The organism is Shumkonia mesophila, assembly GCF_026163695.1.
Taxonomy (GTDB): Bacteria; Pseudomonadota; Alphaproteobacteria; order Rhodospirillales; family Shumkoniaceae; genus Shumkonia; species Shumkonia mesophila.
Map to the genome: position 1 here is coordinate 56,056 of NZ_JAOTID010000011.1, position 55,270 is coordinate 111,325.

The 55,270-nt window shown below is 65.6% G+C and carries 59 protein-coding genes and 2 tRNA genes (2 of these 61 running past the window's edge); 23 read left to right on the plus strand and 38 right to left on the minus strand.

Features of this window, described 5'->3' with window-relative positions; translation table 11 throughout:
• Window positions 1-1,576, plus strand: partial view of a UPF0182 family membrane protein gene (locus ODR01_RS17130; protein ID WP_316978913.1) — the 3' portion only. It extends 1,145 nt beyond the left edge of the window; only the last 1,576 of its 2,721 coding nucleotides appear in the window; its start codon lies off the left edge, out of view; it ends in the stop codon at window positions 1,574-1,576.
• A gap of 12 nt (window positions 1,577-1,588) precedes the next feature.
• On the opposite strand, the gene hydA is transcribed toward ODR01_RS17130, so the two are convergent.
• Window positions 1,589-2,995 carry a dihydropyrimidinase gene (gene hydA / locus ODR01_RS17135; RefSeq protein WP_316978914.1) on the minus strand — a complete coding sequence of 469 codons (1,407 nt, stop codon included), beginning with the start codon at window positions 2,993-2,995 and terminating at the stop codon, window positions 1,589-1,591.
• Window positions 2,996-3,018: 23 nt separating this feature from the next.
• Complete coding sequence (locus ODR01_RS17140) at window positions 3,019-3,219, minus strand: hypothetical protein (protein WP_316978915.1); 201 nt, start codon at window positions 3,217-3,219, stop codon at window positions 3,019-3,021.
• A 249-nt stretch (window positions 3,220-3,468) separates the two neighbouring features.
• Between ODR01_RS17140 and ODR01_RS17145 the strand changes: the two genes are divergently transcribed.
• From ODR01_RS17145 to ODR01_RS17165, 5 genes are all read left to right on the plus strand, one after another.
• Window positions 3,469-4,446 carry a C4-dicarboxylate TRAP transporter substrate-binding protein gene (locus ODR01_RS17145; protein ID WP_316978916.1) on the plus strand — a complete coding sequence of 326 codons (978 nt, stop codon included), beginning with the start codon at window positions 3,469-3,471 and terminating at the stop codon, window positions 4,444-4,446.
• A 99-nt stretch (window positions 4,447-4,545) separates the two neighbouring features.
• The gene (locus ODR01_RS17150) at window positions 4,546-5,028 is read left to right on the plus strand and encodes a TRAP transporter small permease (protein WP_316978917.1); all 483 of its coding nucleotides are present in this window, start codon (window positions 4,546-4,548) and stop codon (window positions 5,026-5,028) included.
• Window positions 5,025-6,302 (plus strand): TRAP transporter large permease, encoded by a 1,278-nt coding sequence (locus ODR01_RS17155; protein ID WP_316978918.1) that lies wholly within the window; start codon window positions 5,025-5,027, stop codon window positions 6,300-6,302. Before ODR01_RS17150 ends, ODR01_RS17155 begins: the two co-directional genes overlap by 4 nt.
• Window positions 6,303-6,346: 44 nt before the next feature.
• Complete coding sequence (locus ODR01_RS17160) at window positions 6,347-7,042, plus strand: GntR family transcriptional regulator (protein WP_316978919.1); 696 nt, start codon at window positions 6,347-6,349, stop codon at window positions 7,040-7,042.
• A gap of 35 nt (window positions 7,043-7,077) precedes the next feature.
• Window positions 7,078-8,334, plus strand: a complete 1,257-nt coding sequence (locus ODR01_RS17165) for an enolase C-terminal domain-like protein (protein ID WP_316978920.1) — start codon at window positions 7,078-7,080, stop codon at window positions 8,332-8,334.
• 16 nt (window positions 8,335-8,350) lie between these two features.
• Here the strand turns inward: ODR01_RS17165 and ODR01_RS17170 are convergent, their stop codons facing one another.
• From ODR01_RS17170 to otsA, 4 genes are all read right to left on the minus strand, one after another.
• Window positions 8,351-9,565: a multidrug effflux MFS transporter gene (locus tag ODR01_RS17170; RefSeq protein WP_316978921.1), complete on the minus strand. Its 1,215-nt coding sequence runs from the start codon at window positions 9,563-9,565 to the stop codon at window positions 8,351-8,353.
• A 7-nt stretch (window positions 9,566-9,572) separates the two neighbouring features.
• Window positions 9,573-10,697 (minus strand): NADH:flavin oxidoreductase/NADH oxidase, encoded by a 1,125-nt coding sequence (locus tag ODR01_RS17175; protein WP_316978922.1) that lies wholly within the window; start codon window positions 10,695-10,697, stop codon window positions 9,573-9,575.
• 156 nt (window positions 10,698-10,853) lie between these two features.
• Window positions 10,854-11,804, minus strand: a complete 951-nt coding sequence (gene glk, locus ODR01_RS17180; protein WP_316978923.1) for a glucokinase — start codon at window positions 11,802-11,804, stop codon at window positions 10,854-10,856.
• On the minus strand, window positions 11,801-13,180 hold the full coding sequence (otsA, locus tag ODR01_RS17185; protein WP_316978924.1) for an alpha,alpha-trehalose-phosphate synthase (UDP-forming): 1,380 nt from the start codon (window positions 13,178-13,180) through the stop codon (window positions 11,801-11,803). Before otsA ends, glk begins: the two co-directional genes overlap by 4 nt.
• Before the next feature lie 413 nt (window positions 13,181-13,593).
• On the opposite strand from otsA, the gene ODR01_RS17190 reads away from it, so the two are divergent.
• Window positions 13,594-13,812, plus strand: a complete 219-nt coding sequence (locus tag ODR01_RS17190; protein ID WP_316978925.1) for a hypothetical protein — start codon at window positions 13,594-13,596, stop codon at window positions 13,810-13,812.
• Window positions 13,813-13,837: 25 nt separating this feature from the next.
• Here the strand turns inward: ODR01_RS17190 and ODR01_RS17195 are convergent, their stop codons facing one another.
• Both ODR01_RS17195 and ODR01_RS17200 read right to left on the minus strand, forming a co-directional pair.
• Window positions 13,838-14,803: a transglycosylase SLT domain-containing protein gene (locus ODR01_RS17195; RefSeq protein WP_316978926.1), complete on the minus strand. Its 966-nt coding sequence runs from the start codon at window positions 14,801-14,803 to the stop codon at window positions 13,838-13,840.
• 261 nt (window positions 14,804-15,064) lie between these two features.
• Complete coding sequence (locus tag ODR01_RS17200) at window positions 15,065-15,649, minus strand: GNAT family N-acetyltransferase (protein ID WP_316978927.1); 585 nt, start codon at window positions 15,647-15,649, stop codon at window positions 15,065-15,067.
• Between the two features lie 114 nt (window positions 15,650-15,763).
• On the opposite strand from ODR01_RS17200, the gene ODR01_RS17205 reads away from it, so the two are divergent.
• Window positions 15,764-15,838, plus strand: a tRNA-Val gene (locus tag ODR01_RS17205).
• 103 nt (window positions 15,839-15,941) lie between these two features.
• Here the strand turns inward: ODR01_RS17205 and ODR01_RS17210 are convergent.
• Window positions 15,942-16,805, minus strand: a complete 864-nt coding sequence (locus tag ODR01_RS17210) for a tyrosine-type recombinase/integrase (protein ID WP_316978928.1) — start codon at window positions 16,803-16,805, stop codon at window positions 15,942-15,944.
• Between the two features lie 1,095 nt (window positions 16,806-17,900).
• Between ODR01_RS17210 and ODR01_RS17215 the strand changes: the two genes are divergently transcribed.
• Window positions 17,901-18,257 (plus strand): hypothetical protein, encoded by a 357-nt coding sequence (locus ODR01_RS17215; protein ID WP_316978929.1) that lies wholly within the window; start codon window positions 17,901-17,903, stop codon window positions 18,255-18,257.
• Window positions 18,258-18,614: 357 nt separating this feature from the next.
• Here the strand turns inward: ODR01_RS17215 and ODR01_RS17220 are convergent, their stop codons facing one another.
• From ODR01_RS17220 to ODR01_RS17230, 3 genes are read right to left on the minus strand one after another with little or no spacing between them, the layout of a single operon-like run.
• Window positions 18,615-21,704, minus strand: coding sequence for an efflux RND transporter permease subunit (locus ODR01_RS17220; protein ID WP_316978930.1), 3,090 nt, complete (start codon window positions 21,702-21,704; stop codon window positions 18,615-18,617).
• A 15-nt stretch (window positions 21,705-21,719) separates the two neighbouring features.
• On the minus strand, window positions 21,720-22,877 hold the full coding sequence (locus ODR01_RS17225; protein WP_316978931.1) for an efflux RND transporter periplasmic adaptor subunit: 1,158 nt from the start codon (window positions 22,875-22,877) through the stop codon (window positions 21,720-21,722).
• Window positions 22,878-22,896: 19 nt separating this feature from the next.
• Window positions 22,897-23,718 carry a MipA/OmpV family protein gene (locus ODR01_RS17230; protein ID WP_316978932.1) on the minus strand — a complete coding sequence of 274 codons (822 nt, stop codon included), beginning with the start codon at window positions 23,716-23,718 and terminating at the stop codon, window positions 22,897-22,899.
• A gap of 174 nt (window positions 23,719-23,892) precedes the next feature.
• Here ODR01_RS17230 and ODR01_RS17235 point away from each other — a divergent pair, with 174 nt between their 5' ends.
• Together ODR01_RS17235 and ODR01_RS17240 are read left to right on the plus strand one after the other, a co-directional pair.
• The gene (locus tag ODR01_RS17235; RefSeq protein WP_316978933.1) at window positions 23,893-24,642 is read left to right on the plus strand and encodes a response regulator; all 750 of its coding nucleotides are present in this window, start codon (window positions 23,893-23,895) and stop codon (window positions 24,640-24,642) included.
• Window positions 24,639-26,060, plus strand: coding sequence for a sensor histidine kinase (locus tag ODR01_RS17240; RefSeq protein ID WP_316978934.1), 1,422 nt, complete (start codon window positions 24,639-24,641; stop codon window positions 26,058-26,060). The genes ODR01_RS17235 and ODR01_RS17240 overlap by 4 nt, the downstream gene beginning before the upstream one ends.
• Before the next feature lie 337 nt (window positions 26,061-26,397).
• Here the strand turns inward: ODR01_RS17240 and ODR01_RS17245 are convergent, their stop codons facing one another.
• A complete protein-coding gene (locus ODR01_RS17245) occupies window positions 26,398-27,168 on the minus strand; it encodes a U32 family peptidase (RefSeq protein WP_316979029.1) in 771 nt (256 codons plus the stop codon).
• A 76-nt stretch (window positions 27,169-27,244) separates the two neighbouring features.
• Here ODR01_RS17245 and ODR01_RS17250 point away from each other — a divergent pair, with 76 nt between their 5' ends.
• The 5 genes from ODR01_RS17250 to ODR01_RS17270 all read left to right on the plus strand — a co-directional run bounded on the left by ODR01_RS17250 (window position 27,245) and on the right by ODR01_RS17270 (window position 32,166).
• A complete protein-coding gene (locus ODR01_RS17250) occupies window positions 27,245-28,066 on the plus strand; it encodes a class I SAM-dependent methyltransferase (protein WP_316978935.1) in 822 nt (273 codons plus the stop codon).
• A gap of 257 nt (window positions 28,067-28,323) precedes the next feature.
• Window positions 28,324-29,445: an ABC transporter substrate-binding protein gene (locus tag ODR01_RS17255; RefSeq protein WP_316978936.1), complete on the plus strand. Its 1,122-nt coding sequence runs from the start codon at window positions 28,324-28,326 to the stop codon at window positions 29,443-29,445.
• Window positions 29,446-29,583: 138 nt separating this feature from the next.
• Window positions 29,584-30,573, plus strand: a complete 990-nt coding sequence (locus ODR01_RS17260; protein ID WP_316978937.1) for a FecCD family ABC transporter permease — start codon at window positions 29,584-29,586, stop codon at window positions 30,571-30,573.
• Window positions 30,570-31,328 carry an ABC transporter ATP-binding protein gene (locus ODR01_RS17265; protein WP_316978938.1) on the plus strand — a complete coding sequence of 253 codons (759 nt, stop codon included), beginning with the start codon at window positions 30,570-30,572 and terminating at the stop codon, window positions 31,326-31,328. The genes ODR01_RS17260 and ODR01_RS17265 overlap by 4 nt, the downstream gene beginning before the upstream one ends.
• 94 nt (window positions 31,329-31,422) lie before the next feature.
• Window positions 31,423-32,166: a class I SAM-dependent methyltransferase gene (locus ODR01_RS17270; protein ID WP_316978939.1), complete on the plus strand. Its 744-nt coding sequence runs from the start codon at window positions 31,423-31,425 to the stop codon at window positions 32,164-32,166.
• 24 nt (window positions 32,167-32,190) lie between these two features.
• Here the strand turns inward: ODR01_RS17270 and ODR01_RS17275 are convergent, their stop codons facing one another.
• The 5 genes from ODR01_RS17275 to ODR01_RS17295 form a co-directional block, all read right to left on the minus strand.
• Window positions 32,191-32,562 (minus strand): helix-turn-helix domain-containing protein, encoded by a 372-nt coding sequence (locus tag ODR01_RS17275; RefSeq protein ID WP_316978940.1) that lies wholly within the window; start codon window positions 32,560-32,562, stop codon window positions 32,191-32,193.
• A complete protein-coding gene (locus ODR01_RS17280) occupies window positions 32,562-32,927 on the minus strand; it encodes a type II toxin-antitoxin system RelE/ParE family toxin (RefSeq protein WP_316978941.1) in 366 nt (121 codons plus the stop codon). Before ODR01_RS17280 ends, ODR01_RS17275 begins: the two co-directional genes overlap by 1 nt.
• A 74-nt stretch (window positions 32,928-33,001) precedes the next feature.
• Complete coding sequence (locus tag ODR01_RS17285; protein WP_316978942.1) at window positions 33,002-33,388, minus strand: plasmid mobilization protein; 387 nt, start codon at window positions 33,386-33,388, stop codon at window positions 33,002-33,004.
• Window positions 33,389-33,469: 81 nt separating this feature from the next.
• A complete protein-coding gene (locus tag ODR01_RS17290) occupies window positions 33,470-33,844 on the minus strand; it encodes a plasmid mobilization protein (protein WP_394356843.1) in 375 nt (124 codons plus the stop codon).
• On the minus strand, window positions 33,793-34,896 hold the full coding sequence (locus tag ODR01_RS17295) for a helix-turn-helix domain-containing protein (RefSeq protein WP_316978944.1): 1,104 nt from the start codon (window positions 34,894-34,896) through the stop codon (window positions 33,793-33,795). The genes ODR01_RS17290 and ODR01_RS17295 overlap by 52 nt, the downstream gene beginning before the upstream one ends.
• 83 nt (window positions 34,897-34,979) lie before the next feature.
• Here ODR01_RS17295 and ODR01_RS17300 point away from each other — a divergent pair.
• The 6 genes from ODR01_RS17300 (at window position 34,980) to ODR01_RS17325 (ending at window position 38,808) form a co-directional block, all read left to right on the plus strand.
• Window positions 34,980-35,077 (plus strand) — tRNA-Leu (locus ODR01_RS17300).
• 388 nt (window positions 35,078-35,465) lie between these two features.
• Window positions 35,466-36,062 (plus strand): hypothetical protein, encoded by a 597-nt coding sequence (locus ODR01_RS17305; protein WP_316978945.1) that lies wholly within the window; start codon window positions 35,466-35,468, stop codon window positions 36,060-36,062.
• A gap of 82 nt (window positions 36,063-36,144) precedes the next feature.
• Entirely contained in the window at window positions 36,145-36,732 is a 588-nt protein-coding gene (locus ODR01_RS17310; protein WP_316978946.1) for a rhodanese-like domain-containing protein, read from the plus strand.
• 27 nt (window positions 36,733-36,759) lie between these two features.
• Window positions 36,760-37,146: a hypothetical protein gene (locus ODR01_RS17315; protein ID WP_316978947.1), complete on the plus strand. Its 387-nt coding sequence runs from the start codon at window positions 36,760-36,762 to the stop codon at window positions 37,144-37,146.
• 352 nt (window positions 37,147-37,498) lie between these two features.
• On the plus strand, window positions 37,499-38,080 hold the full coding sequence (locus tag ODR01_RS17320; protein ID WP_316978948.1) for a hypothetical protein: 582 nt from the start codon (window positions 37,499-37,501) through the stop codon (window positions 38,078-38,080).
• Window positions 38,081-38,181: 101 nt separating this feature from the next.
• The gene (locus ODR01_RS17325; RefSeq protein WP_316978949.1) at window positions 38,182-38,808 is read left to right on the plus strand and encodes a hypothetical protein; all 627 of its coding nucleotides are present in this window, start codon (window positions 38,182-38,184) and stop codon (window positions 38,806-38,808) included.
• An 8-nt stretch (window positions 38,809-38,816) separates the two neighbouring features.
• On the opposite strand, the gene ODR01_RS17330 is transcribed toward ODR01_RS17325, so the two are convergent.
• The 19 genes from ODR01_RS17330 to ODR01_RS17420 all read right to left on the minus strand — a co-directional run bounded on the left by ODR01_RS17330 (window position 38,817) and on the right by ODR01_RS17420 (window position 53,720).
• A complete protein-coding gene (locus tag ODR01_RS17330) occupies window positions 38,817-40,046 on the minus strand; it encodes a beta-ketoacyl-ACP synthase (protein ID WP_316978950.1) in 1,230 nt (409 codons plus the stop codon).
• The gene (locus ODR01_RS17335; protein ID WP_316978951.1) at window positions 40,046-40,771 is read right to left on the minus strand and encodes a 3-ketoacyl-ACP reductase FabG2; all 726 of its coding nucleotides are present in this window, start codon (window positions 40,769-40,771) and stop codon (window positions 40,046-40,048) included. Before ODR01_RS17335 ends, ODR01_RS17330 begins: the two co-directional genes overlap by 1 nt.
• Window positions 40,768-41,220 carry an ApeP family dehydratase gene (locus tag ODR01_RS17340; RefSeq protein WP_316978952.1) on the minus strand — a complete coding sequence of 151 codons (453 nt, stop codon included), beginning with the start codon at window positions 41,218-41,220 and terminating at the stop codon, window positions 40,768-40,770. The genes ODR01_RS17335 and ODR01_RS17340 overlap by 4 nt, the downstream gene beginning before the upstream one ends.
• Entirely contained in the window at window positions 41,214-42,410 is a 1,197-nt protein-coding gene (locus tag ODR01_RS17345) for a beta-ketoacyl-[acyl-carrier-protein] synthase family protein (RefSeq protein ID WP_316978953.1), read from the minus strand. Before ODR01_RS17345 ends, ODR01_RS17340 begins: the two co-directional genes overlap by 7 nt.
• The gene (locus tag ODR01_RS17350; protein ID WP_316978954.1) at window positions 42,407-42,886 is read right to left on the minus strand and encodes a DUF3261 domain-containing protein; all 480 of its coding nucleotides are present in this window, start codon (window positions 42,884-42,886) and stop codon (window positions 42,407-42,409) included. The genes ODR01_RS17345 and ODR01_RS17350 overlap by 4 nt, the downstream gene beginning before the upstream one ends.
• 148 nt (window positions 42,887-43,034) lie before the next feature.
• Complete coding sequence (locus ODR01_RS17355; protein ID WP_316978955.1) at window positions 43,035-45,341, minus strand: MMPL family transporter; 2,307 nt, start codon at window positions 45,339-45,341, stop codon at window positions 43,035-43,037.
• Complete coding sequence (locus ODR01_RS17360; RefSeq protein ID WP_316978956.1) at window positions 45,338-45,940, minus strand: outer membrane lipoprotein carrier protein LolA; 603 nt, start codon at window positions 45,938-45,940, stop codon at window positions 45,338-45,340. Before ODR01_RS17360 ends, ODR01_RS17355 begins: the two co-directional genes overlap by 4 nt.
• Entirely contained in the window at window positions 45,937-46,347 is a 411-nt protein-coding gene (locus ODR01_RS17365) for an acyl-CoA thioesterase (protein ID WP_316978957.1), read from the minus strand. Before ODR01_RS17365 ends, ODR01_RS17360 begins: the two co-directional genes overlap by 4 nt.
• Window positions 46,344-48,017, minus strand: coding sequence for a glycosyltransferase family 2 protein (locus tag ODR01_RS17370; RefSeq protein WP_316978958.1), 1,674 nt, complete (start codon window positions 48,015-48,017; stop codon window positions 46,344-46,346). The genes ODR01_RS17365 and ODR01_RS17370 overlap by 4 nt, the downstream gene beginning before the upstream one ends.
• Window positions 48,014-48,367 (minus strand): ApeI family dehydratase, encoded by a 354-nt coding sequence (locus ODR01_RS17375; protein WP_316978959.1) that lies wholly within the window; start codon window positions 48,365-48,367, stop codon window positions 48,014-48,016. The genes ODR01_RS17370 and ODR01_RS17375 overlap by 4 nt, the downstream gene beginning before the upstream one ends.
• Complete coding sequence (locus ODR01_RS17380) at window positions 48,360-49,715, minus strand: AMP-binding protein (protein ID WP_316978960.1); 1,356 nt, start codon at window positions 49,713-49,715, stop codon at window positions 48,360-48,362. The genes ODR01_RS17375 and ODR01_RS17380 overlap by 8 nt, the downstream gene beginning before the upstream one ends.
• The gene (locus tag ODR01_RS17385) at window positions 49,712-50,254 is read right to left on the minus strand and encodes a COG4648 family protein (protein WP_316978961.1); all 543 of its coding nucleotides are present in this window, start codon (window positions 50,252-50,254) and stop codon (window positions 49,712-49,714) included. Before ODR01_RS17385 ends, ODR01_RS17380 begins: the two co-directional genes overlap by 4 nt.
• 25 nt (window positions 50,255-50,279) lie before the next feature.
• Window positions 50,280-50,525, minus strand: coding sequence for an acyl carrier protein (locus tag ODR01_RS17390; RefSeq protein WP_316978962.1), 246 nt, complete (start codon window positions 50,523-50,525; stop codon window positions 50,280-50,282).
• Window positions 50,522-50,791: a phosphopantetheine-binding protein gene (locus tag ODR01_RS17395; RefSeq protein ID WP_316978963.1), complete on the minus strand. Its 270-nt coding sequence runs from the start codon at window positions 50,789-50,791 to the stop codon at window positions 50,522-50,524. Before ODR01_RS17395 ends, ODR01_RS17390 begins: the two co-directional genes overlap by 4 nt.
• The gene (locus ODR01_RS17400; RefSeq protein ID WP_316978964.1) at window positions 50,721-51,476 is read right to left on the minus strand and encodes a lysophospholipid acyltransferase family protein; all 756 of its coding nucleotides are present in this window, start codon (window positions 51,474-51,476) and stop codon (window positions 50,721-50,723) included. Before ODR01_RS17400 ends, ODR01_RS17395 begins: the two co-directional genes overlap by 71 nt.
• A 70-nt stretch (window positions 51,477-51,546) precedes the next feature.
• The gene (locus ODR01_RS17405) at window positions 51,547-52,194 is read right to left on the minus strand and encodes a beta-ketoacyl synthase chain length factor (protein ID WP_316978965.1); all 648 of its coding nucleotides are present in this window, start codon (window positions 52,192-52,194) and stop codon (window positions 51,547-51,549) included.
• A gap of 174 nt (window positions 52,195-52,368) precedes the next feature.
• Window positions 52,369-52,767: a hypothetical protein gene (locus ODR01_RS17410; protein WP_316978966.1), complete on the minus strand. Its 399-nt coding sequence runs from the start codon at window positions 52,765-52,767 to the stop codon at window positions 52,369-52,371.
• A gap of 131 nt (window positions 52,768-52,898) precedes the next feature.
• Window positions 52,899-53,384 carry an acyloxyacyl hydrolase gene (locus ODR01_RS17415; protein ID WP_316978967.1) on the minus strand — a complete coding sequence of 162 codons (486 nt, stop codon included), beginning with the start codon at window positions 53,382-53,384 and terminating at the stop codon, window positions 52,899-52,901.
• Between the two features lie 150 nt (window positions 53,385-53,534).
• A complete protein-coding gene (locus tag ODR01_RS17420) occupies window positions 53,535-53,720 on the minus strand; it encodes a hypothetical protein (protein WP_316978968.1) in 186 nt (61 codons plus the stop codon).
• Between the two features lie 57 nt (window positions 53,721-53,777).
• On the opposite strand from ODR01_RS17420, the gene ODR01_RS17425 reads away from it, so the two are divergent.
• Window positions 53,778-54,815, plus strand: coding sequence for an aldo/keto reductase (locus ODR01_RS17425; RefSeq protein ID WP_316978969.1), 1,038 nt, complete (start codon window positions 53,778-53,780; stop codon window positions 54,813-54,815).
• A gap of 12 nt (window positions 54,816-54,827) precedes the next feature.
• On the opposite strand, the gene ODR01_RS17430 is transcribed toward ODR01_RS17425, so the two are convergent.
• Window positions 54,828-55,270, minus strand: the 3' portion of a protein-coding gene (locus ODR01_RS17430; RefSeq protein WP_316978970.1) for a hypothetical protein. 40 nt of this gene lie beyond the right edge of the window; the window shows 443 of its 483 coding nt (coding positions 41-483); its start codon lies beyond the right edge, outside the window — the gene reads right to left on this strand; its stop codon occupies window positions 54,828-54,830.

Genomic DNA, 55,270 nt, shown 5'->3' on the forward strand with positions numbered 1-55,270 from the left:
ATTCTACAACATCGACGTCGATCGCTATGCGATCGACGGCCGGCTGCGCCAGGTGCTGCTGGCGGCGCGCGAGTTGGGCGACCGGCTGCCCGGCCAGTCCAACACCTGGGTCAACCGCATCCTCCAGTACACCCACGGCTATGGCCTGGCGATGAGCCTGGCGGCGCACGAGGATGCCGCTGGCGAGGGGCTGCCCAAGCTGGTGGTCAAGGACCTGCCGCCGGCGGCCTCGGGGGGGCTCAGGGTCGACCGCCCGGCCATCTATTTCGGCGAGGCGATGGGCGGCTATCGCGTGGTCAACACCGGGATCGAGGAATTCGACTATCCGCGTGGCGACGACAACGTCTATGCCCGCTACCAAGGAACGGGTGGCGTGCCGCTGTCGTCATGGTGGCGGCGCCTGCTGTTCGCCTGGAACCGTTTCGACGTCAACATCCTGATCTCGTCCTACGTGACGCCGGAAAGCCGCATCCTGCTGTGGCGGCGGGTGGCCGAACGGGTGGCCAAGATCGCCCCCTTCCTGGCGCTCGATGCCGATCCCTACCTGGTGCTCAGCGACGGCAGGCTCTACTGGATCCAGGACGCCTATACGATGTCCCGCACCTTTCCCTATTCGGATTCCCGGGATACCGGCGTCAACTACATCCGCAATTCGGTGAAGGTGGTGATCGACGCCTACGAGGGCAGCGTCGATTTTTACGTCGCCGACGAGGCCGATCCGATCCTTCGCGCCTATCGGGCGGCGTTCCCCGGCCTTTTCAAGCCGCTTTCGGCCATCACGCCCGACCTCAAGGCCCACCTGCGCTATCCGCAGGACCTGTTCTCGATGCAGGTGCGCAAGTACAGGCGCTACCACATGCAGAACCCGCAGGTCTTCTACAACAACGAGGACCTGTGGGCGCTGGCCAACGAGAAATACGGCGGCAAGCTGGGGCCGATGCTGCCCTATTACATCCTGATGCGCCTGCCCGGCGAAGCCCAGCTGCAGTTCCTGCTGATGATCCCGCTGACCCCGTACGACAAGGACAACATGATCGCCTGGATGGCGGCGCGCGCCGATTTTCCCGGCTATGGCGACCTCGTCGTCTACAAGTTTCCCAAGGAGCGGCTGATCTATGGCCCGTTGCAGATCGAGGCGCTGATCGACCAGGACACCGTGATCGCCCGGCAGCGCAGCCTGTGGGACCAGCGCGGCTCGCGGGTGATTCGCGGCAACATCATGGTGATCCCGGTCAATCACGCCGTCCTTTACGTCGAGCCGGTCTACCTGATCGCCGAAACCAGCGACGTGCCGCAGCTCAAGCGGGTCATCGTCGCCTATAACGGCCGTGTCGCCATGGAACCGAGCCTCGACGAGGCGCTGGCCGCCGTCTTCGGCGCCAAGCGTTCGGACAGGGCGGCCGAGAGGGCGGACACCGGCGAGCCGGAGGAGATGGACCCGGCGTCCCCCGGCGGCGACGCGTTGGAGCGCGCCCGCGACGCCGTGGGGCGGGCCGACGCCGCGATGAAGCGCGGCGACTGGCGCGCTTTCGGCGCCGCCATGGACGAGGTCAGGCGGGCGTTGGGCGGGGAATAGGCGTCGCTTCCGTCACATCCGTCCCGACGGCCCGCGGGCGATGAACTGGCCGCCGCCCTCGCGGCCGTGCCAGGTTTCGCCCTCGACGATCATCGCCCCGCGCAGGAACACCTTCTTGATGCGCCCGGTCGCCGCGAAGCCCTCGAACAGCGTGTAGTCCATGCGGCCGTGGCCGTCGGCGGCGCGGATCGTCCAGCGCTCCTCGGGGTCGAGCAGCACGAGGTCGGCGTCCGAGCCGACGGCGATGGTGCCCTTCTTCGGGTAGAGGCCGAACAGCTTGGCCGGCGCGGTGGCGGTGAGATCGACGAAGCGGCTGGGCGAGATGCGGCCGGCGGCGACGCCGCCGCTGTAGAGGACGTGCAGGCGCTCCTCGATCCCTGGGGCGCCGTTGGGCACCTTGTGAAAGGCCTCGCCGCCCGCCCGCTTGGAGTGTTTCGCCCCATAGGGTTCGGCGGCGAAGGTGTAGGGGCAGTGGTCGGTGGACACCGCCGACAGATCACCGGCCGCGATGCCCCGCCACAGCGCCTCGACGTGCTCGGCGGCGCGCAAGGGCGGGCTCATGATGACCTTGGCGCCCTCGAAACCGGGCCGGTCGTATTCGGCGTCGGTGAGGAAAAGATAGTGCGTGCAGGTCTCGGCATGGACGGCTAATCCCCGCCGCCGGGCCCCGGCGACCGCCTCCAGGGATTGGCGGGCCGACAGGTGGACGATGTAAAGCGGCGTGCCGGTCACCTCGGCCAGGGCGATCACCCGCTGGGTCGCCTCGCCCTCGGCCACCGGCGGGCGGGTCAGCATGTGGTGGCGGGGCGCCAGGTTGCCGGCGGCGACGGCCTCTGCGACCAGCATCTGGATGATGTGGCCGTTCTCGCAATGGACGCTGATCTGCCCGCCGTGGCGGCCGGCCGCGCGCATCGCCTGCAACAGCGTGCCGTCGTCGACCATCAGGGCGCCGGGATAGGCGGTGAACAGCTTGAAGCTGGTGACGCCTTCTTCGGTCATCAGCCGTTCCATCTCGGCGGCGGTGGAGGGGCCGAAATCGACGATGATCATGTGGGCGCCGACGTCGATGGGCGTGCACGCGGCCCGCTTGCGCCACGCCTCGAGGCTGGCTGGCAGGCTGCCGCCGCGGATCTGGTTGCAGAAGTCGACGACCGTCGTGGTGCCGCCGAAGGCGGCCGCCTTGCCGCCGGAAGCGAAGGTGTCGACCGTATGGGATGTGGCCGACTCGGAGTCGAGATGGGTGTGGACGTCGACGCCGCCGGGCAGGACCAGGAGACCGCTCGCGTCATGGGTTTCCAGACCGTTTTCGGCGGCCAGGTTATGGCCGATGGCGGCGATGCGGCCGTCCTCGATAAGGATGTCGGCCATATAATCGTCGGCGGCGGTGACGATCCGTCCGTTCTTGATCAGCGTCCTCATTCGTCTTCTCCAATGCAGCCGGGTCACTCGCCCTCGCGGCCCAGCAGGGCGCGCACGACGATGCCCCATAGAAAATAGCCCCCCAGTCCGAGGCCGGCGAAAATGGGCAGGCCCATCCAGCGTCCCCAGGGGGTGCCTTCGAGATCGAAGGCCGCCCACAGCCAGATCGGGCCCAGGATCAAGGCGGCGACCGCCAGCAGGCCCAAAAAGAAGCGCGTGCGCATGGTCCCCCGTTTCCCTTCCGACAACATAGGGGGTTTGCCGGCTGGCGGGGAGTCCCGTCGCAACCGCCTTGATCAATGTATACTTGTATGGTAGTGTGCCACCGGCATGGACGAACCATGCGACAGCGGGTTAGCGGCGGCGCGCGTCCGCCTGGCCCGACCGGGTTGGATCACATCGGCAACGGAAGAGGGGGCGGGCAAACGGCCGCATTTCCTCTGTCCGGGGCCCCGAAAAGACGAGGAGGCTTCATGAAGACCTTTACCAAGGCGGTTGCACTGGCAACCGTTTCCACGCTGCTTTCCGCCGGCGGCGTCTTCGCCGCCAGCTTCACGCTTGGCGTCAATACCGCGCTCACCACCGACGACCCCACCTACAAAGGCCTGGAATCCTTCCAGCAGGGCGTCGCCAAGGCGACCAACGGCGATGTCGAAATTCGCCTGTTCCCCGGCTCGCAGCTGGGCAAGGACGAGGACGTGCTGGAGCAGGCCCGGGCCGGCGCCAACGTGGCGGTCATCGTCGACGGCGGCCGTCTGGCCGTGTTCACCAAGGAACTTGGCATTCTCGCCGCCCCCTATGTCGTCGATACCTACGAGGAAGCCCGCAAGGTGGTGACCTCGCCGATGTTCGAAGGATGGGTGGAGAAGCTCCGCAAGGCGTCGGGGCATCAGATCCTGTCGTTCAACTGGTATCAGGGCTCGCGCCACCTGATGACCAACAAGCCGATCAAGGTTCCGGCCGACCTGGCCGGCATCCGCATGCGCACGCCGGGCGCCCCGGTATGGATGGAGACCATCCGCGCCATTGGCGCCACGCCGACCCCGATGGGCTGGACCGAAGTGTATTCGGCCCTCCAGCAGAAGGTCATCGACGGGGCCGAGGCCCAGCTTCCGGCCATTTACGGCTCGCGGCTCTACGAAGTGGCGAAGAACATCAGCGAAACCTCCCACTTCTTCCTCATCACCGGCCTGGTGGCCGGCGCCAAGTGGTTCGATTCGCTGCCCGAGAAGTACCGCACGGCGATCCGCGAGGAAGCGCTGAAGGCGGGGGACAAGGCGTCCTACGGGACCATCGACTCCCTGGCCGATTATAAGAAGAAGATGCAAGCGGCCGGCGTCACCTTCCTGCAACCCGACCTCAAGCCCTTCAAGGACGCCTCCAGGGTCGTCTATGACAAGCTCGAGCTGAACGACCTGAAGAAGCAGGTCGACGGCGTTCTCGGACGCTAACGTCGCGGGGTGTGTGGGCTCGGCGGTTCGACCTCCCCGTCGGGCCTGCCCCCCCAAAGACTCGAACTTCCTTAAATACGTCGGCGTCCGGAGACTGGCATGGTGGAGATTTACCGCAAGGCCGAGGAGGCGATTTCGCGCGTCCTCCTGGGGGTCTGCGTGGTTTTGGTTGTGGTGGCCTCGCTGGGCCGCTGGTACGGGCATCCGATCATCTGGTCGGTGGACATGGCGCAGCTTCTGTTTGTGTGGATCTGCGTTCTGGGGGCCAACCAGACGATGCGCCGGGACCAGCACGTGGGGGTCGATCTGCTGCTGATCCACATGCCGGCGCGGTTCCGCCGCTGGGTGATGCTGGCCCATTTCCTGCTGATCGAGGCCTTCCTGGCCGCCATGGTGTGGTTCGGCTATGACCTGACGCGGCTCAACGTCGAGCGGCAGTTCAGCGACACGCCGATCAGCTACGCCTGGGTGACCGCCGCCGTGCCGGTCGGCTCGGCCCTGCTGTTCTGCTCCGTCCTGGGGCGGATGATCGCGATGCTCGCCGAGGATCGGATGGAACGCGCCAAGGGGGCCCGGTCATGACGATGATCGTCGGCCTGTTCCTGTTCTTCCTGCTGACCGGCATGCCGGCGGCGTTCGCCATCGGCCTGCCCAGCCTGCTGTTCTTCATCCAGTCGGACTTCGTGCCGATCTCGGTGGCGGTGCAGCGCATTGCCGGGGCGACGCAGTCGTTCCCGCTGCTGGCGGTGCCGTTCTTCGTGCTGGCCGGCAACCTGATGAACGTCACCGGCATCACGCCGCGCCTGATCAAGTTCTCGACGCTGTGCACCGGCTGGATCGCCGGCGGCCTGGCCCACGTCTGCATTCTCTTGAGCGCCATCATGGGCGGCGTCTCGGGCGCCGCGGTGGCCGACGCCGCCATGGAGGCGCGCATCCTCGGGCCGACCATGATCGAGCGCGGCTTTTCGAAAGGCTATACGGCCGGCGTCATCGCGCTGGGCTCGCTGATCACGGCGACCATCCCGCCCAGCATCGGGCTCATCCTTTACGGCTACGTGGGGAACGTCTCGATCGGCCGGCTGTTCATCGCCGGCATCGTCCCCGGCCTGATGATGACGGTCTTTCTGATGATCACCGCCTGGCTGATCGCCAAGAAGCGCGGCTATCAGCCGGAGCTCAAGGAGATCCCCAAGGGGCGCGAGGTCCTGAAGGGCCTCAACGACGCCAAATGGGCGATCCTGTTTCCGGTGTTCCTGATCGTCGGCATCCGCTTCGGCATCTTCACGCCTTCGGAAGCCGGGGCGTTCTGCGTGCTCTATGCCCTGGTCATCGGCATCTTCGTCTATCGCGAGATGACCTGGCAGGCGATCTGGAAGGTCTTGGAACAGAGCGTCGGCGACATCGGCATGATCATGCTCATCATCATGCTGTCCTCGATGCTGGGCTACGCCATCATCTTCGACCAGGTGCCGCAGAAGATGTCGTCCTTCATGGTCGGCCTTTCCGACAACCCCACCGTCATCCTGTTCATGATCCTGGGCTTCCTGGTGGTCTCCGGCATGTTCGTCGAAAGCACCGTGCTGGTGCTGCTGCTCACCCCCATCTTCGTGCCGGTCATCACCCACATCGGCATCGATCCGGTGCACTTCGGCATCCTCATGATGTCGCTCGTCACCATGGGCTCCATGACGCCCCCCGTCGGCGTCGCCATGTTCACCGTCTGCGGCCTGCTCAAGTGCTCGACCCACGAGTACGTCGCCGAATCGCTGCCCTTCGTCTTCACCATCGTCATCGTCGTCGCCATCCTCGTCTTCATCCCAGACGTCGTCCTGTTCCTCCCCAATGCGCTGATGTAGGAAAGGAGGAGGGGATGTCGAGGGCTTCATTTGCAGGGGACGCCATGACCGCAGAAGCGCTGTCGGCCAAGATCGATCGGCGTCTGCCGACCACGCCGCAGGTGTTCGAGGTGCTGCGCCAGGCCATCGTCAGCTTGAAGATCGGCATCGGCCAGCCGCTGTCCGAGAACGAGGTGGCGGTCCAGCTGGGGGTCAGCCGCACGCCGGTCCGCGAGGCTTTCATCAAGCTGGCCGGAACCGGCCTGATCGAGGTGCTGCCGCAACGCGGCACCTTCGTCGTCAAGATCTCGCCGCGCGCCGTGCGCGACGCCCAGTTCGTGCGCGAAGCCCTGGAAGTGGCGGTGGTTCGCCAGGCCTGTCTGAAGCCGGTGCCGGATCTGGCGCAGCGGTTGCGGGAATTGATCGCCCTTCAGAAGAGCGCCGCCGAGGACGAGGACTTCGACCGCTTCCTGACCCATGACGAGGCCTTCCACAAGACGATGGCTACCGCCGTCGGCCGCGACCGGGCCTGGCGGGTGATCGAGGGCGAAAAAGGGCAAATGGACCGGGTGCGCTATCTGAGCCTGCCCAAGGCCTCGCCGCTGTTCCACCTGATCGGCCAGCACGAAGCCATCGCCACCGCGATCGCCACGGAAAACCTGCCGGCGGCGGAGACGGCACTGCGTCTGCATCTTTCGGAAATCCTCGGCGTCCTGGAGCGGTTCCAGCGGGAAATGCCGCACCTCTTCGCCGACGACTGAGCGTCAAGTATTCGAGCCTGAAAGAAGGAAAAGCGATGGACGAATTGCGAATCGTCGACATCCGGCCGACCACCGTGACAGTGCCGCTCAAGGCGGCGCTGCGCCATTCCAACGGCTGCCATTGGGGGCGGTTCGTGCGCACCGTCGTCGAGGTCGAAACCGACCAGGGCCTGATCGGGCTGGGCGAGATGGGCGGCGGCGGCGAAAGCGCCGAGGCGATGTTCCGCGGCCTGTTGCCGTATCTCAAGGGGCACAACCCCTTCGACCTGGAGGCGCTGCGCTGGAAGATCGCCAACCCGACGGCCAGCCTTTACAACAACCGCACCCAACTGCTGGCGGCCCTCGAATTCGCCTGCCTCGATATCGTCGGCAAGGCGTTGGGGGTGCCCGTCTATAACCTGCTGGGTGGCAAGCTGCGCGACGAGGTCGAGTTCGCCAGCTACCTGTTCTACACCTATCCGGTGGCGGGACGGCCCGCCGTCGACGTGCGCACGCCCGAGCAACTGGTTGGCTATGCCCGCGACCTCAAGAAGACCTGCGGCTTCACCAGCCACAAGCTGAAGGGCGGCGTCTTCGCCCCCGACCACGAGCTCGACTGCTATACCGCGCTGGCCGAGGCGTTTCCCAAGGACAAGGTGCGCTTTGATCCCAACGCCGCCTTCTCGGTGGAGGAAGCCATTCGTTTCGGCCACGCCATCGAGGGGCTCAACAACGACTATTTCGAGGACCCCACCTGGGGCCTGAACGGCATGCGCCGCGTGCGCGAGGCGGTGAACATCCCCACCGCCACCAACACCGTGGTGGTCAACTTCGAGCAGCTGTCCTCCAACGTGCTCGACCCCGCCATCGACGTCATCCTGCTCGATACCACCTTCTGGGGCGGCATCCGGCCCTGCGTCAAGGCGGCCGGCGTCTGCGAAACGTTCCAACTGGGCGTCGCCGTACATTCCTCGGGCGAACTGGGCATCCAACTCGCCACCATGCTGCATCTGGGCGCGGTGCTGCCCAACCTGACCTACGCGGCCGACGCCCACTACCACCACCTGGCCGACGACATCATCGTCGGCGGCCCGATGCCCTATAAGGGCGGCAAGGTGCGCGTCCCCACCGGCCCCGGTCTGGGCGTCGAGTTGGATCGCGACAAGCTGGCCATCTATGCCGAGCTCTATCGCGAACTGGGCGGCTATCCGTACGACCGCGATCCGGTGCGCCCCGACTGGTACGCCATGACGCCCAATTCCGACTGGGCCGATCCCAAGACGGACTACACGCTCAAGGTCGGCGGGCGGTAGCCGCCGGACCGGGCGATCAGGCGGCCGGGGGGTCGTCCGGGCGTTTGGCCATCAGCACGCCACCGACATGGGCGGCGGTGGCGCAAAGGGTGCCGATCAGCACCGCCGCAACCATCGGCGCCGCGCTCGTCGTCATCAGGCTGCCGACGACGAACGAGGCGGCGGCGCCCGTCGCCATCTGCAGGAATCCCGACAGCCCGGCCGCCGCACCGGCCAATCTGGGGTCGACGCTGACCGCACCGGCAAAGCCGGTGGGCAGGCAGAATCCGTGGCCGAAGGCGATCAGCGTCATCGGACCGAAGACGGTCCACATCGAGAGCTGGCCGGCGAGATGGAGGGCGACGCCCGCCACGGAGCCCGCCACCGTGATGAGCACGCCCAGGGTGATCATGCGATCGATGCCGACGCGGGGCGAGATGCGCGCCGCCGCGAAATTGGCGACGATGTAGGCCCCGGCGATGGGGATGAAGTAGAGTCCGTAGTCGCTGGGTGGCCGGTCGAGCAGGCGCACGGTGACGTAAGGGGCGCTGCCCAGGAAGGCCATGAAAGTCAGCGCGGTCGAGGCGATCTGCAGGCTGTAGCCGCAGAAAATCCGCTGGCGCAGAAGCCGCCCGAAATCGGGAAGGATGGTGTGGAAGCTGCCGCCCTCGGCCGGCTGGGCCAGCGTTTCGGGAAGCCATTTCCAGGTGGCCGCCGCCAGCAGGGCGCCGAGGCCCAGCACGAAGGCGAAGGACGAGCGCCAGCCGAACCAGACGTCGAGGAAGCCGCCGATGGTGGGCGACAGCATGGGGGCGACCATCATCGCCATGGTGATGTAGGCGAGGATGCTGGCGGTGCGCTCGCGGTCGAACAGGTCCCTGACGATGGCCCGTCCGAGCACCATGCCGACGCAGCCGCCGATGGCTTGCACGATCCGTCCGGCGATCAGCCAGCCGATGCTCGGCGCCGCCAGGCAGGCCGCCGAGCCCACCAGATGGAGCGCCAGCCCGCCCAGCATGACCGGCCGACGGCCGAAACGGTCGGACAGCGGGCCGTGCACCAGTTGCGCCCCGGCCAGCCCGACCAGATAGAGCGTCAGGACCAGCTGCACCGTGCCGTAGTCGGCGGCGAAGGTGGTTTGCAGCCCCGGTATCGAGGGGATGAAGATATTGAGCGACAACGGCCCCAGCGCGGTGGCCGCGATGAGGATGGCCAGCAGCGAGGCGGTGCCGCGACGCTGCGCGGCGGCCATGGTTCGCCTACCCTTTCGGCTTGGCGGCGGGCTTGCCTGGCGGATGCGCCAGGCCGCGGAACGACGGGTGGGCCCGCGCATACTCGTACGGATAGGTGGCTTCGGCGCCCAGCTCGGCGGCGGCCTGCCAAGTCCAACGCGGATTGAACAGCATGGCCCGGGCCAGCGCCACCATGTCGGCCTGTTCCGTCCGCACGATGGTTTCGGCCTGGAGGGCATCGGTGATCAGGCCGACGGCCATGACGGCGAGCCCGGTTTCCTTTTTGATCCGCGCGGCGAACGGGACTTGGTAGCCGGGGCCGCCGGCGATGATGGCGTCCGGCGAGGAGCCGCCGCTCGACACATGAATGAAGTCGCAGCCCCGCGCCTTCAGCGCGTGGGCCAGGGCGACGGTTTCATCGACGGACCAACCGCCGTCCACCCAGTCGGTGGCCGACACCCGCACGCCCAGGGGTTTCCCGGCCGGCCAGACGGCGCGCACCGCCTCGAAGACCTCCAGCGGGAAGCGCAGGCGGTTTTCCAGCGAGCCGCCGTAGGCATCCGTCCGCCGGTTGCTGAGCGGCGACAGGAACTGGTGCAGCAGATAGCCGTGGGCGGCGTGCAGTTCGATCAGGTCGAAGCCGATGCGCTCGGCCCGCCGGGCGGCCTCGACGAAGGCCTTCCGCACCCCGTCGAGTCCCGCCGCGTCGAGGGCTTGGGGCGCCGGCCAATCGGCGGCGAAGGGCACGGCCGAGGGGGCCACCGTCTGCCAGCCGCCTTGGCGCAGCGGCCCCGGCGGCAGGCCGGTTCCCGGCGCGCTGCTGGAGGCTTTGCGGCCGGCATGGGCCAACTGGATGCCGATGGGCGTGTTGCCCCACTCCTTGCAGAAGGCGACGATGCGGGCAAGCGCCCGCTCGTGGTCGTCGGAATAAAGCCCCAGGCAGCGGTCGCTGATGCGGCCCTCGGCGGTCACCGCGGTGGCTTCCGTGATGAACAGCCCGTTGCCGGACACCGCGAACTGCCCCATGTGCATCAGGTGCCAGTCGTTGGCCGTGCCGTCGATGGCGCTGTACTGGCACATGGGGGCGACGACGACGCGATTCTTCAGCGTCAGGCCGCGCAAGCGGAGGGGTGAAAAGAGGACGCTTTCCATGGAGCTCCTGCCCATAAACGTTATCGTTGCACTCGGAGTGCCAGATAAGCCCGTCTGGACGCCGGCGCAAGGATGGGAAAGGGATGGATGATCTTGGCGCCGGCCGGGATAGCACGATTTTCCGCGCCTCGCCACCCCACAAGCGGGGGTGCGGCCTTATACCGCGTGGGCGAGGCCGAGCAGGGCCGGCGTCGGGTGGGTGACGAGATAGGTAGGGATCGCCGCCAGATAGTCGGTGAAGCGGCCCATGTCGACGAAGCGGCGGCGGAAGGCGGCGCCGTCGAAGGCGGTGCCCAGGTGGCGGACCACGCCGCCGCCGACGAAGACGCCGCCCTGCGCGCAAAAGACCAGGGCCATGCCGCCGGCGAACCCCCCCAGCATGGCCGAGAACAGCCGCACCGCTTCGCTGCATTGCGGGCAGTCGCCGCGGCCGCCGCGCTCGGTGACGTCGGCCGGCGTCGTCTCCGGGTTGGCGGGGACGCCGTCCAGCTCGCACAGCGCCTGGTAAAGATTGACCAGGCCCGGCCCCGACAGCACGCGCTCGGCCGAAACGTGACCGAAGCGCCGGCGCAGAATGGCCAGGATCGCCGCCTCGTGGTCGTCGCGCACGGCCAACGGCGCGTGCCCGCCCTCCGAGGCGACGGGGGCCCAGCTTGCCCCGTGCGGACTCAGCGCGCCGACCCCCAGGCCGGTACCGGGCGCCACCGCCGCCATCGCCGCGCCGGGGATCGCCTGGCCGTCGCCGATGGCGGCCCGCTGGGTGTCGTCGAGGTGCGGCAGGGCCAGGGCCAGGGCCACCATGTCGTTGACCACGTTGAGGGAATCGAGGCCGAGGCGGCGGCGGGTTTCCTCGATCGAGAACGACCACGCCGAGTTGGTCAGTTCCACCCTGTCGCCGGAAACCGCCGACGCCACCCCAAAGGCGGCGCGCCGGGGGGGTGCCGGGGGGCGCACCTGGGCCAGATAGGCTTCGGCCGCTGCCGCCGGGTCGGCGTAGTCGCGGCAGGCCAGCACGCGCAAATCGCCGACGCCGCCATCCTTGCCGACCAGGGCGAAACGGGCGTTGGTGCCGCCGATGTCGGCAACCAGGGCGGTCGGGGCGGTCATTCGTAGGGAGCCTGGCCGAGGGCTTCGAGGAAGCTCTCGCGCCACCGGGTGAGGGTGTTGACCCGAAGCGTCTCGATCATGGCTTTCCAGCGCTCCTTGCGTTCCTCCAGCGGCATGGTCATGGCCCGGCGGATGGCATCGGCGACGCCGTCCAGATCGAACGGGTTGACGATCAGCGCCTCGGGCAGTTCGCGTGCCGCCCCGGCGAAGCGCGACAGCACCAGCACGCCGGGATCGTCCGAGTCCTGGGCGGCGACGTATTCCTTGGCCACCAGGTTCATGCCGTCGCGCAGGGGGGTGATCAGGCCGATTCGGCTGCCGCGATAGAATTCCACCAGTTGATCGCGCTTGAAGCTACGGTTCAGGTAGTTGATGGGGACCCAGTCGAAGTCGGCGAACCGGCCGTTGAGTTGCCCGATTTCGGCCGCCAGTTCGTGCTGGATGTCCATGTATTCCGGGACCTCGGTCCGCGACAGCGGGGCAATCTGCACCAGCGTCACCTTGCCGTGGTAGTCGGGATAGCGTTCCAGGAAACGCTCGAAGGCGCGCAACCGCTCCACCAGCCCCTTGCTGTAGTCCAGGCGGTCGACCCCGATCAGCCACGTGCGGTCGCTGGGCAGGTTGTGCAGAAGGGCGGCCTTTTTCGTCTTGGCCGAACGGGCGCCCAGCTTTTCGAAGTCCTCGGTGTCGATGCCGATGGGGAAGATCTCCACCCGCAGCGTGCGGCCGAAGGCCCGGATCAGGTGGTTGCCCATGATGCCGCCCTCGGCCTCGTGAACGATGTAGTCGAGGAAGGCGCGCAGGTCGTTCTCGGTATGGAAGCCGACCAGGTCATAGGCGCACAGCGCCTGGACGATGGCCCGATGCGACGGCAGCGCGGTCAGGATCTCCATGGCCGGAAAGGGGGTGTGCAGGAAGAATCCCATGGGGCGGTCGATGCCAGCCTGGCGAAGCTCCTGGCCCAGGGGAATCAGGTGATAGTCGTGGACCCAGATCAGGTCGTCGGGCTTGAGGAGCGGAAGCAGATGGCCGACGAACAGCTTGTTGACTTCGAGATAGCTGGAATAGTTCTGCTTGCTGAAGGCGGTGAGGTCGAGCCGGTAGTGGAACAGCGGCCACAGGGCGCGATTGGCGAACCCGTTGTAGTATTCGGCGTAGTGCTTGCGCGACAGGTCGATGGTGGCGTAGGTGACCTTCCTGTCCTGCCGGATCACCGGCTCGGGGTCGGGACGCGTCGCCACCTTGCCGCTCCACCCGAACCACACGCCGCCTTTCTGCTGGAGGGCATCTTGCAGGGCCACGGCCAAGCCGCCGGCTTGAGCCTTTCGGTCGGTTGCCACGCTGACCCGGTTCGACACCACGACAAGACGGCCCAAAACGCCACTCCTCTGCCCGCTGTTTGTTTCTTGGCCGAACGGTCAAGCCAGAAAGAACCCCTCCCGTCCCGGGCGTCGGCGTTCACGCCCAACCACCCGCCGACCGCGGGATTGTATCGTAACCGACACCCCCCCAACAGAAATCGAGTATATCACGTTCCCGGAAATCGGAAAAACCACCCCCCGGGGTTTTTCCCGCTGGCGTTGTGACCGCCGGCGGGCTCCGGCGGAACCGTGAACGGCCGGTTTGGGAGGGCGGCGTTCTCGGCTATACTTCGGATTGGGCGCAAGGGGCGGCCGTCGTTGCCGGCGCCATCGGTTGGGGTTGCGAATTGCGGTGGTGCTTGGCCGCGAGGAGAGGCATAATCCGCGCCCCTTGTCGCCGGGTAGCCCAAGGAGGTACGGGGGTTGCGATGAAAACCTACGAGATTGCCATCTACAATCAGGAGGTCCGCAAGCTGGTCGCCGAGGGACGCCGGCATCGCAATCTCTCCGACGCCTGGGCCGACACCCACTACATCGAAATCAAGGCGAACTCCCCGCAGGAGGCGCGGGCCAAGTTGGCCAGCCGCTATCCGGCCGAGAACGGCTACGTCATCGAGGAAGTCCTTACCGAAAAATTTGCCGATTGACCACAGGCCGGCCGCGGTCGTCCTTTCACGAGGCGTCGTCGGGTTCGGGGTTGGACAGCCGCCAGCGGCGCAGCTGGTCGTGCCGGCGGTTGGCGAAGCTTTCGACGTGCGCTTCCGGCGGCACCAACAACTCGCGCTGGCGCGCGGCGGCGGCCTGGGCCCGGCGCATGAGGGCGACGTGGCGGGTCGGCAGCGACGACGCCTGGGCTTCCCGCCAGGCGTCGAGATCCTGGCGCCGGCGGGTGGTGGCGTCGGCGGTCCGCTCGTCGGCGCGGGCCATGCGCAGGCGGGCGTTGAGTTCGGCGGTGCGGGTCATGTCGATGGAAACCAGGGCGCGGGCCGGAGGCTGGCCGGCCTCGGCCGGGGCCGCCTTGGCCACCTGGGTCCGTTCGGCCGGTCCCTTGCCCGGGGCTTCGGCGGGGGCGTTGCGGCGGGTCCGGTTCCACAGCTCCACCACCTTCTGCTTGTAGGCGTCGCTCAGGTTGGGCGTCGACGAATGATAGTAGGCGGCGGCCTGGGTCCACGAGCCGGTGGAGGCATGGAGGTCTTTCAGGAACTCGCCGGCGTAGGCGACGTTGGCCGAAGGGTCGAGGGCTTCGGTCAGGTTGGCGAAGGCTTTGCCGTGATGGTAGAGGTTGATCTGCATGCAGCCGACGTCGATGTTGGTGATGCCCTGGGCCGTCAGCCGCCTGACCTCGGCCACCGCTTCCGCCTTGGTCGGAAAATAACGCCCGCGGCCCTGGGCCATCACTGTCCACGGCCAGGCAAAACTTGCCCGGGCATCGTCGTCCCAGCGCCCCGTCTCAGCCAGCGCGATGGCGCCCAGCAGATGTTGGGGAATGCCCATCGCCTGCTCTACCGCCCGCGTCTCGCGAAGGCAGATTTCCCGTGTCTTGTCAATGGATTGCGCCGGCGCGGCGATGGCCGCGAGGGGGGCCGCCGACCACAGGGCCAGCCCGGCGATGACGATGCGTAGGGGGTATCCGATCAAGCCCGCTTCTCCTTTGCCCGCTGCTGACGACGCAAGCGGCGTGCCAAGCCGAAAGCGGGCGGGAGAGGGGGGTTAAAAAAACTGACTAAAAAATTTGGTTTCTTCTATTGCAAACAAATTGCAACGTCCCCAGATAGGGTTTGCAGCGTGTGGGGAACGGTCATTCGAGCGTTTTTCCATGTGCTGCCTTTCTTGGACGTTTCCTCCCAAAACTCGGGCCGCGGTTTTCCGCGGCCCAAATTTTTTGTGAGGCTCGGCGTCTCAGCCCGGGGCGGCGGGTAGCGTGTCGTCGCCGGGGCCGAGCGGCCGGCGCATGTAGACCGAATCCACCCAGCGGCCGAACTTGAAGGCGATCGAGGCCAGCCGCCCAGCCATCTCGAAGCCCAGCTTGGCGTGCAGCCCGATGGAGGCGGCGTTGGCCGAATCGCCGATCACCGCCACCATCTGGCGATAGCCCAGTTCCGAGCAGCGGGCGATCAGTTCGGCCAACAGCGCGCTGCCGACGCCGCGCCCGACGGCGGCGGGCGCCACGTAGACCGAATCCTCCAGACTGAAACGATAGGCCACGCGGTCGCGGAAGGGCGAAGCATAGGCATAGCCCAGCACGCCACCGCCGGGAACGTCCTCGGCCACCAGGTAGGGCAGGCCGCGGCCGATCACTTTTTGCCGGCGGGCCGCCATCTCGGCGACGGCGGGCGGCATCTCCTCGAAGGAGGCCAGGCCGGTCAGCACATGGTGGGCATAGATGGCCTGGATGGCGGCCATGTCGGCGGCATCGGCCGGGCGGATGCGAAGCGCCGCCTGGGCGACGCCGGCGGCCGGGGGCAGGGGGTGTTCGTCGCGCATGACGCCGTTTTAATCTTCCGGCGCGAAACCGGCAAGCGGGGCTTGCCAATCTCCCCCGAACCGGTTTAAAACGCCTCTTCCCCACGGCCGGCCCTATTGCCGGCTGCCCGGGAAGGGCGCATAGCTCAGCGGGAGAGCACTACGTTGACATCGTAGGGGTCGCTGGTTCAATCCCAGCTGCGCCCACCATCGAAACCCCCAGGGAAACCTGGGGGTTTCGCCATTTCAAGGCCTACTAAAATTCCCAAATCTATTCATCAATCGAACGCAACTCACACGCACGGCACCTGGGTTAGTGGTTGATCAATGAGCGGGACGTCAATGCATCCAACTCGGTGACGTAAGAATCGATCGCCGTAACCGCCTGACCGAGATAGCTGGGATCGTACTTGGCGTAGATCTCCGTCGTACGGTATCCGGCGCTCCGATGGCCCAGCATACCCGCAACTTCCCATGGAGGCACGCCACGTTTGCGCAGTTCGGTCGCCATGGTGTGGCGGATGGTGTAGGGCGTTACCGTCGAATCGAGGCCCGCTTCCTTGCGCGCCGCGACAAAGGCGGTCTTGATGCTGGCGATCGGTTTGCCGTGGTAGGCGATGATCTGTTCGCCTTTGGTCTGCGCCAGCCAGGGCTGCAAGACTCCGGCCATGGGAAGGGAAGGCCGGTACTTCTTGGTCTGCCGCCGTCCCGGCTGGTTGAGATTGATCAGCCGGTTCTCGAAGTCGATCTGCTGGCGCTTCAGCTCCAACAGGGCGGCGGGACGGGCCAGGGTGGAGAACGCCAGAATGAGGAACAGAAACAGGTGTTCCGTCTTGCAGGCGTCGAACAGGGCGGCACTTTCCTCCGGGCTCAGGCGGCGGTCCCTGGGCTGGCCGCTCGGCAGCAAGGGGATGTAGGGCACCCGGAGGACATCCTGGCGTTTGAAGGCGCGATTGAGGGCGGCCTTGCCCGTCGACAGGGTGCGGCTGATGTAGCCGTCCGACAGGCCCTTCTCCCGCATCGATTGGATGAAGGCCTCGATGCGTGCGGGTGTCAATTCGCTGATCAGCAGGCCGGGAAAGAAGTCCGACCAGCCGCGCAGGGCGATTTCCGCCTGGACGCGGCTGGGAATGTGTTTCGCATGGCCCTCGTAATAGCGCACCAGGACGGTTTCCAAGGGGACCTCTTCCGGCTGTTCATGACGAAGCGTCTGATTGCGCGTCACCCATTCGGCGAGTCGGACTTGGGCTTCCGAAAAGTCTGTTGTGCCAAGAGATGCGCGGCGTGTCTGTCGATCATGGTGATCGAACCAGGTTCGGCACCAGGCCGGGCTGTTGCCTCTCTGCGAAAGCCAATAGCGGCCGATTTGTCCGGGATGTTGGGGTTGTTTCTTCTGCATGGCTGGACCTCGTGGCGGTTGAAGTAATCCAAGGCGTGTTCGGCGGTGTAGAAGACGCGGAAACCGATGCGGAGATATCCAAGGTTTCCGCGATAGCGTTCCCGGCGCACCGTATCGACGGAAACGCCGAGGTAGTCGGCGAACTCCCGTTCCGAAAACAGTTTCGGGAGTTCGGGGGGGGGGCGTTGTCACGATCATCTGGTTGTTTCCCGAATTTCTCATGAATAGGCATATGAACGGCCCAAGCATACTTCTCTCGATGTAAGTGAATAGTGGGATCGCTTATGCTAAAGCCGATAGTTGTAAGCATATGAAAGCAATTGACGAAAGCAATACGGAAAATACGTCCGGCCATCGTGGGGTCATGCCATGGTGTGGAATCAATACATTTAGCGTATTGATTTATAACGATAATTATTGACGTAAAAGGCATTCTATTTTGGCCAGGCGCGGGATGCGCTGATTGGCCATTGGTGGTATCACTTTCATTGCTCTCATACGTTGAGCATTTGAAAAATGCGAATAAGACCTTCGGAAACATCCGGACAGCGCGGTGACATCACCGCTCCTATCCTGCCACTCAACGACGCAAGAAAGTCGCGGACAAGACCGATAAATTTCAGGAAACTCTGCATAATAATCAGGAAAATAAATATACGCCTGAAAATGCTGATAATTTTGAATCCTGGCACGCAATGTTTGGAAAGTTTTCTTGATGTTTCCAGTTTTCCACAAAAAGTTGTGACTTGAGTGTCCGCATGTTTCCGGAAACATGCATACATGATTGAAAAACAAAGATATTTTTAGCCTGACAAAAAGCCGGGCGGCGATGTAGACTCTTTGGGTCTGAATCGGATTGGAGAGGAGATTCCCGTGGCAGGGAAGTGGGGACAGGGGCGAATCGAGGTTGCCTCGCTGCGCGAGGAAATCGAGGACCGGCTGAGCGAGGGATGCACGGTGCGTCAGCTGTACCTGAGCCTGCGGCGGGCCGGGCAACTGACGATCTCGCTCAGCACCTTCAGCGCCCGCGTGACCCACATCGCCGATGAACTGTCGCCCCTGCGGCGCAGCTACGACGCACCCGAGCCGGAACGCCACGCTCCCGATCGCCGGAGCGGCATCCACGACAAGGGACGGGAGACCCCAAAGACGGCTGCCGACAAAAGCCTGACCCAAATGCCCCGCTTCGTCTATGACCCGACGCAGCCGGTGGTTTTTACAGAGGGGTAGGCCAATTCGAAAATGCCCAAGGTCGAAGCGGCCGGGCAATTGAATCTGTCGCCATGGCGGTGGCGACAATATCGGCTACGGGCGAAAACCTGTCCTTAGGTCCGCTTGAGGTGATAACGCTGATGTGCCGGGAGTGGTAACTCACGCTTCCGTTCTGGTGCGACCGAAGGGGGCCGATTCCGGAAAGTCTCCTGTCCCACGCGGAGTTAGTGTAAGCAGACACTGCTGACGGGAGCAGCTTCGGCTGGATTTGACCCGGAGCAGACGAACTCCGGCTGGACGTTAGAGCTCCGTAGTGCGATCCATCCGCTCGTGTACACCTTGATGTCCGCTACTCCGACGGATGGGCCTGGCACCTTACACCGACGGCTGCCTCGCCGGGCGTCCGGCCCCGAAGCGCTCTCTGGCCCATTGCACGCCATCGTCCACGTAGCTGTAGGCGACCGGAATGACCAGCAGACTGAGGAGCGTCGACGTGATCAGGCCGCCGATCACGACGATGGCCATTGGCGCGCGGAAGCTCGGGTCGCCGCCAAAGCCAAGGGCGGTCGGCAGCATGCCGGCGCCCATGGCGATGGTCGTCATCACGATGGGCCGAGCCCGTTTGCGGCAAGCGTCGAGGATGGCGGCCATGCGGCGGGCGCCGTGATCCCGACGCGCGATGATGACGTAGTCGACCAGCAGGATCGAGTTCTTCGTCGCCACCCCCATCAGCATGACCAGTCCAATCATCGAGGAGATCGACAGTGTCGAACCTGTCAGGAACAGGGCCAGGACGGCACCGGGCAGCGACAGCACGAGAGCGGTCAGAATCGTCGCCGGCTGCGCGAAGTCCTTGAGCAGCAGCACCAGACCCATGTAGATGCACACGACGCCGATCAGCATGGCCATGCCGAACCCGGTGGCCAGTTCTCCCAGTTCCTCCGCGTCGCCGAGCGTGCCCTGCACGATGCCAGGCGGCAGTTGCCTCACGCTCGGCAGCGCCATGACGGCCTGTTCGATCTCGCCGAGGGGGCGGTCGTTGAGTTGGACTTCAAGGTTGATGTTGCGCATGCGGTCGAGACGCGTGATCTGCGACGGTCCGCTGCCGATTTCCAGCGTGGCGACGTTCTCCAGGGCCACCGGCCCGCGCGCGCCGGGTACCGGGAGGCGCTTCAGCGTCTCGAAATCCTTGCGCGCGGCATCGGTCAACCGCACCATGACCGGCACCTGCCGCTCGCCCAGGTTCAGCTTGGCAAGGTCCTGCTCGTAGTCGCCGATCGTGGCGACCCGCAGCGTTTCGGCGATCGTCGCGGACGTGACACCCAAGTCCGCGGCGCGCGCGAAATCGGGCTTGACCATCAACTCGGGCCGTACGAGGCCGGCGGAGGATGTGACGGCGCCAATGCCCGGGATGGCGCGGAGCTCGCGCTCGACTTGAAGCGCATGCTCCTCGAGTATCCGGCTGTTTTCGCCGGCAAGAACGAGGACATAGTTCTCGCTCGACCCATCCATGCCAACCTTGACCCGGACGCCCGGCAGGATCGCCAGTGATTCACGAAGGTTCCGCTCGATCTCCTGTTTGCGCAGGCCCCCGCGTTCCGTGCGGGGCGTCAAGTTCAGCGTAAGGACCGCCGTTCGCACGTCCGAGCCGGACATGGCCGCCGATTCGGACGGATCGCCGTCAGTGCTTCCGCCGCCGATCACGGTATGGACCAGGTGCACGTGCCTGTCCTGTTCGAGCACCGCGCGGGCGCGCTCGGCCAGCGCGACCGTGTCACGCAGTTCGCTGCCCGGCGGAAGGGTAAGCGTCACCTGCGTGATTGCATCGTCATCCGGCGGAATGAAGGTGGCGGGCAACATGGGTGCGAGCGCCAGGCCGCCGGCCAGCAGGGTTGCCGCGACGACCGTGGTGGCGGCGCGATGGCGCAGGCACCAGCGCACCCAACCCAGGTAGTGGCGAATCCAGCCCGGCTCGTGTGCCGCGCGCCCCGATGGGGTGCGCAGCAGGTAGGCCGCCATCACGGGGGTCAACAGGCGGGCGACAACAAGGGAGAAGAATACCGCGCCGGCCGCCGTCCAACCGAACTGAACGAGAAACCTGCCGACCGTGCCGCTCAGAAATGCCGTCGGCAGGAACACGGCGATAAGCGCGAACGTGGTCGCGACGACCGCCAGTCCGATTTCGGTGGTGGCGTCCATGGAAGCCTTGATGGGCGTCTTGCCCATCAGCAGATGGCGCTCGATGTTCTCGATCTCGACGATGGCGTCGTCGACCAGGGCGCCGACCACCAGCGACAACGAAAGCAATGTGACCATGTTGAGCGTGAACCCCATCCAATGCATGAACACGAAGGTTGGGATCACCGACAGCGGCAACGCGACCGCGGCGACAACGGTCGCCCGCCAGTCGCGCAGGAACAGGAAGACGACCAGCACCGCGAGCGCGGCGCCCTCGTAGAGAAGGGTCATGGACCCGGCATAGTTCTCGGCCACCGGGTCAACGAAGTTGAACACTTCCCTGACCGTGGTTTCCGGATGCCTGGCCATCAACGAGACAAGGGCGTCGCGCACGCCGTCGGCGACGTCGATCTCTCCGTAGCCTCTCGCCCGCAGGATTTCGAACCCGACAACCCGCACGCCATCGAGGAAGGCCGCCGAGCGGGGCTCGGCAACCGTGTCGCTTACCGCCGCGACCTGGTCGAGGCGGATGCGGCGTCCGTCGCCGAGCGCAAGCTCGATGGCTCCGATTTCCTCGGCGGTCTGGACCGTCGCGATCGTGCGTACCGACTGCTCGGCGTCGCCGAAGTTGACGCGGCCGCCCGGCGCTTCCTGTTGGACCTGCCGCAACTGGCGCGAGATGTCCGCGGCCGTCGTGTGCAACGCAAGCAGACTGTCGGGGTCGAGATCCACGCGCACTTCGCGGCTGACGCCGCCGACGCGGGTGACGGCGCCGACGCCCGGAACAGCCAGCAGGGCCTTGCCGACCTCGTTGTCGACGAACCAGGACAGGGCCTCGTCATCCATGCGCGTTGACGCGATGGAGTAGATCAGGATCGGCGAGTCCGCGATCTCGACCTTGTTGATCACCGGATCGCGCAGATTGGCGGGGAGGTCGGCCCGTACGCGGGCGACCGCCGCGCGCACATCGTCCAGCGCCTCCTGACTCTGCTTTTCGAGCCGGAACTCGACCGTGATGTTGGCCTCGCCATCCGTCAGGACGCTCTTGATGTGCTTGATGCCCTGGATCGCCGCGAGGGAGTTTTCGATCTTGCGCGCGACTTCGGTTTCCATCTGGGAGGGCGAGGCTCCGGACAGCGAGGCCGTCACCGTGACCGTGGGCACATCGATGTCTGGAAAATTCTGGATCTTCATGACCGAGAAGGCCAACAGCCCCCCAAAGGTCGTGAGGACGAACAACAGGATGACCGCGATCGGGTTGCGGATCGCCCACGCGGAGATATTCATGTTCATAGCGGTCCCTTAACGCCGGCCAGGCGTTCTTGCGTCGGCGGTGAGCCCGGCGGGCCGCGAAGTCTCTCGATCCTCGACCACGCGCACGAGGTCGCCATCGCCGAGGAAGGCCGCCGCCGAGGCGACGACGCGATGTGCCGCCTCGAGGCCGCCGAGGATCTCCACGCGATCACCCGAGCGGCGGCCCGTCATCACCTTGGACCGGATGACCCGGGAATCCGGCCCCATGCGCATCACGTAGCTGAAGCCCTCGCGCACCTGCACCGCGCTTTGCGGCAGCGTCATCACCTGATCCGCACCAAGATCGAACTCGCCTCTCGCGAACATCCCGGCTCGCACGGTGTCGCTTGGCGGTATATCCACATAGGCCAGACCGTTGCGGGTCTGGGTGTCGATCACAGGCGAGAGGACTCGCAGCCGGCCCTCGATGGCATCTCCTCCGACCGGTGTGATCGTGACCTTCTGTCCGGGTTCGAGCCTGATCATGTCCGTGGCGGCGACCTCGGCCCGCCATTCGAGCCTGCCGCCCCGGAAGAGCCGGAACATCTCCTGGCCGATCGGGACCACGCCGCCGACGGTTGCCGCGCGTGCGGAGATGACGCCATCATCCGGGGCCAAGATTTGGGTCTGCGCGAGACGAAGTTGCTGCATTCTCTCCACCGCCCTGGCGGCATCCAGCCTCGCCCGCGCCGTGCGTTCCGCGGTGACGTTCTGTTGGATCTGCCGCGCCGACATCGCGCCGCTGTCTTGCAATCCACGGGCGCGCTTGGCATTGGCGGCGGCTTCGGAAAGCGTCGCGTCGGCTTCGGCGACCGCCGCGCGGCTTTGCGCCAGTTCAGCCTCGACAGTGTCGGCGGCGAAGGTCGCCAGCGTTTGGCCGCGGCGCACTCTGTCCCCGACGTCGACATTGACTTCGATCAGGCGCAGGTTGTTGGCCTCGGAGCCGATGATGGTCTCCTGCCAGGCCACGATGTCGCCGTTGCCGTAAACCCGGATCGGGAATGTCGCGGGTTGCAGTCCGGTAACGGCTACGGTCAGGGAAGACTGCCCCGCGGCCGGCGGCCCAACCTCCTGCCGAGGCTGATTGGCCGCCGCCATCGTGAAGATGGCGAGGCCGGCGAGTGCGACGGTTGTGGCTGCGAGAGTAAGTTTGAGCGAAGTTTTCATCGTGCTCCGAAGTTCCCGCCTAGAACTTGTAGCTGACCATAAGGCCGGTGCTGAACTGGTCGGCGGAACCGCGGTCCTCGACCAGCGGGCTGTCGGCGGCGTCGCCCAGCAAGCGCTCGTAGCCCAGGCGGGCGGTGACGCCCCAGTCTTCCGTCAGGTTGTAATCGAGGTTGACGGTGATGCCGGCGTTCTTGAAGCCGCCTTCCGGCCGGAATTGCCGCATGCCGCTGCGCGCCGACTGCGCGGCCGTGACGCCGAAAAAGGTCTCTGTGTAGTTGTCATCCGCCCAGGTGGTGGAGATTTCCGTGCGCAGCATCAGCTTCGGCCCAAGCGACATCTTGTGGCCGGCCTCGAGTTTCGCCGTCAGTCCGTCATGACTGTCGCTGACGTCGCGGAACAGGGTGAGGCCGGTCGACCAGGGTCCGATGTCATAGGTGATGAAGGCGCCGAGTTCCACGGCGCCGTCGATATCGCCCATGCCGCGCAGATCGTCGTTGTCGCCGTCGTCGCGACCGAACTCGTAGCGGACCACCGGCCCGATCTGCAGCTTGTCGCCCGGGGTGGGGCCCTGGAAGGTCAGGGCATTGACGCCCAGCATCGGGCCGCGCAGGAAGACCTGGTCGCGGTAGTTCACCATCAGGAAGGGCAAAGGCGAGACCTCGTAGTCATCGCTGCCCTCGTAATCCGGCTGGTACATCGCCATGGCGCCCAGCCGGATGTCCCAGTCGCCTTCTTTCGGCGGCTGCCCCGGCTGTTCAGCCGCGGCGACGGATGACAGCGCGGACAGCGCCACGACGGCAAGCAGGGGACGCGATACCGGAGGAAGGATCGTATATTTCATCGGGGGAAGGTCCATTTTCTGAAATCCGTGGGAAGGATGGGATGGCGTCATCCTACCCGCCAAGGCCATCCGGCGAGTTTCGGCTCCGTGTCGATTTGTTTCAGAATGTTGCTGGGCCGGCGCGGCGGCGGGCCAAGATGCTATATTGGCAACAGCCGAAACCCGGAGACAGATGTGACCGCCGTTCCCGCCAGCCACGTCCTGATCGTCGACGACGACCACCGTATCCGCGCCATGCTGGCGCGCTTCCTCACCGATCATGGGCTCAAGGTCAGTCAGGCCGGCGACGGCCAGGCGATGTTCGCATTGTGCGAGACCGCGCGCATCGACGTGATCGTGCTGGACATCATGATGCCGGGCGAGGACGGCCTGTCGCTTTGCCGCCGCATGCGGGCGCAGAGCAGCGTACCGATCATCCTCCTGACCGCCATGGGCGGCGACACCGACCGGATTATCGGATTGGAGATCGGCGCCGACGACTACGTGGTCAAGCCGTTCAATCCGCGCGAGCTGCTGGCGCGCATCCGCGCCGTTACCCGCAGGCTGGGCGCCGCCAGCATCAACGAACGTCCGGTCGCGACCATCTATGCATTCGGCGGCTGGCAGCTCAATTCCAGCCGGCGCACGCTGACCTCGCCGGCCGGCGCGCTCACCGACTTGACCAGCGGCGAATTCAACCTGCTGTTGGCCTTCCTGGAACATCCGCAGCACGTGCTGACGCGTGACCATCTCCTGGACCTGGCGCATGGCCGCATGAGCGAATCCTACGACCGCAGCATCGACGTCCAGATCAGCCGGCTGCGCCGCAAGATCGAGGCCGATCCGCAGGACCCGGCCTTCATCAAGACCATTCGCAACGAGGGCTATTTCTTCGCGGGTACGGTCACCCGGCTGCAGGACGCTTTCGTAAGGAGGCAGGCGTGAAAATTCCGCTTTGGTCACGCCTGCGCTTGGCGCCCCGCATCGCCCTTGTGGTCGTCGGCAGCCTGCTGGCCGTCGAACTCGTCGACGAGGCGATGCCGCTGGTGATCCGCCCGCAACCCATCGCCTTCTTCCAGCGCGACTGGCTGGTCGACACCGTGCGCGACATCCGCGACCGCAGCATCGCCGTGCCGAAGGCCGAGCGGCCGGCCCTGCTGGAAAGCCTGCCGGCGCGGCGCTGGCTGGACGTGACGCAATTGAACGCGCGACCGGATTTCCCCGATACCATGCACGCGGGGGCCTTCGGCGAACTGAGCCTGCAAATCGCCGCCGCCCTCGGCTTGACGCCGGAAGACGTTATGTTGATGGCCAGCGAACTGGACGATCCGGGGCGGTCGGTGCGTTCGCTCGTCATCGTCCTGCCGGAACTGCCGGCGGTGATGATGGTCGATGATATCGACGACCAGCGCAGCAACATGCTGAGCAGCGATCTGCGCGTCGGCTTCCGCATCGGTCACGAGGAATGGCTGGTCGTGGCGCCCAAGAGCGATGGCAAGGAAACCGCGCGCATGATCCGCAACGTGGTGTTGCCGCTCTCCGCGGTTCTGGTGATTGCCCTGTTCTCGATCTGGGTCGCGCGCGGCGTGATCAGGCCGCTGGACGATTTGGCGGCCGCGGCGGAAAAACTTGGCCGCAACCGCGAGCTCAGCCTGGTCGGCGAGTTCGATGCGCCAGAGCTGCGGGCGATCAGCGAAAGCTTCAACGCCATGCAGCGGCGTCTGAAACAATTCGTCGACGAGCGCCTGCAAATGATCGCGGCGATCAGCCATGACCTGCGCACACCGCTCACCCGGCTCCGGCTGTTCGCCGAGTATGTGCCCAACCGGGACCAGCGGCGCCAGCTGCTCTCCGACCTCAGCGACATGGAGACGATGGTGAGCGGGACGCTGACCTTCGCCAGCAACCAGCTGGAGGAGGAGACGCCCAGCGCCTTCGATCTTGGCTCGCTGCTGATCAGCCTGTGCGACACCGCCGCCGACGCGGGCTGTGGCGTCGTTTATGACGGCCCCGATCATGCCGGCCTGACCTGCCGGCCGGTGGCGATGCGCCGCGCCTTCGCCAACCTGATCGACAACGGCTGCAAGTACGCCAACACGGTGCAGGTGGCGCTTCGCGACTCGCTCGAAGCCATCATCGTTACCATCGCCGATGACGGGCCTGGCATCCCGGCGGCGCAGCGCGAGGATGCCTTCCGACCCTTCAAGCGGCTGGAAGCCTCGCGCAACCGCGAGACCGGCGGCACCGGCCTCGGCCTGACGATTGCGCGCGACGTGATCTTAGCCCATCGCGGCCATATCTGGCTGGATGACGCCCCAACCGGCGGCCTGCTGGTGACGGTGACGCTGCCGAAGGCGGTTTAAGTCCATCAGGGGGCGGTCGCAGTCGGAAAGCTGCGATATGCCCTAGGTGCCGCCGATATCGTTCACGCGAGCCGCGGATGGCCTGCGCCTCAAGGAATCCTCCAATTCGATCGTTCAGGCTCGAATGACTGCTCCTGGCACACAGCAGCGCATCTATTCAGATCAATGTCCGCTGTCGGGAACTTGCGTCAACCTTCGGATCGACCGACATGAGGCGCTAAGCCGCCATCCGGAGTGGACGTAGCCAACGTCGCCTTAGATCATGAGTGGCCGATAATAGATTATGGCCGTGCGGCTGCTCTCGTACCAAGCTGATATCCGGCCCCGCGCAAGCACATCAGCCCGAAATTCCCTGGCCCATAGCAGAACGCTTTATCGCCCGCCGCTTCTTGGCCGGCGCTTCTGCATTGGGCAGGTCTGCCAAGCCAGTCAGCGCCACGTCGGGGCGGTCGGGGAACTTGGCGATCAGTTCCAGGCGGCCGCCCAGGGCGGCGACATAGCCGCGCAGGGTCGACAGCATCAGGTCCGAACGCTGCTCCAGCCGGGACACGCTGTCCTGGCCGATGTCGAGCATTTCGGCCAGCCGGGCCTGCGTCAGGTCGCGGGCCTTGCGGAGGTCGCGTAGAGTCATCTCCTCGGCGATCAGCTCTGCGGCGCGCGCCTCGACCTTGCGGCGTCGCTTCGCCGGCAGGCGGTCCATCATGGTCTTCAGGTCAGTCGCCATCACCGTGTTCCCTTCTTCCGCAAGCCGCCCAGGTAGTTCGCGTAAGCGCCGGAGAGCGTGGTGGTCCATGGTCGCGACCGGCAGGCCATCCGGATCCTCGCCGCACACATACTGGCAGCTGTCCTTGTGGAGCTTATAGGCACGGGCGTGCGGGCAGCGGGCGGAGATGGCGAGCGGCAGACGGCCGAAAACCTGCACCTCGATCTCCGCCGACCTGGAAGCCGCCAACTCCCTTATGGCCTTCAGCGGGAGTTCGGGTGGAAGGCGCGCCCGGATGGCACCCAGGCCGGCCAGATAGCCCAACGTTCCCTCATCATAGACGTTGACCAGCGGGCCAAGTGTGAAGGGCCGTTCCGCCGGCAGGCCGTCGGATGCGGTTCGAATGAGGAATAAACCGCTTGCGTTCGTATGATGATTTAACTATTCGTCATACGACTTGTTAACTTGAGCGAACCGAAAAATGCCGAACATCGAAGAAATCTCTGTTTCCGACGACGGTCCTGCGTCGGAAAAGGAAGGGTTGTACCTAAAAACGCGGATCTCGGCCCTGTGGGGAGCCCGCTCCGTTACCTACGACAACGCCTTTGGCCATGGTTTTTGCGACGAGACGCACCGAACCCTTTGGCGTTCGGCGCTGGAGAGCAATGCCAGACCTCGCGAAGGGCTGCGTGTCTTGGACGTCGGGTGCGGTACCGGTTTCCTCTCCCTGCTCCTTGCCGATCTGGGATGCACGGTGACGGGGGTCGACCTTGCCCCGGACATGCTGGCCCGGGCCCGTGCCAAGGCCGAGGCGGCACGGCTAAGCATTACCTTTCGGGACGGCGACGCAGAAAGCCCTCCATTCGGCCCGGAAACGTTCGATCTGATCGTTTGCCGCCATGTGGTGTGGACCTTGCCCGATCCCGAGGCCGCATTTCGCAATTGGCATCGGATTCTGGTTCCCGGGGGGCGTGTGATGCCGGTCGAGGGGACCTGGACGCCTCGTACCCTCTGGGAGCACCTGTGCGTCGGATTGGCCAATGTTATGGAGCGTCTGGTCCCGACGCCGAACTACGATCCCGGCTGGCAGGTCCACTATCCGGGGAATTCGACCAATCTTCCCTTCTTCGGAGGTCCCCGCGCCAAGATTCTTGCCGCCGCCCTCGAGCGTGCCGGCTATGAAATCCTGTGCGTCGACCGCCTGGAGGACGTCGTCGCTCATGAACGGGCCCACGCCCCGCTCGGACGCAAGCCGTACTTCTGGCCGGGCCGCCGCTACATCGTGGTCGGGCAAAAGAGGTAAGACCGGTGAGGGCCGGGTTTCTTTGTCGGGGGACCGTTAGTGCGCCCCGAAGGAGGGCTCTCCGGTAACGCGAGGATGTTATTTCTCCTGACCGGCGGAGCCGTTGCGAAAGAGGGCGGTTTGCGAAGACGAGGACCTCTGTCGTCGTTCAGGCTTAAGCATCAAAAATAAGTATGACGAATTTAAAAAAATACGATGAGGTTCGTCCTTAATTGTCCCCCATCCATCAAACCGTGTTCAGCGGTCGGGAGAAGAACATGTCAGTTTGCCGATTTTTCCGCCTATCCCTGTTTGTCGTCCTGATGACCCTTGTATCGATCCCCATGGCCGGTCACGAGGCCAGGGCCGACATTTCCGTGCAAGACCTGTGCGGCCGTTCTGTCACCTTGTCGGCTCCGGCCAAGCGTATCGTCGTCACGTTCAATATCGAGGAAGTGCTGGCCATCCTCGGCCCCAAGGCCGAAGAGCGGATCGTCGGCTGGGGGCACATCTACTGGAAGGGACGGCGGCAGTGGATTTGGCAGAAGTATACGGAAGCGCTTCCCTGGCTGGTCGAAAGGCCCGACGTCGGTTACGTGGAAAAGAAGACCCTTTCGGCGGAGAAGATCGTCGCCTTGCGTCCCGACCTAGTGATCATGGTCGCCGGTTTCGAGGTTTTGGCCGCTGCCGAGGTGGAGCAACTGCAGCACGCGGGCATTCCCGTGGCCTTTGTCGACTACCACACGGACACCGTGGCCACCCATCAGGCCAGTACGCGGCTTCTGGGCAAGCTGCTGGGCGAGGAGGTTCGTGCCGAGCGGCTGGCCCAGCTCTATGCCGAGGAGACCGCCAAGGTGACCGAGCGCCTGAAGGCCTTGAAGGGCCCGCGTCCCCGGGTCTACCTGGAACTCGGCCAGAAGGGGCCGGGCGAATACGACAATGCCTACGGCCCCCACATGTGGGGAGCCCTGATAGACACTGCCCGCGGCGACAGCATCACCCGTGATGTGGTGAAAACCTACGGGCCGGTTTCCCCCGAACTAGTGCTCTCGCGCCGGCCCGAGGTCATCATTGTGACCGGTTCGTATTGGGCGAACCAGCCCGACTCCCTGCGACTGGGCTATTTTCAGAATGCCGAGAACGCGCGGGCCCGGCTACATGCCTATGAAGGCCGCCAAGGTTGGAAGGACCTTCCGGCCATTCAGAACGGCCGGCTCTACGGCATCCATCATGGCCTGTCGCGCCACATCTATGATTTCGTCGCCTTGCAGGCGATCGCCAAAATGCTGTACCCGGAGGTGTTCGCCGACCTCGACCCGGAGGCTGCCTTAGCGGCTTTCCATCGGGATTGGCTTCCCGTGACCTTCAGCGGCGTCTGGACGGCGGGTCTCGATGACTGACACCAACCTATTGCGGTGCCTGGCGTGACCGTCGATACGTTAGGAAGTATCCCGATCGCCGATCCAGAACCGGCGGCCTGTGCCAGCGTCGGGCGAGCGATCTATGGGCGGTTGGTCCGGCAACGGCTGGGTGTGATCGTGGCTTTGGCTATAGCCTGTGTGGTCGCGGTGATATCGGACATCGCGGTGGGGCCGTCCGGCCTTCCTATCGGAACCGTCCTGCGGGCCATCGTCGATCCCTCCAGCGTGACGGCGAGCGATCGCATCATCGTGTGGAATCTTCGTTTGCCGACTACTGCCTTGGCGCTTGTCGTTGGTGCCGCCCTCGGCCTTGCCGGGGCGGAGATCCAAACGCTCCTGCGCAATCCCCTGGCCAGCCCCTATACCCTGGGCGTCTCGGCTGGGGCCGGCTTCGGCGCCGCCCTCGTGCTGAGCTTTGGCGGCGCGGTGGCGAGCGGAACCCTGTTGAACGAGTGGCTGGTGCCGGCCGGGGCCTTCGCCTTCGCGATGGTGACCTGCGCCGCGGTCTATGGCTTCAGCCGGCTCAAGGGCGTGACATCCGAAACCATGGTGCTGGCCGGGATCGCGCTGTTGTTCCTGTTTCATGCCCTGCTGGCCCTGTTGCAATACCTGGCTAACGAGGAGACATTACAGGCCATTGTCTTTTGGCTGTTCGGCAGTCTGGCCAAGGCGAACTGGACGCGAGTGGCGATCACCGGCAGCCTGCTGGTGGCCAGTCTGGGGCCGCTGCTGCGTGACAGTTGGCGGCTGACCGCCCTGCGCCTGGGGGACGAGCGGGCCCATGCGCTGGGGGTCAATCCCGAGGCGTTGCGTCTGCGGGTCTATTTCTGGTTGTCGCTGCTGACGGCTGCGGCGGTGTGTTTCGTCGGCACCATCGGCTTTGTCGGCTTGGTGTCGCCGCACGCCGCGCGGATGCTGGTTGGCGAAGACCAACGTTTCCTGGCCCCGACCGCCATGTTGTGCGGCGCGCTGATGCTGGTCCTGGCCGCGGTGGTATCGAAGCTGGTGGTGCCCGGGGCGTTGTTTCCGATTGGCGTGGTAACGGCCCTGATCGGCGTGCCGGCCTTCGTCCTGCTGATGTTGAAAAACCGGCGGAGGTTCTGGTGAGCCTGCGTGTCGCCGCCCTGACCTGCCGGTATCCGGGCACGAATCGCCCAGCGGTGGCCGATGTTGCCTTCACGGTGGCGGCCGGGCAGGTATGTGCCCTGGTCGGACCCAACGGTGCCGGCAAGTCGACGGTCCTGAAGGTGGTCGTCGGGCTGGTGAAGGCGCAATTGGGAACGGCTTCCCTCGATGCGCCGGATGCTCGTATCGCCTATCTGCCGCAAGCGGCGCCGACTGGGACGGGATTAACCGCGCTGGAGGTTGTCCTGCTTGGGCGGTTGGGTCGCCTTGGCCTGCGGGTGAACGACGGCGACTTGGCGGCGGCCATGTCGGCATTGGCCGCTACCCGCACCGACTCCCTGGCCACCCGCGGCCTTGACGAGCTGTCGGGGGGCGAATTGCAGCGGGTCATGCTGGCACAAGCCTTGGTTCGCGATCCCACGGCGCTGGTTTTGGACGAACCGACCAGCAATCTCGACCTGGCGCATCAGTTGGATGCTCTTCACTTAGTGCGCGCCGAGACGCACGCCCGTCGCATGACGACGCTGATGGTCCTTCACGATCTGACCCTGGCTGCGCGTTTCGCCGATGTCATCGCGGTGCTGAGGGACGGTCGCCTGGTAACCTATGGTCCGCCCGCCGAGGTACTGAATGCCGAGTTGCTGGCCGAGGTCTGGGGCGTCGCGGCACGTGTGCACCACGATGCCGAAACTGGCACCATTACGGTTATTCCCCTCCACTCCCTGTCCGCCGCCTAAGCCCGCAGATGCCGGAAGGGACGTGGTGGCGCCGGTGGATGAACAGAGAACCTCCTGGCCGAGGTGCGTGATTGCTAAATATGAGAGCTGAGGCATGGTGAATATTTCAACGGCCGATCGGGATGTATCCAAGGCGGTCGCCGATTACTGGGATTGGCGAGCCTCGTCGTTCGGCTTCGCTGACAAGAACAGGACGTATTGGGAAGCCGCACTTTCCAGGGCCTTTCCGCTGGGCGAAGAATTGCGGGTGCTCGACATCGGCACCGGTACCGGATTCCTTGCCGCAGTAGCGGCGTCTTGGGGGCACCGGGTCTGGGGGATCGATCTTTCGGAACGGATGCTGGACGAGGCGCGCAAGAATTTGGCGCGCGAGGGCGTTGCGGTCGAACTGTCCTTGGGGGACGCCAGGAATCCCGACTTTCAGGCCGGGTTCTTCGATGTCATCGTATGCCGCAATGTGTTGTGGACGCTTCCCGATCCGCCGACCGCCCTGCTGGCCTGGAAGCGGATTCTGCGCGAGAGCGGGCGGGTGATCGTTTCCGATGGCATGTGGCAACCTGCCGGCTTGGCGAGGTTGGGACGCGTTCTCATCCGACGGTTGGGCTATTTCCTGCCGGGCGGCTCCGAAAAAATGCTTTGCCGGTTTGAAACGAAATACCGCTCCATCAAGCGGGCGATGCCTTTCTTTCGCGGTCTTGACGTGCCGGCGGCGACCCGCCTGCTGGAAAGCACTGGATTCGATCAGATCGAACGGTTCGATGATGGCTTCCCTGGAAGCTCCTACCGGGTCGAGGCGTCGTTCTTTATCCTCGGGGCGACGAAATCGGCGTCCCGTTAGTTCCGCTCTGGACTGGCTTTTACCCTATTTGGCCATTTGGAGGTGCTTGGCCGATCGCTTTTTGGCCGGCGTTTTGGCGGTCAGAATATCCGACAGGCCGGTGAGCATCACATCCGGGCGGTCGGGGAACTTGGCGATCAGCTCCAGGCGGCCGCCCAGGGCGGAGACATAGCCGCGCAGGGTCGACAGCATCAGGTCCGAACGCTGCTCCAGTCGGGACACGCTGTCCTGGCCGATGTCGAGCATTTCGGCCAGCCGGGCCTGCGTGAGGTCGCGGGCCTTGCGGAGGTCGCGCAGAGTCATCTCCTCGGCGATCAGCTCTGCGGCGCGTGCCTCGACCTTGCGGCGTCGCTTCGCCGGCAAGCGGTCCATCATGGTCTTCAGGTCAGTCGCCATCACCGTGTTCCTTTCTTCCGCAAGCCGCTCAGATGGTCGTCGAAGCGGGCATCCGCCCTGGCGATCAACTGGCGGTAGAACCGCTTTTCCGCCTGCCCGGACTTGTCGCCAGCCACCAGGAGGATGGCCTTGCGCTCAGGATCAAACGCGAAAGCGACACGCCAGACGCCGTCGGCGGCATCAAAACGAAGTTCCTTCATGTTGGCGTGCTTCGACCCGTTCAGGGTGTCGACACGTGGGCGTCCGAGCTGTGGGCCGAACGTCGCGAGAAGCGCCGCATGGGCCAACAGTTCGTCCTGCGCTTCCTCGGGCAGGGCCTCGAACTCGGGCGCGAACGCCACATGAAAGATCACATCCCATTTCATCGTTGATTATGGTTCCTGATGCATATGGTTTCAAGTCCATATTTCGGGTTTTTCCAGCCAAGGGGTGAACACGGTCACCTCGGCCGACCTCTCTTGGCGCGTCGCGGATGAAGCTTATAGTGCAGCGTCTCCACGCCGTCGCGAAGGGTATCCTGCGTTTTGCGGATGTCAGTTATGAGGTCCTCTATCTGCGAGACGATCATGGGCGCCAGATCCTTACCTCCGACATCGAGGGCCAGCTTCAGTAGATTGCCCAGGCGAGCCTGATCCGCATTCACCGTGAGAAGGTCGCGGATAGCATGGCAGTACTCGAAAGCCTCCGGTTTGGGCATGCCGTGGCCGAGGATCAGCCCGCGAAGGAACTCCGAAATCGACGTGTAGATCTGGTCCGCCTTCATCTCGACGTCGGCTTTTTCCTCCGGGGTGAAGGACACCAGGATCCGTTTTCGTTTGGTTGGCATGGTATGTCAGAGAAGCTCCGAAAATCCGGGGGGCCAGTTTGCCGCTGGCGGACCCCGCATCGAATGGGGGCGGAGCCGGGCCTACAAGTCCCGGGACTCCGTCCGGATCAAGGTAAGGGTGGTTGCGGCACCCTGACAAAGGGGGCCCTGGGTTTCGAGGATTTTGGCGATCAGCGTTTTAATTTGGCCGATCGTTGCCGGAGAGAAGGGAGTGTCCTCGCCATCGAGAACCTGTTTGAGTTGGTTTCCGAGGCGGGCCTGCTCGGCATTCGTTTCGAGGAGTTGGCGGATTACCGGGACAAACGGAATGTCGTCGGGGATCAAAGCCTGATAGCCAAACGACAGGCGACGCAAGAGCTCCGACATGGACAGTCTCATCCGCTTGGCTTGGCTCCTGACCCGGGTCAGTTCTTCGGGTGTAAAGGAGACATTGACGCGTTTTCGGGTCGTGGCCATGGCGTTTCTCCGGCAAGGTGATGGTATGCGGTCGGGGCGATCGATCTTGTTTCGAGGGGGGTGGTCATTTCTAGAATGACCGGCGGGATAAAACCATGGGTTGGATCGTCTCCGCCGATTTTCGGCAAATTTTCTTCTCCTGTCGTCTCCTTCCGGAATGGGGCGTGGGGTCTCTCCGTCCGCATCGCCCCGGGAGACCGCTTCGCATTCGGCAAGTTTCTGGAATGCGGGGAACGCGGGGCAAGGGCGGGCTGCGGCGATCGGCCGGGGAGGAGGGGCGGCCATCCCGGTTTGGCTCCCGGCACGCCGGTGGGGCAATGATCCACAGGAGGCGGGCCTTCAAATGATTCATCATTTGTCAGAATATCATTCGGAAGGTCTTTGTGTCGGAAGTCGGCTTCCGCCCTGTCGGAAGTTTTCACTGGCCGTTCGACGGTTTTCCCCAGCAGGATGGCCCGTTCCAGCTGCTCCTTGACCCAGGCGGCGCAGAGGATGCGGCGCTCGATTTCCGCGGTCGAGGTCTCGGCGCGGATGCGGTCCTGATACCCCGCGCAACGGTCCAGGACCGTTTCCACCGCGTCGGCCAGCCCGAGGCCGATGGCGGCGTCCGTCAGCTTGCGGATGCGGCCTTTGAGGGCGGAAAGTTCCTGCTTCCGTTCACGCCAGCGTTCCTCCGCCTCCTCTTGGTCGGCCACGGCCTTTTCCAGGGCCGGGATGCGCGTCTTGAGCGGCGTGACGTCGATGCCAAAGGCGCGCTTGATACGGCCGGTGTCGGCGTCCCGCTCGCCGTAGCGGCGGAAGTTGCCGGAGAGTTCCAGGCGCAATTCGAGAATGTCGATCAACTCCCGTTCGCGGTTGTTGATCTGCCGCTCGGTGACACCGTGGTCGCGGGCCATGTTGGTAACGGACTTGTAGACGATGGCCCGATTGCCCGGCTGCCAGTCGACCTCCCGGGTGTGGCGCACGAGGTAGGCCAGATGGTCGATCATGGTGCGCGACAGGCCCAGGGCGGGTCCGCCCCGCTCCAACAGGCGGATCAGGACGAAGCGCACCGAGGGCGAGGCTTCGGGCGTGGCTTTTTCTGGTACGCGGCTCATACGCAGCCCCTGCGAAACCCCAGGAAAGCCGTGCGGGTGAGCGCGTCGGACTTAGCCGTTAAGCCTTTGATAAATAACGGGACTTAGTGCCTTGACATCGTAGGGGTCGCTGGTTCAATCCCAGCTGCGCCCACCATCGAAACCCCAGCGGAAACGCTGGGGTTTCGCCATTTTGGGGCATTGGCCTTTCCTTCGCCATTCTTCAGTCTGGGTCGCAATTGGGGCGCAGTCGACACCTCAGCCATGTGATTATGGAGCGCAGTGATGGCTCGACGTTGATAGCTGCGACACCTCAAGACACTTCGCCGCCGCACTCTCCCCATAACAGCGATCTCATCGTTGCACAGCTCATCTCCGAGACGCCCCAAGATCCTGACGGCGTGCGAACAAAGCGGACAAACATACGATACGAAGAAACCGCTGGTTGACAAACTTTTGAAACATATTTGCCCCTTGATTGGGGCGCCCGCGCGAAAATTGGGCATCGCCAATAATGCAGAATGGTAAAATTGGGAGAAATAAACGTGAAGAATGTCACGAAACTCGCTGTTGGTACGCTTCTTTTCGGTTCGATCATGTTCACATCCGCGTGTCAGACGACGGGGATGCACTATACGGAATGGAGACTCATCAATCCGGAGCAGGCGGACCTGAACATACCGTCCCTGATTCCAGCGGAAATGATCAAGAAAGTGCAGACGAGAACTCGCGACAATAAGTACGTGGAAAATGAGGTGGCGCTTTCGTCCCCGAACGCAGAGGGCAGTGTATTTACCGAGCGGTTCCAGCGCGGCTGGTACAATCCGCAGGTGGAATCGCAGGTAAGGGACCGGGACGCGTTCTTGGGGAGGGTCGACCGGTATTATCAAAACCCTCGCCAGGTTGCGCCAATTTCGTACAAAGGAAGCGTGTCTGGCTATAGCGCCATTGCCGACCGGAAGAGCGATGGCAAGGCGTGCTATGTTTCTTTTACGGGATATGACTTCATGTCCTACAACGGCGACAGAATGGACGGCGTCGGCAAACCGGACACCCTTGTTTCGGTAAGCTTGTGCGGCGAGGGTGCCAGCGGGGCGGTGTTCGCCAAGCTCTACAGCGGCATCGAGCGGAACGCAAAATAGCCACTGCGGAATCCAAGGGACACCCGCCGTTAACAACAAACGTCGGGTGTGCTTCCTGGAGATCCATGAAGGAATGCCCAAAATGAAGAAAACGTTCTTTGTCGCCGTTGCCGTTGCTTTTGCTCTGGCCGGCTGTGTCACCGCGCAGGAACAACATGCCGAGGCCCGGTCAAAGTTAAGCGGGGCGACGGCCCCTTCGACCTATGCATTCGAAGATGCCGACTGGGGCATCGCGTCAACCGAAAATCTTCAGAAAGAGAAACTTCATTCTTCAACGCCAACGACCGTGCCCGGCGTGAAGACAATCAAGACAGCGGAGTTGCTGCCCCTCCTGAAATCCGTCAATCCGCCAATCGTCCTTGATACCTTGGGCGGAAGTGGTCATGCGACGCTGCCGGGAGCCTACTGGCTCAGGGGCGCGGGCACAGGCGAACGCTTCGACGACGCAATCCAAAGCCGCCTCGAAACCAAGGTGGCCGCTCTTGCGAATGGCGCCAAGGCACAATCCATCGTCACCCTCTGCCTTAGTGCCGAGTGCTGGCTTTCCTACAACACAGCACTGCGCCTAAAGCGGATGGGCTACACCAATGTCCAGTGGTATCGCGGCGGCGTGGATGCGTGGAAAGCCGCTGGCTTGCCGATGGCACCTGCCGTTCTTGAACAATGGTAGCCCGACAACGAGCACATGGAGTGTCCAATGAAGAGGATTTTTCCGACAATCGCCGTTGTTGCCTTGCTTTTGAACGGCTGTGCGACCGTCGAGTTTCCAAAATCGGGCAACCCGTCACCCTATGATGGCAAATGGACCGGCTCGCTACCGAGCAAAAGCTCGTCCTGCGCGGCCATGAACCTCGTGGCAAAGGGCGAAGTGCAATACGGCTACATGATTGCCGAGGTGTTCGATGGAACCATCAAAAAGTACGACCTGTGGGGGACGATCGCCCCGGATGGAACCCTGAAAGGCAATATCGGCTCCGCCGGCGTGACCGGCGCCACAGCTAACGTCCGTTTTAATGGCAACGACGCGAACGGCACCTGGACGGCGTCGCAGTGCGACGGAACGGTTGCCCTCAAACGGCTGTAGACCATCGGGAGACCATGGCGGGACCGGGCTATTCCGGGAACTGGTCCCGCCACCCGTCCGATGGTTTTCGGAATTGACTTCCTTCCTTTCCCTTCGATGGGCACGCCATGAATGGCCCCCAAGTTCATTTCTGCAATGCGGGGTTCCCGGCAAGCCTTTGTCCGAGGTGTCGGTTTTGGGGTGCCCGATAGGGGAACCTCTATCGGAAATACTGAGTTTCGCCTTTTTGGTCCCTCAGCACGTATTCCCTCGTTATCGCACTGGCTTCTCTGCGCCTCCCGTAATGCGTGCATCAGTAAGCATTCCCGTGTAATCTTCCCGAATTACACAACGCAATTTTGGGGGGACAAAAATGAGAAAAGCCGCCCGACTGATCGGGATATTGCTGTTCGGAGCCCTGCTGTCGGCGTGCGCCAGCGACCGGATGCGCGCCCTCGACCGGGCGCCGGCTCTTGTCACCTCGCCCGCGGCGGACAAGGCCACGCTTGTCTTCTTCAGTCCGTTTTCGGACGCTGGTGGCGCGATGCGATCGTCGGTGTTCGACATAAGCGACGGACGGATGGATCTCATCGGCATCGTCTCTACCGGCCGCAAGGTTGCCTACGGAAGCAACACCGGTCGGCGGCGCTTCATGGTCATCGGCGAATCGGCGGATTTTCTGGAGGCCGATCTTCTGCCGGGCAAGACCTACCATGCGCGCATCGTTACCCGTCTGGGGGCATGGAAGGCGCGTTTTTCCCTTGTGCCGGTTGTCTCGTCAGACCCAAAACTTGAAGGGGAACTCAACGCCTGCAAGTGGGTCGAGAACTCGCCGGCTTCCTATGCGTGGGCCCAGGACAACATGCCCAGTATCCGCGCCAAGCTCGCGAAATATCTACCGGAATGGGAAAGGAAAGCCGCCAAGCCGTTTCTCGCCGCATCCGACGGAAGATGAAGTGTCCTGACGATCTGAGACGAGGGTGACAAGCTTGTCCTAAATGAACCAGTGGGGGAACCGACATGTCTGCGATATCTCGAACGATACTCGTCTTCGGCTTGGCCGCCGTTCTGGGAGGCTGCGCCGTCGGGAGAAGTGTCGTTCCGCTTGACCAGGCTCAGGCCATCCAGAACCCGGTCTCGGGGATAGCGGTCAAGATAAAGTCCGTCGAGGATGCGCGGGTTTTCGAGGCGGCGCCGAAAGACCCCTCCACGCCCTCTTTGCAGGATGGCGAGATCGGCAACAGCGCAATCACCGCCAGGGCCATTGCGCGCAAACGAGGCGGGTTCGGCAAGGCCTTGGGGGACATCCTGTTGCCAGAAGGACAGACCGTTGCCGCCGTCATGGAGGACTCGATCGGGAATGGCTTTCGCAAGGCCGGCTATCGGGTGCTCCAACCGGGCGATCAAGGCTATGAGCAGGCCGTCACGGTCGATGCGTGGGTAAGACAGTATTGGACGTGGGTTAATCTCGGTTTCTGGGCCGTCACCGTGCATTGCCGAGCCGAAGTCGATCTCAAAGGGGATTTGCCGGCTCTCGGCGGCGGGCTCACCATCCCCGCAGAAGTTTCCGAGGATATGCAGGCGGTATTCGAGGAGGACTGGCTGCGAATCGCCGCCAAGGGACGGGATCGGGTTTCCGAGAACGTGGCGCAAACGCTTGCGGATAAGTCGAAGCCCCGTTAGGCGGAGTTTTATCCCTCAGCCCGCCCGAAGATCAGCGACGTGTTGATGCCGCCGAAGGCGAAGTTGTTGGACATCAGATAGGCGATCTCGATCCTGCGGCCGCGGTCGCGGAGATAGTCGAGGTTCGCGCACCGCGGGTCCACGGCGTCCAGGTTGGCGGTGTGGCAGAACCAGCCCTCGCGCATCATTTCGATGCCGAGCCAGGCCTCCAGCGCGCCGCACGCGCCCAGCGAATGGCCGAAATAGCTCTTGAGGGAGTGGATGGGAATCCGCTCGCCGAAAACCCGCTGCGTCGCTTGGCTTTCGGCGATGTCGCCCCATTCGGTGGCGGTGCCGTGGGCGTTGACGAAACCGATGTCCTCGGGCGCCAGGCCGGCGTCCTCGAGGGCCAGGCGCAGGGCGACCTCCATGGTCTCGGCCTGCGGCTGGGTGACATGGGCGCCATCCGAGTTGGTGCCGAAGCCGACGATTTCGGCATAGACGGTGGCGCCCCGCGCCAGCGCGCGCTCCCGTTCCTCGAGGATCAGCGTCGTGGCGCCCTCGCCGATGACCAGGCCGTCGCGGTCCTTGTCGAAGGGACGCGGCGAGCGTTCGGGGGAGTCGTTCATTGTCGAGGTGGCGTAGAGGGTGTCGAAGACGGCGGATTCCGTGATGTCGAGTTCCTCGGCGCCGCCCGCGATCATGACGTCGGCCTTGCCGAAGCGGATGGCCTCGGCGGCATAGCCGATGGCCTGACTGCCCGAGGTGCAGGCGCTGGACGTGGTGATGATGCGTCCGGTGACGCCGAAGAACAGGCTGATGTTCACCGCCGCGGTGTGGCTCATCATCTGGATGTAGCTGGTGGCGTTGAGGCTCTTCGAGGTGCCGTGCATCATCAATTCGGCGAAGGCCAGCACCGGGGCCGGGCTGCCGAACGACGACCCGAAGGCGATGCCGGTGCGTCCCGACGTCAGGATGGGATCGTCGAGAAGGCCGGCGTCGGCCAGCGCCTTCTCGGTGGCGAACACGGCCATGCGCGCCACCGGGCCCATGGTTCGCGTCTTCTTCCGGGGATAGCGGTCGTCGAAGGAGAAGTCCGCCACCGGCGCGGCGAGGCGGGTGTGGATGCCGGCGAAGCGTTCCCACTCGGCCATGTGGCGCACGCCGGTCCGCCCCTCGGCCAGGGCCGCCCGGATGGTCGGCCAGTCGTTGCCGAGCGCGGTGACGCCCTGCATGCCGGTGACGACGACGCGCCGCATCACACCATGCCCCCGTTGACCGAAACCACCTGCCGGGTCACGTAGCCGGCGTCGTCCGACACCAGAAAGGCGACGACGGCCGCGACGTCCTCGGGCGTGCCCAGGCGGCGCATCGGAATCAGCCGCATCATCTCCTCGCGCGGCATGTCCGCCACCATCTGGGTGTCGATGATCCCCGGCGCCACGCAGTTGACGGTGATGGCGCGCTTGGCCAGTTCGATGGCCAAGGCCTTGGCGGCGCCGATGATTCCCGCCTTGGCGGCGCTGTAGTTGACCTGGCCGCGGTTGCCGACCAGGCCGGAGACCGAGGAAAGGGCGACGATCCGCCCGCCCTTGCGGGCCGAAACCATCGGCATCACCGTCGGCCGCAGCACGTTGTAGAAGCCGTCGAGGTTGGTGCCGAGAACGCTATCCCACTCGTCGTCCTCCATGGCGGGAAAGGCGTTGTCGCGGGCCATCCCGGCGCACAGCACGATGCCCCAGTAGGCGCCATGCGCCTCGATGTCGGCTTCGAGCGCCGCGCGGCAGCCGGCGCGGTCGGCGATGTCGAAACCGAGGATGCGCCCGTCCGACCCTGCCTTGCGGATCTCGGCCAGGGTCTCCTCGGCGCCCTCGATATCGGATCGGCAGTGGACGACGACGGCGGAGGCCTGGCGGGCGAGGCGGACGGCGATGGCCCGTCCGATGCCCTTGCTGGCTCCCGTGACCAGCACGGTTTTGGTCATTCTCTCCCTCCGAAGGTGCCCAGGTTCTTGGGCTGGTAAACGTTCAACCGGGCTTGCGCGACCACGGCGCCGGTGCGCCGGATTTCGCAGTCGAAGCAGGCCATCTCGTCGTCGCGCAGGGCGACGCGGGCCGAGATTTCCAGCCGGTCGCCGATACGGAAAAAAGGCACCTGCGCCTCGAACCGCCGCGTGCCCAAGAGGAACCCGACGCGGACGGCTTCCCCCGCCGCCAACGCCTCGGCGCCGGCGAAGGCGCCGCAGGCCTGGGCCATGAGCTCGATCCCCACATGCGCGGGAACGCCGTCGCCGGCGAGGAACGGGTGGCCGGCGCCGATGGTGGCGGCGGCCAGCACGCCGTCGGCGTCGTAGCCGATCACCTCGTCCAGCAGCACCATCGGCGGGGCGTGGGGCAACAGGCGTTCGACAGGCCAGGGACAGGGGATCACCATCCCCTCCCCAGCACCAGGCCGCAGTTGGAGCCGCCGAAGCCGAACGAATTGCTGAGGGCGGCGACCCTGGGGGCGTCCGGCAGGCGGTCGTCCGTCGTCGCCAGCCGGATCGGCGCCAGCGCCGTGTCCGCCGCGCCGTCCCACAGGTGGGGCGGCAGCCGCCGGCCGGGATTGAAGCGGGGATGGAGCGTGAGCCACAGGAAGGCGGCCTCGATGGCCCCCGCCGCCCCCAGCGTGTGGCCGGTCATGGCCTTGGTCGAGCTGCACGGCGTCGTTTCGCCGAACAGCGCGCAAACGGCCTTGGATTCCATGATGTCGTTGAGCGGCGTCGCGGTGCCGTGCAGGTTGACGTAACGGATGTCGTCGCGGCTTAGGCCGGCGTCGGCGAGGGCCGCCCGCATGGCGTCCAAGGCGCCTTTTCCCTCCGGATCGGGGGCGCTGATGTGATGGGCGTCGGAGGTTTCGCCGATGCCCAGCAGGGCGATCTCCGACGGTTCGCGGGTCATCAGGAAAACCGCTCCCCCTTCGCCGATGGTGATGCCGTCGCGGTTGGCGCTGAAGGGGTTGCAGCGCCCGGCCGAAACGGATTCCAGGGCCGAGAATCCGGCCAAAGTGAGGCGGCACAGGGTATCCACCCCGCCGACCACCGCGGCGTCGCAAAGCCCGGCAGCGATCAGCCGCCTCGCCGAGGCGAACGTCTTGGCCCCGGACGAGCATGCCGTCGCCACCACATAGGCGGGACCCTCCGTCTCCAGCCAGCGGGCGGCGAAGGAGGCGGCGCTGCCGACCTCCTGCTGGCGGTAGTCGAAATCGGCCGGCCACCGGCCGGTTTCCCGATACGCCGCCAGCGCGGCCTCGCCTTCGGCCATCCCCGAGGTGCTGGTGCCAAGCACGATGGCGATGCGATCGCGGCCATATCGGCGCGCCGCCGCTTCGATATCGGCACGGATTTCCGAAAGAAGCGCCGCCAGGAGACGGTTGTTGCGGCTGTCGAAACGGGAAAACGCCGGCGGCAGCGCCGGCAGCGGGCGCTCGATGGCCCCGACGACGGCCGCGCGCCCCGGCCGAACCTCCTTGCCGGGCCGCAGCGTTTCCCGGCTGCCCGCAAACAGCAGGGGGGCGACCTCCTGCTTGCCGAGACCGAGGGACGCGCCGATCCCCACCGCGTTGAGGTAAAGCGGCGGGCTCATCGCGGCGCCGCCTGCGACTGGACCTGGATTTCGTACCGCCGAGCATGGTTCGTCAGCGTTGCCGCGCCGGCCCACGGATCGGCGTCGCGGGTGATCGAGATGATCTCCGTCATTCCCTGCCGGACGGAGCGCGACGTGCCCGTCGCCAGGATGTCGGCGCCGCGCAGGCCCCGGCGGATGCTTTCCTCCGGCCAGAACAGAAGAACGATGTCGGCCAGGACATTCTCCGGCGGCAGGGCTTCCGGCAGCCAGGGCGCCCGCTCGACCTCCAGGCGGACGCCATCCCACGCGACGGTCATCGCGCGCCGGCCGAGGACGTCGGTGCAAACCAGGAAAAGACGGTCGGGGGCGACGCTGAGGCGGCCTTCGAAAACGGACGTGGTGCCCTCGTATCGCGCGGTGACGAGTTGCGCCGCCTCCACCCGGCGCTCCAGCGCGGACGGGGGCGGGAGTTCAAGCTCCACGCCGGGGGCCACGAGGACGCTTTCCGGCAAGCGAGGAACGGAAGAAGCGCAGCCCGCAAGGGTGACGGCGAGGATGATAGTCATAACGACGCGCAAGACGGGAACTTCGACCTCATGTTGCATCTGTACTCTATACAACTCCTGGGACCGCCTCCACCTTCTATCGCGGGCGTCCCGATGCCGCACCGGGCGCCGCCAGGAAGGCGATGGCGATGCCCGTCAGCATGGTGATGCCGAAGGTCTGGACGGCGGCGGTGTGGCTGAAGGCCAGCAATCCGAACGACAGCATCGTGGTCAGGGTGGCCAGCGTCACCGCCGTCAACGTGGCGGCCTCGCCATCGCCGTCCTCGGCGCAGAAGATCGCGTAGTCGACGCCGATGGCCAGCACGAGAACCAGCGCCATGGCGGCGAAGAAGGTGAACGGCAGGCCGCACAGGGCGAGCAGGGCGGGGGCCAGAAGCACGGCGGCCGACGGCGGCGCCATGATGCGCAGGCCACCCCGCCATCCATGCCGCACCGCCAGAAGCGGCACCATCAGGAGGATGGAGGCGCCGAGCAGCCACACCGCCTGGCGGCGGTAGCTGCCGAGAAGGGCCGTCACGTCCGCCGCCGGATCGATGAAGCGTACGCCGGGCAAGCCGTCGCCGGCGCGACGCGCCGCCGCGGGGTCGGCCAGCCCCTGGAGCGCGACGACATGGAGGGCGCCATCCTTCGTGCCGTCGAGGACGAGCGCGTCGAGGAACGCGGCTTGGCCGGTGGCGCGCACCCGGCGCAGGTCCAGGAAACCGTCCGCGCGCCGTTCGCCGGGGCCGGGCGTCATGCCGAGGCGATCCTGCAAGGCGGCCAACTGCGATCTTTCCAGCCGCTCTTCGATCAGGCGGCGATTCTCGCTCTGCCGGGCCATCGACGGCACGAAATCGGCCGGAGACCGCCACCCGGCGAGGGCACCCGCCTCGACGAGGGGCGCCAGCCTGGCGGCGAGAACCTCCTCGCCGGCAAGGGCTTCCTCGTCATCCTTGGCCTCGACCAGGAAGAACTGGCCCGCCGTATCGATGCCGGCGAGGCGCTGGATCTCGTTTTGCTCGGAAACCAGGTGGGCGGGCAGGTCCTGCTGCCGCCGGATGTCGTCTTCGGTCCTCATCGTCGAGAACCCGACCACGCCGACGGCAAGCGCGGCGATGGCCGCCGTCATGCGCACTCGCCGCAGCCCGTCCTCCGTCCACAGCCGATGCGTCAGCGCCGCCATGCGCCGCCATGCCGCCGGCAGCGGGCGCGGGCGCACCCGGTCGAGCAGCGGAAACCACAGGATGACCGTCAGCAGCGAGGCCGCCACGCCGACGACGGAAAAGACCGCGACCTGCCGCAGGCCGGGATAGGGCGCGATGGCGAGCGCGCAATAGCCGATGGCCGTGGTCCCGGCCCCAAGGAGCATGCCCGGCAGGACGCGGCGCAGCCGTTCCACCGGCTCGGCGCGTGGTGTGAAGACCTGCGTGAAATAGTGGACGCCGTAGTCGACGGTGACGCCGATCAGGCCGGCGCCGAACAGAAGGACCGCGACGTGCGGGGTTCCGAACGCAAGCAGGGATGCCGACAGCGCGGCAACAAGGCCGGCCAAGATCGACAGCACGCCCAGGACCAGGGGCGTGACCGAGCGGAAGGCCAACAGCATCAGGGCGATGGCGCCGATGATGGCGCAGGCGGTAATTGCCGAGGCCTCGGCGAGGGCTTCGCTGGCGCCGGCGCGGGCATAGAAGATCGTGCCCAGGCGGAGAACGGAAAGCCCTTCCGCAGGGGCGCCGGCGGCGGCCATCGCCGCATCCCAGGCCCGCTGAAAACGGCCCTGGAATTCCAGCGCGAAGGGGTCGCCGGCAAGCGATCCCGAAACGACGATCCATACCCGGCCGTCGTCTCGGATGGTCAACAGCCCGTCGTCGGGGAAGGCTTGGCCGCCGAGGCCCGGAAGGCCTTTCAGGAATTCCGGGAACAACAGGAACGGGTCGTTCCTGAGCAGCCGGGAGTCGGCGAAACTGGCGAATCCATAAATCTGCGACAGCGCGCGATTGACGATGTCCTGCCCGCGGTCCCCAAGAAGCAGCCGGCGGTCGGCGTCCGAGAGCAGGCCCGCCCGGTACGGAAAGTACGCCGCGCCCAGGCGGGCGGCGGCCGTGGAATCCGGAACGGCATCCGCAGGCGACAGCACGCCGGAACGCGCCAGGCTCGCCGCCATCTCCGTGGCGGCCAGGCGGGCGAGGCCGCGGTCGCGGTGGCCCACCAGGACCACGATCCGGCGGGCGACCAGGTCGGTCATGGCCTGTTTGGCGCGCGCGACCGCCGGATCGTGATCGGCGACCGGCAGCAACGCCATGAGGTCGGTCCGGAAAGGCGCGCCGTCGGCGAAGCGCCAGCCAAGATAGCCGGCGGCGGCGACGATCGCCCCCAGCCAGAGGATGGCCAGCCGGCGCCTCATCGGGCCGCCGATTGCAACAGGGCGGCTTCGTCCGGTTCGAGCGGCCCCGCCGACCGGCGCTGATCGGAGAACCGGATGCGGTCGAAGTCGCCCTCCTGCCTGTGGATTTCCACCGTTTCGACGAACTGGCCGACCTCGAGGTCCAGGCGCCGGAAGGGCACGGCCGCCGTCCCGCCGTTCGAAAGGGGAACCAGGGTCAGACGGTTTCCGTTGCGGGTCACCGCGAAGGCGGTTTCCAGGACGCCCAGGTTGCCGCTCAGCGCCGCGTCGAGCATCTGGTAAAGGCGGGACATCATAGGGACTTGGGAAACCGGCAGGCGCAGGGATTCCGTCCCCGCCGCCTGTTGCAGAAGACCGGCCGGCGTGACCACCGTCGTCACGGCGAAGGGCGATTGCACGGTCCAGATCAGGCCTTCGCCGGGGGCCAGGACAAACCGCCCCTCGGAGATCAGCGGCTTGGAAAAACCTTGCAGGTGGCGTTCCTGGACGAACTGCCCGCGCACGATGTCACCCGGCCGGATGGCGGCGGGGTCCGCGTCTGCCGCGCCTGCCAAAAGGAACAGCGCGAGCAGCGCGGCGGGTATCCGGCCGAACGTCACGGCAGGAGACTCCGCACCTTCTCGCGAAGCACGGCCGGCGATTCGAACAGCATTTCCGACGTCGCCCCGTCCACCGCCACCTGCGTCGTCGTGGCCTTGGTCAGAACGGCGCCCGACGCGGCATCGGTGATCCGGTAGGTGATCCGCAGGCGGTTCTCGTACTCCGCGAGGCGGGCTTCGACGCTGATTTCCTGTCCGAACTGGATGGCCCGCACGTACTTGACGTGGAGCTCGACGACCGGCCACAGGTAGCCGGACTCCTTCATTTCGACGTAGTTGTATCCGATGGCGTCGAGCAGCGCGCAGCGGGCCTGTTCCAGGAAACGCACATAGCTTCCGTGCCAGACCACCTGCATGGGATCGAGGTCGTAGAATTGCACCTTGATGGCAACGGCGGCCGCGATCATCGGGGGGGCGACTCCTTGATGGCGAAATCGAAGAAATTGTACCACTGGAACGGGTCGAAAAGACATTCCGCCTCGAGCCGGCGGGCGTAGCCGGCGACGTAGCCGGCCAGCGCCGTTTCGCGGGCGCCGCGCGGCAGCGCAATCCGGTCGCTGAACGGCTCCAGCCGGGCTTTCCAGCCCGCACCCTCGCGGCGGCAGAAGAACAGGTAGACCGGGCATTCCAGCAGCGAACCGAGCAGCCATGGCCCCTGCGGGAAAGGCGCGACGCCGCCAAGGAAGGGGGCGGCGCAGACCCGGCCCTGCGAAAGGACCGGCACCCGATCGCCGGCGATGGCCACCCACTCGCCGCGGGCGATCCGCTCGCGCAGCGCGATCGCCATGTCGGGGCCGACGTCGGTGACCTGCATGACCTGTCCGGCCTCGCGGTCGCGGAAGCGCGCGACCAGCCGGTTGTAATGCTCGGCGTTGCGGCTGTGGGCCAGCACGGTCAGGCGGCGGCGCAGGTCGGGACGCATGAGGGCGCGCGCCAGTTCGACATTGCCGACGTGCGAGACGACCAGCAGGGCACCGCGCGGATCGGCCGCCGCGCGTTCCAGCGTCTGCGGATCGTCGATGGCCATGGCAGACGATGGGATTCCGCCCGTCCACGCCGCGAAGGCATCGAGGGCGCGCGACGCGAAATTCATGACGTGCCGATAGCCGTGCCACCAGGCGATGCGGCGGGGCGATCCCGCGACGGCGAAGGCGCGCGCGAGAAAATCGAGCGAGGCGCGTCGCTGGGTTTCGCCCGTGACGTAGAAGTAGAGGACGATCGGCGCCATCACCGCGCGGCAGCCGCCGCGCCCGAGCAGGCGATAGGCGGCGGCGATGAACCGCAGGCCCCAGAACGCTCCCCGCTCGCGCAGCTGGGCCCAGTGGGCCGTCGCTTCCAGCGGCGGGGGACGGTGGCGCAGGATGGAGGGGAGGCGAAACAGCGCGGTCAGGACGAGGCGGGTGTGCATCCAGGTGATGCGCAGGTTGTCGGCGAGGAGATCGAAGTTGGAAAGGTTGCCGGGCGGATAGGTGACGCGCACCGGCACCATGACCGGGGGCACGCCCCGCCAGAACAGGCGGACCATGATCTCGGTATCGAAATCCATGCGCCGGCCCAGCTTTTCGGCGGCGAGCAGGCGGCCGACCTCGTCCAACGGATAAACGCGCAGGCCGCACATGCTGTCGGTGATGCGAAACGACAGGGTTTCCACGAAGACCCATACGTGGGTCGCCCAGCGGCCGATCCGGCGGCTGCGCGGCACCGAGGCGTCATAGGCGGGATACCCGCTTACCACGGCGTGGGGGTGCGCGCGGGCGCGCGCCAGCAGTTCGGGAAGGGCGCCGAGATCGTGCTGGCCGTCGGCATCCGCCTGAACGGCGTGGGTGAAGCCGCCGGCGATGGCGTGCCGGAACCCTTCCGCGACCGCGGCGCCCTTGCCCTGGTTGACCGCCAGGCGATGGACGGTCACGCCATCGGAAGGGGCGTCGAGGGAGGCAATGGCGGCGGCGGCCGGCTCGTCGCTGCCGTCGTCGATGACGAAGACGGGCAGGCCCAGGGCCCGCAGGCGGCCGACGATGTCCGGCAACGCTTGCCAGTGGTTTCGGCTGGGCACAATGGCGCATGGCCTGATCGTCACGGCGCCACCGTCACCTGGCCCGTCGAACAGGCCTTGCCGTCGCGGCGGTATTCGAAGGACAGCCGGCCGTCTTCGCGCTGGTGGCGCAAGGCGAGGACGAGGGTGTCGCCGGGACCGATGGGGGAAGCGAACTTGACCTGGAACCGCTGTGCCGCCACCAGGTCGAGGCCCAGGCATTCCCGCGCGAAGGCGATGGCCCACTCGATCTGGACGACGCCGGGAAGGATCGGAAACGCCTCGAAGTGCCCCAGGAACCAGAAGAGATCGGCAGGGACGAGAAGGTCGAGCTCGGCGCGACCTTCCCGGACGCGACGGGCGAGGACGACGGGCGTCCGGGGCGCGTCATCCATGTTGCCGCTCCTCGAACAGAGCCACGAGATCGGCGGTGCGCGTCTTGCCCATGGGCCCGATCGGCAGCGCCGGCATGAAGCGCCAGCGCCGCGGCAATCCCGCCGCCTCGAGGCGGAAGGCAAGCTCGCGCCGCAGCAGCCGGCCGAGCCGGAACGGGCCGATCTCCGCCAGCTTGGCCTGTCCCGCCTGCGAGGGGACGACGACCGCCGCCAGGATCGCCCGTTCGCCGGGCAGCGCGATGGCGACGGCTTCGGCGACCAGCGGCGAGGCGGCGAGGGCCTGTTCGACCTCCGCCAGGGCCACGCGCTTGCCCTCGATCTTGACGACGCGATCGCTGCGGCCGAGGAGGGTGAAGCCTTCGGAAGACACCTCCACCCGGTCGTCCGTGGCGACCCACGACGTCTCGTCGACGTGCCGCGCCCGCAGCCGAAGGCGGCCGTCATCGCCCCGTGCCGCGGCGATCCCTGGCAGCGGTTTCCAGCAGCCGTCACCGCGGTCCCGGCGGCGCGTCGCGACGGCGCCCGTTTCCGTGCTGCCGTAGATTTCGTCGGTGGCGACACCGAAGATCCGGGCGGTGTCGTCCGCGGCCCATTGCGGCAGCGGGGCTCCCGCCGAAAGCACCATGCGCGGGCGGCGGTCGGGCGGAGCCGGCGGCAGGCCGCCCAGGCGGGTCAGGTGGGCTGGACTGGAGACGATGACGGCGCCCGGCGGCAGGCCGTCGATCAGGCTTTCCCAGTAGTCTTCCATGTGCGGCGCGAACGCCCGCCCGGTCAGCAACGGCCACACCACCTTGAAAGCCAGCCCGTAGATGTGCTGATGCGGGACCGTCGCCACGGCCGTCGCGTCGGGGGGAAGATCGGGCCATTGCGCATCCAGGGCCGCCGCCTCACGCTCCAGATGGAGCAGGCTTTTTTCGATGCGCTTGGGGGCGCCGGTGGAGCCGGAGGTGAAGAATTCGATGAGCCCGGCCTCGGGGCGGCAGGGGATCGGTTGCCCGCCCCCGGCCCCGTGCCGAAGCGCGATGCGCGGGCCCGGCAGGTCGGGCTGATCCGACACCAGGTGGTCGAAGGCGCCGGCCAGGCTGGCCAACGTGCCCGGCTGCACGTTGGGGAGAACCACGGCGGTGGCTCCGGCCGACGTCAGGCCGAGGACGGCGACGAGAAACAGGTAGCTGTCGCCGCAGACGACGGCGCCGCGGCGGCATCCGGCGGCGGCGACGGCGTCGGCCATGGCCGCCGCGTCGGCCCGCAGATGGCGTCGCGTCAGAACGTCGCCGGCGTACCAGCTGACGGCGACGGCATCGTCTTCGGCCTGGGCAAGGACGGAGGCGAACGACAGCGGCTTCATTCCGCCCCGCCCTTCGCCCGCCGCCGGACCCACCGGCGGACCACAAGCTCGCCGCCCATCAGGAGGCCCATGAGAAGATAGGACAGAAGCCCGTTGTACAACGCCCAGACGGCGGGGTCCTCGGCCAGGGCCGTCCAGCCGGAAACGCCGGCATTGGCAAGCAGGAAGAAAAACCAGACGAGCGTGACCCGCCGCATGTACCGGCGGGCCGGCGCCGTGGCGACGGTTCCGGCCATAGCGGCGAAGCGCTCGACCAGTGTCGGAGGGAACAGGAGCGACCCGCCGAATGCCGCGGCGAAGGCCAGGCTCATGAGGACCGGATAGGCCTTGGCCGCCACCATGCCGTCGATGGACAGGAGCGCCAGCAGGCCGAGGCCGACGGCGGCGAGGGCGCCCAAGACGACCGCGTCGCGCCCTTCGCCGCGCAGCCAGACGGCCCGTATCGCCAGCACGGCGAGGGCCAATCCGACGAACGCGGCCGGCGGCACGTGGCCGATCCCGGCATAGACGATGAAAGGATAGGCGGCGCCGAATGCCACCAGGGCGAAGCGGGATGCGCGGGGTCTACGCGTTGAGCAGGGAATGGACACGGTCGACCACATCCCCGACCGTCCGCACGGACTTGAATTCTTCGGGCTTGAGCTTGCGCCCGGTCAGGTCCTGGAGCTTCACCATAAGGTCGACGGCGTCGATGCTGTCGAGATCGAGGTCCTCGAACAGCCGGGCGTCCGGGCTGATCTTGTCGAGCGGAACCTCGAACACGGTTTCAAGGAAGCTTTGCAGCTTCAGGAAGATTTCGTCACGGCTCATCGAACGGCCTCGCGATGCGCGCGGACGAATTCGGCGAGGTTGCGAATGCAGGCAAAGCTTTTCTTCACTTCATCCGAGGCGGAATCAATCTTTATCCCATAAATCTTCCGGATCGAAACGCCGATCTCCAGCGCGTCGATGGAATCCAGCCCAAGGCCGGCATCGCCGAAAAGAGGCTCGTCGCTGTCGATATCTTCAGGCGAAAGATCTTCGAGCTTGAGCGTCGTGACGATCAGCGTCTTCAGTTCGGATTCCAGGTCGCCCATGCTCGCATTTTTCCACGTAATATTGACGCACAAAGGTTGCCAATCTTCGCACCGCCTGCGACCGGAAGGGATATCCCAGGAAGGCGGAAATGTCCAGCCGCTCCCCAACCTCCACGTGAAAAACCGGGCGGATTCGGGGGACGTCGTACCAGGCTCGTCCCTTGGGGAGAAAGACGGGTGCACAATTTATGGTCGTAAGACAGAGATCCGTCCGGGCGGCGAACGCAACGTTGGCGAAACCGCGTTTCACGACCATCGCCTGTCCCTCGACGCTGCGCGTTCCTTCCGGGAAGATGATGACGTTGTCGCCGCTCCTCAGGGCGTCCGCGCAGCGCTCGACCAGGGCCTCCGGATCGAGGTCGTTGCGGATATAGCCCGCCCCGGCGACCACGGGACGCAGGAAGGGGTTGGCCCAGATCTGGTGCTTCACGACGCACTGCACGCGCGGCAGCATCGACATGAGGATCACGACGTCGAGGAGCGACGGGTGGTTCGAGACCACCAGCAGGCCCCGCGCGTTCGCAAGAAGCGGACGGCCGGAGACGTGAAGCTCGATGATCCGGAAGAAACACAGCGCGCGGATGAAGATCCGAAAACTGGTTTGGATGAGGAACTGGATCCGCCGCTTGCGGGCCAGCGGGCCGCGCGACAGCCAGATCACGGGAGGGAAGAGAGCCGTCGCCATGGCGATTCCGCCCAGTCCGAAGGCCGCAAACCCGACCCCGGTTCCCGCCACCCGCCAAAGCCGTTCGAGCCTATACACGGCGCCACCGCCACATCATGCGGTCGCCGCGGCAGGCCGCCTCGGGCTCGCTTGAACAGAGGAAGGCAAGGAAGGCGGTGGCGAGATCCTCGGATTGCCCCGGCGCTTCCGCCGTCCCGGGAGTTGCTTGCACCTCGATGTCTCCCACACCCCGCGGCGGTTGCAGGGACAGCGCGAGGACGGTGCCGGCGTCGTCGTCTGCGACCCCGGCATAGGCGTCCGGCAGCGGTTCGTCGTAGTGAACCAGGAGCACGGGATCGCTCGGCCTTTCCGACAGACAGGCCGCCGCCTCCATCAACCCGTAGCCAAAGGTGTCGGGACCCGCGGCCAAGGCGGTGTGTCCCTGGCGGTTTCCCATGGCGATGGACATCGCGCCGGCGAGGGCATGGTGGACCGACATGCTGAAGTCGGCGGGCGAGACGGTGTCTTCCCTGGCCAATGTCTGCAACATCGAAAAGGTGCGGGAATACTCGCCGTGGCGGGAGGAAAAAATGAAACGAGTGTTTTGTTCGGGAGCCAGCGACCATGCCGCGGCCAACGCCCGCCGCCCGAGGGGCGTCACCCGCCGGCGGATCGAACCGGGAAGCACCTGTTCACACGGCCGGGCTTCCGTGCCCATGGCGCCGCGCCAGGCGTTCACACTAATCCTGAATTCCCCCATCCCTAAGGTTCCGGCCGTCCCCTGTCGTGCAATCCGCCCATAAGCCCCCGCCGGCGGATTCCAGGTTGGCGCTGGTGTTTGTTTTCGTCTCGCTTCAGTTTTCCCGATGCTATCACGCGCGCGTTGCGATGGGCATGCCCTTTACGTCCGAAATCACTTTTTCCTGAATGCCGCCAGGGAAAGCCGTTCCTGGATGTCGCGGTCCAGAAGGATCACCCACTTGCCGTAATTGTGGTGGATATTCCCCTGGCTATCGAGAAGACCGCGGCTCGTGTTGTAGACGATGCTGTAGGACGTCTGGGAATACTTGAGGTCGATGACCGCCTCATAGGCCGTTGGCTTGATCAGCGTCGCCACCAGATGCCCGTCGGCCTTCTTGTCGACCATCCAGCCCCGGGCAATGGCCGCCTCGGCGATCTCGTTGCCGATCTCGGTCACGGAAAGCTTCTGCGCGGAATACGGGACGGGATGGTTGTCGACATTTTGGATCGGCCGCGCGGCGCAGGCGGCGAGGAAGAGCGCGACGGCAATGATGGGAAACCTGAACATCATGCTGGATCCTTATGCTTCTGCCGTTCGCAACGATAGTGTGCCGGCATCCGATATACAACCGTGGCAAATATGCCGGGGCCGCGCGGTGAACCTCCGCGCGTGCTCCGTTTGCGCGGAAATCCCGCCTATTCTCAATGAAGAGGGAAGGAATAGTAGAGCGTGACGGACTCGGCACCCGGATTGGTGTCGCCCACGCCGGCGTTCGATATGTGCGAGAACGCCATGCCCAGGCGGGATCTGTCGTCGAAGCGATAGGCGACTTCGAGTTGCGAGCGGATTTCGAAGGCGCTGCCGAGGTCTTTTCCGCTGCCTTCGTGGTAATACCCGGGGGCCACGCTGGGCGAAATCACCAGGCGGCGCCCGAAATAGAAATCCGACAGCACGCCGGCGTAGGCGTGCACCGACCCGTCCGTGGTCGCCATGACGCCGGCCAACGGCTTGAAGATCCAGAAACGAAAGCCGGAGCGATATTCGGCCCGTGCCTCGACGGCGGTGTCGTCCTGATGCACAACGTCAAACCAGCCGCCGCCGACGGCCAGGAAATCAGGATCTTCGGCGTGGGCCGGCATGACGGCAATCGCGGCCAGGAAGGCACCCAGAAAGGCTTTGAGCATCATTCGATCCCCCCCGGACAATACGGACAGTTCCGGCATGTGGCGCATGGCTTATAGGGACACGATCCTACGTCATCACTTGCGGCGAATCGACAAAAATCAGACCGTCGAACCGGCAAGGGCTTTCGCCACACCCTGCCGCCTGTGCCTCCCTCAGGCCGGCTTGGCGGCCGGCGAAACGTCGTCTTGGCCGAACGTCAGCATGTCGTCCTCGTCGCCGCAGGACAGGCGGTCGAAGGTGCCGAGGTCGAAACCGGTGACGGCGGGCGGATCGGCCGCTTCCCCCGCCCAGCGCCGGTCGAAGAGGTCGAACAGGCCGCGCAGCGAGGCACATACCATTGGAAAACCCCTGATCTGGATGCCATCTTGCGTCGTGAACGATCAAGGAGACAGCCCATGACCACCGTCAACGATTCCACCGCCGCCATCGCGCTGCCGACCCGCCGGTTGGGGCGCACCGACATGGCGATCACCCGCGTCGGCTTCGGCGCCTGGGCCATCGGCGGCGCCGACTGGGCCTTCGCCTGGGGCAGCCAGGACGACCGCGACTCCGTCGCCGCCATCCGCCATGCCGTCGAGCGCGGCATCAACTGGATCGACACCGCCGCCATCTATGGCCTCGGCCATTCGGAAGAGGTGGTACGCCAGGCCCTGGTCGGCCTGCCGACCGCCGAGCGCCCGTACGTGTTCACCAAGTGCGGCCTGGTGTGGGACGAGGCGAACCGCGTCGCGGCGCCCAGCAAGGCGGGCGCCGCCGCCAGCCTGCGTCGCGAGGTCGAGGCCTCGCTCAAGCGCCTCGGTGTCGAGCGCATCGACCTTTACCAGATGCACTGGCCGGCCGACGACGTGCCGCTCGAGGACTACTGGCGGACCCTGCTCGACCTCAAGGCCGAGGGCAAGGTGCGGGCGGTCGGCCTGTCGAACCACAGCGCGCAGCAGCTCGAGGCGGCCGAGCGCCTGGGCCATGTCGACACCTTGCAGCCGCCCTTCTCGGCGATCCGCCGCGACGTCGCCGCCGCCGAGCTGCCCTGGTGCCATGCCCACGACACCGGCGTCATCGTCTACAGCCCCATGCAGGCCGGCCTGCTGTCCGGCCGCTTCTCGGTCGAGCGGGCGCAATCGCTTCCGAAGGACGACTGGCGCTCGCGCAGCGCCGAATTCACCGGTGACAAGCTGGCCCGCAACTTGAAGCTGGCCGAGGCGTTGAAACCCGTCGCCGAGCGCCATTCCACCAGCGTTGCCGCCGTTGCCGTCGCCTGGACGCTGGCCTGGCCGGGGGTGACGGCGGCCATCGTCGGCGCCCGCAGCCCGCAGCAGGTCGATGGCTGGCTTGACGCCGCGACGCTCGAGCTGACCGCGAAGGACATGGCCGAGGTTGCCGCCGCCCTCAAGGCGACCGGCGCCGGCGGCGGCCCCCTGTCGCCCGCCGCCTGAACCGGGCAACGATCAGGAGCGGCGTCCGTCTCGTTCCGCCGAGCCCCAGGCCAGCACCGAAAGGACGAGGGCGACCAGGGCCAACAGGTTGAGTCCGGCACCGGCCGCGTGGGAGTATTCCCACTGGGTCCGCAGCGCCTCCCAGCCCGGCGGTACCGTCGTCCAATTGGCGGTCGCCCGGTTGGCCGGGAAGGTGTAGATCCAGAACAGTGCCTGGGCGCCGGCCAGGCCGAGGAACGCCAGGCCCGCCCAGCGGGCCGCGGCCGGTTGGCGCCACACCAGGATGGTCAGCGTCAGCGTCGAAGCCAGCGCGCCGACGACGACAACTCCCAACAGCGCCCAGCCCCGATAGATGGCCTGCGCGGTGAAATAGGCCGCCTCGGGCAGATCGATCTTGTTCGGAAGCGCGAGGAGATGGGCGAGCGACGGCCCCAGGCTCAGGCCGACGAACAGGA

Excerpts from the sequence above, each read along its gene's own strand:
- hydA (WP_316978914.1), bottom strand. The coding sequence starts at position 2,995 with ATGAGGACGCTGATCAAGAACGGACGGATCGTCACCGCCGCCGACGAT.
- ODR01_RS17140 (WP_316978915.1), bottom strand. The coding sequence starts at position 3,219 with ATGCGCACGCGCTTCTTTTTGGGCCTGCTGGCGGTCGCCGCCTTGATC.
- ODR01_RS17145 (WP_316978916.1), top strand. The coding sequence starts at position 3,469 with ATGAAGACCTTTACCAAGGCGGTTGCACTGGCAACCGTTTCCACGCTG.
- ODR01_RS17150 (WP_316978917.1), top strand. The coding sequence starts at position 4,546 with ATGGTGGAGATTTACCGCAAGGCCGAGGAGGCGATTTCGCGCGTCCTC.
- ODR01_RS17155 (WP_316978918.1), top strand. The coding sequence starts at position 5,025 with ATGACGATGATCGTCGGCCTGTTCCTGTTCTTCCTGCTGACCGGCATG.
- ODR01_RS17160 (WP_316978919.1), top strand. The coding sequence starts at position 6,347 with ATGACCGCAGAAGCGCTGTCGGCCAAGATCGATCGGCGTCTGCCGACC.
- ODR01_RS17165 (WP_316978920.1), top strand. The coding sequence starts at position 7,078 with ATGGACGAATTGCGAATCGTCGACATCCGGCCGACCACCGTGACAGTG.
- ODR01_RS17170 (WP_316978921.1), bottom strand. The coding sequence starts at position 9,565 with ATGGCCGCCGCGCAGCGTCGCGGCACCGCCTCGCTGCTGGCCATCCTC.
- ODR01_RS17175 (WP_316978922.1), bottom strand. The coding sequence starts at position 10,697 with ATGGAAAGCGTCCTCTTTTCACCCCTCCGCTTGCGCGGCCTGACGCTG.
- glk (WP_316978923.1), bottom strand. The coding sequence starts at position 11,804 with ATGACCGCCCCGACCGCCCTGGTTGCCGACATCGGCGGCACCAACGCC.
- ODR01_RS17190 (WP_316978925.1), top strand. The coding sequence starts at position 13,594 with ATGAAAACCTACGAGATTGCCATCTACAATCAGGAGGTCCGCAAGCTG.
- ODR01_RS17200 (WP_316978927.1), bottom strand. The coding sequence starts at position 15,649 with ATGCGCGACGAACACCCCCTGCCCCCGGCCGCCGGCGTCGCCCAGGCG.
- ODR01_RS17220 (WP_316978930.1), bottom strand. The coding sequence starts at position 21,704 with ATGAATATCTCCGCGTGGGCGATCCGCAACCCGATCGCGGTCATCCTG.
- ODR01_RS17225 (WP_316978931.1), bottom strand. The coding sequence starts at position 22,877 with ATGAAAACTTCGCTCAAACTTACTCTCGCAGCCACAACCGTCGCACTC.
- ODR01_RS17230 (WP_316978932.1), bottom strand. The coding sequence starts at position 23,718 with ATGAAATATACGATCCTTCCTCCGGTATCGCGTCCCCTGCTTGCCGTC.
- ODR01_RS17250 (WP_316978935.1), top strand. The coding sequence starts at position 27,245 with ATGCCGAACATCGAAGAAATCTCTGTTTCCGACGACGGTCCTGCGTCG.
- ODR01_RS17255 (WP_316978936.1), top strand. The coding sequence starts at position 28,324 with ATGTCAGTTTGCCGATTTTTCCGCCTATCCCTGTTTGTCGTCCTGATG.
- ODR01_RS17270 (WP_316978939.1), top strand. The coding sequence starts at position 31,423 with ATGGTGAATATTTCAACGGCCGATCGGGATGTATCCAAGGCGGTCGCC.
- ODR01_RS17275 (WP_316978940.1), bottom strand. The coding sequence starts at position 32,562 with ATGGCGACTGACCTGAAGACCATGATGGACCGCTTGCCGGCGAAGCGA.
- ODR01_RS17280 (WP_316978941.1), bottom strand. The coding sequence starts at position 32,927 with ATGAAATGGGATGTGATCTTTCATGTGGCGTTCGCGCCCGAGTTCGAG.
- ODR01_RS17285 (WP_316978942.1), bottom strand. The coding sequence starts at position 33,388 with ATGCCAACCAAACGAAAACGGATCCTGGTGTCCTTCACCCCGGAGGAA.
- ODR01_RS17290 (WP_394356843.1), bottom strand. The coding sequence starts at position 33,844 with ATGGCCACGACCCGAAAACGCGTCAATGTCTCCTTTACACCCGAAGAA.
- ODR01_RS17310 (WP_316978946.1), top strand. The coding sequence starts at position 36,145 with ATGAAGAAAACGTTCTTTGTCGCCGTTGCCGTTGCTTTTGCTCTGGCC.
- ODR01_RS17315 (WP_316978947.1), top strand. The coding sequence starts at position 36,760 with ATGAAGAGGATTTTTCCGACAATCGCCGTTGTTGCCTTGCTTTTGAAC.
- ODR01_RS17320 (WP_316978948.1), top strand. The coding sequence starts at position 37,499 with ATGAGAAAAGCCGCCCGACTGATCGGGATATTGCTGTTCGGAGCCCTG.
- ODR01_RS17330 (WP_316978950.1), bottom strand. The coding sequence starts at position 40,046 with ATGCGGCGCGTCGTCGTCACCGGCATGCAGGGCGTCACCGCGCTCGGC.
- ODR01_RS17335 (WP_316978951.1), bottom strand. The coding sequence starts at position 40,771 with ATGACCAAAACCGTGCTGGTCACGGGAGCCAGCAAGGGCATCGGACGG.
- ODR01_RS17340 (WP_316978952.1), bottom strand. The coding sequence starts at position 41,220 with ATGGTGATCCCCTGTCCCTGGCCTGTCGAACGCCTGTTGCCCCACGCC.
- ODR01_RS17345 (WP_316978953.1), bottom strand. The coding sequence starts at position 42,410 with ATGAGCCCGCCGCTTTACCTCAACGCGGTGGGGATCGGCGCGTCCCTC.
- ODR01_RS17355 (WP_316978955.1), bottom strand. The coding sequence starts at position 45,341 with ATGAGGCGCCGGCTGGCCATCCTCTGGCTGGGGGCGATCGTCGCCGCC.
- ODR01_RS17365 (WP_316978957.1), bottom strand. The coding sequence starts at position 46,347 with ATGATCGCGGCCGCCGTTGCCATCAAGGTGCAATTCTACGACCTCGAT.
- ODR01_RS17375 (WP_316978959.1), bottom strand. The coding sequence starts at position 48,367 with ATGGATGACGCGCCCCGGACGCCCGTCGTCCTCGCCCGTCGCGTCCGG.
- ODR01_RS17380 (WP_316978960.1), bottom strand. The coding sequence starts at position 49,715 with ATGAAGCCGCTGTCGTTCGCCTCCGTCCTTGCCCAGGCCGAAGACGAT.
- ODR01_RS17390 (WP_316978962.1), bottom strand. The coding sequence starts at position 50,525 with ATGAGCCGTGACGAAATCTTCCTGAAGCTGCAAAGCTTCCTTGAAACC.
- ODR01_RS17395 (WP_316978963.1), bottom strand. The coding sequence starts at position 50,791 with ATGGGCGACCTGGAATCCGAACTGAAGACGCTGATCGTCACGACGCTC.
- ODR01_RS17400 (WP_316978964.1), bottom strand. The coding sequence starts at position 51,476 with ATGGCGACGGCTCTCTTCCCTCCCGTGATCTGGCTGTCGCGCGGCCCG.
- ODR01_RS17410 (WP_316978966.1), bottom strand. The coding sequence starts at position 52,767 with ATGATGTTCAGGTTTCCCATCATTGCCGTCGCGCTCTTCCTCGCCGCC.
- ODR01_RS17415 (WP_316978967.1), bottom strand. The coding sequence starts at position 53,384 with ATGATGCTCAAAGCCTTTCTGGGTGCCTTCCTGGCCGCGATTGCCGTC.
- ODR01_RS17420 (WP_316978968.1), bottom strand. The coding sequence starts at position 53,720 with ATGGTATGTGCCTCGCTGCGCGGCCTGTTCGACCTCTTCGACCGGCGC.
- ODR01_RS17425 (WP_316978969.1), top strand. The coding sequence starts at position 53,778 with ATGACCACCGTCAACGATTCCACCGCCGCCATCGCGCTGCCGACCCGC.